The sequence below is a fragment of the Enterovirga sp. GCM10030262 genome (assembly GCF_042666435.1).
Classification (GTDB): Bacteria; Pseudomonadota; Alphaproteobacteria; order Sphingomonadales; family Sphingomonadaceae; genus Allosphingosinicella.
In genome coordinates, this window is the sequence record NZ_JBHTDC010000001.1 from 282,458 (window position 1) to 337,374 (window position 54,917).

A 54,917-nucleotide genomic window follows, 5' to 3' on the forward strand; every position below is an offset into this window, starting at 1 on the left:
GGTCGCCATGACTGGCCAGAGCGACCAGTGCCTGAAATGGTCGAACGCGGCGCGGTTGGCGTCGGAGATGAGAAAATCCTCGTCGCGGTCCGCCACCGGCCAGTCAAGCGGCAGCGCGATCTGGCCCATGGCCGGCTTATTGCCCGTCGGGGCGCGTGATCCGGAGCGTGTTGCCCGAACCCTGCACGGTCCAGCCCTGCGCCTGGAGCGCCGCCTGCAACGCCGCCGAATCGCCGACGAAGGTGACCCGCATCACCGAAGTCCCGCCCAAAGCGAGGCTGGTGGTGAGCGCCGAGGTAACGCCGTTGATCCGGCTGACCGAGAGCTCCGCCTGGCTGACGGCGGCGGCGCTGGGCGTATCGACCTGGATGCTGAATGCGCTCGCCGCGCCGACCGGGACCGGCCCGGTGGCGACCGGCCCGGTGATGGCGTCGGTCGCCGCTTCGATCTCCTCTGCGATCTCGGCCGCGATATCGGGTTCCTCGACGATCAGCGACGGATCGGGCCGCAGCAGGCCGGCGGCGAGGGCGCGGGTATAAGCGAGATCGAGCCGGCGCACGCCTTCGTCCATCAGGCGCGGGATGGCGGCGCTGTTCTCGACCCGGAGCGTGAACCGGTCAAGGACCAGATTGTCCGGGCCGAAGCGCGCCGTGAACGTGCCGATCGCCGGCCCGCCAGGATAGAGCCGCTTCAGGTGGACTTCGGGTATGACGACGTCGGCGGCGCCATACCCGTCGATCAGGATTCGCCACCAGGCGCGGCCCGGCCGGCGCGTCTGGGCGGCGTTGAGGATCAGGGGGTCCACTCCGGAGCCGGTCGGCCGGACATAGTCGATGGCGCTGCCGCCGGTGCGGAAGCGCGCCCACGCCTTTTGCCATTCGTTGCGGAATTCCAGGCTGTAGAGCGTCGATCCGGTCTGCATCACCGGGATGACCAGCATCGGCGCCGACCGGCGCACGACGCCCTGCCCGCCGCCGAGCATCTGGCCGGCGCGCGAACGGTCGAACAGCAAACCGAGGCGGGCGATGTAGCGCTTCGGGCCGATCTGCTCTTGCTCGATGATGATCCCCGACACGATCGTGTTCAGCACCGAATCGGAAAGGTCGGGTGCCTGCGAAGCGGGCCGTCCCGTCGAATTCGCCCAGAGCGCGGCCCAGCCCAGGCGCTGCGCCTGCCGCCAGCCTTCGAGCCGGGCTTCCTCCGAAGTCTTGCCCGACGCGTCGACCTCGATGCCGGTCACCTCGAGCGTGCTCGAACTGTCGATCGGGGGGACGCCCCGGTCGGCGCCTTCCAGCTGCGCGTAGAGCGCGCCGCCCGCGCCCAGGAGGGCGCCGGCCAGCAGGATGAGGGGGGCTCGACGTCTGAAAAGCTTCACAGGGCGCCTTTTGGCGAGTTGATCGTGGAAATCCAAGCCTGTTGTCGCTAGGCGCGCTGATATGAGCGAAACCGACGAACAAACCGAGTCATACACCTACGCTAAGGCCGGCGTCTCGATCGCAGCGGGGAACGCGCTTGTGAAGGCGATCGGGCCGCTGGCTAAATCGACCGCGCGGCCGGGCGCGGACGCGTCGCTCGGCGGCTTCGGCGGCTTCTTCGACCTGAAGGCCGCCGGCTATTCCGATCCGCTGCTGGTCGCGGCCAATGACGGCGTCGGCACCAAGCTGAAGCTCGCCATCGACGGCGGCCGCCATGACGGCGTCGGCATCGACCTCGTCGCGATGTGCGTCAACGACCTCATCGTCCAGGGCGCCGAGCCGCTCTTCTTCCTCGATTATTTCGCGACCGGGAAGCTGGAGAGCGGGATCGCCGAGGCCGTGATCGCCGGCATCGCCGAGGGCTGCAAGATGGCCGGCTGCGCCCTCATCGGCGGCGAGACGGCCGAGATGCCGGGCATGTATGCCGCGGGCGATTACGACCTTGCCGGCTTCTGCGTCGGCGCCGTCGAGCGCGGCGAGGCGCTGACCGGCGACAAGGTGAAGGCCGGCGACGTCATCCTCGGCCTCGCTTCCTCCGGCGTCCATTCCAACGGCTTCTCGCTGGTCCGCCGCCTCGCCGCGGACAAGGGCTGGAAGCTCGACCGCCCCGCCATCTTCGATCCGGAACGGCTGCTGATCGAGGCGCTGCTCGAACCCACAAGCATCTACGTGAAGTCGCTGCTGCCCATCGTCCGGAGCGGCCGTATCGCCGCCTTGGCTCACATCACCGGCGGCGGTCTTCTCGAGAACATCCCCCGCGTCCTCCCGGAAGGCCTCCACGCCTTCGTCGGCGCCGAGGCCTGGCCGCAGCCCCGGCTGATGGCCTTCCTCCAGGCCCAGGGGAATATCGAGCCCGGCGAAATGGCGCGCACCTTCAACTGCGGCATCGGCATGGCGCTGGTGGTGGCGGCGGATCAAGCCGAAGCTGTCGCCTCCGATCTCGAAAAAGCGGGCGAGACCGTCTTCACCATCGGCCGCATCGAGGGAGGCGAGAAGGGCTGCACCGTCTCCGGATCGGCCGAAACATGGGGCGCCCGCGCGCCCTGGACCGCGACGCACCATGGCTGAGAAGGCGCGGGTCGGCGTCCTCATTTCGGGGCGCGGGTCCAACATGACCGCCTTGCTCTACGCGTCGAGACAGCCGGACTGCCCCTATGAGATCGTGCTCGTCGCCGCCAACGATCCCGACGCCCTCGGCCTGAAGGTCGCCGCGGCGGAGGGCATCGCCACCTTCGGCCTCGGCCACAAGGGCATGAAGCGCGCCGACTACGACCGCATCCTCGACGAGCAACTTCGCGGGGCCGGCGTGCAATATATCGCGCTCGCCGGTCATATGCGGCTGCTTTCGGCCGAATTCGTCGGGAAATGGGAGGGCCGGATGGTCAACATCCACCCTTCCCTCCTCCCCCTCTACAAGGGCCTCGACACTCACGCCCGCGCGCTGGAAGCGGGGGACACGGTCGGCGGCTGCTCGGTCCATCTGGTCACGGTGGAGCTCGATTCCGGCCCGGTTCTGGGGCAGATGGAAGTCGCCGTGCTAGTAGACGACACCGCCGAGACGCTCGCCGCCCGGGTCCTCATCGCCGAGCACCAGCTCTACCCACGCGTCCTGGCCGAGCTGGTCACGCGCGATGCGACGCCCGAGGCTCTGCTGGGCAAGCTGCGCGAGATCGCCCTCGCCCTCCCCGCCGCCGAGGAGAAATTGTCGCACGGCACCCCCGCCTTCGCGGTCGCCGGCGGCAAGATGTTCGGCTATTTCAGCGACGATCATCACGGCAACGGCATCACCGCCTTGCTGGTCAAGACCAGCGGGCCTGAGGAGCAGGCAATGCTGATCGAGGCCGAGCCCGATTTCTATTTCCGCCCCGCCTATCTCGGCCCCTCCGGCTGGATCGGCCTCCGCCTCGACCAGGGCGGTGTCGACTGGGACCATGTCGGCGAGTGGCTGCTGAAAAGCTGGCGCATGGCGGCGCCGCGCAAGCTGGCGGACGTGATCTAACGCGCTGTTCCCCGGCGGAAGCCGGGGCCCAGCTACGGCGCCGGACTGGATCCCGGCTTTCGCCGGGAACAAGAGGACGAAATGGCCGAGAAGCAGACCGAAGCCCAGGCCGAAGCCGCCGCCATCCGCCGGCGCTGGATCACGCTCGGCGAGATATTGGCGGTGGTCGCGGTGATGATCTCCGGCCTCACTTTCTGGAACAGCTATAGCGAGCGCACGGCGTCCGAAGCCGAACGCGCGGCCGACAAGGAGGCCGCGGCCGAGGAAGAGCGCAAGGCGGCCGAACGTTCGCAGACCCTGCTGCTCAAGGTCAGCGCCGGCCGGGGCGGAAGCAGCCTGGTTCTTGCCCCTGCGGATTCGGGCCAGGTGATCCAGAGCCTGAGCGTCGCTTTTCCGAGCGAACTGGGCGCGGCCGCCATCGACGCGATCATCGAGCCGCGGATCGAAGCGGGCTGGATCGAGAAAGCGGTGAAGGATCTGGAACGTGAGGGATCGGAAGGAGACCTGCGGGTGCCCGTCGCCATCACCACCCGCTTCGTCAGCGGCGGCGAGACCCGTAGCGACACGTCGCTCTACGATGTCGGCTACAGGCTGGACCGCGGCGTTCTCGACACGGACGTCGAACTCAGCGGCCTCGCCCTCATCGAAAGGGCCCGGGCGTCAAACGCCCAGGCCCGCCTCGACGCGATCTGGAAATCGCGGCAGCAATAATTAGCCTCTCCCGCAAAGGGGGAGAGGAAAATTACCCCACAATCTCTTCGGGCTTGAAGAAATAATCGATCTCAATTGCCGCATTCTCCACGCTGTCGGAGCCGTGGACGCTGTTGGCCTCGATCGATTCGGCGTGGACCTTGCGGATCGTGCCTTCGTCGGCCTGGGCCGGATTGGTCGCGCCCATCACTTCGCGATTCTTCGCGACGGCATTCTCGCCCTCCAGCACCTGGACGACGACCGGGCCGGAGATCATGAAGCTCACGAGATCGTTGAAGAAGGGCCGCTCCTTGTGGACGGCGTAGAAGCCCTCGGCCTGCTCCCGCGTCATGCGGATGCGGCGGGAGGCGACGACGCGAAGCCCCGCATCCTCCAGCATCTTGGTGATCGCGCCGGTCAAGTTGCGGCGGGTGGCATCGGGTTTGATGATCGAGAAAGTGCGTTCGGTCGCCATGGCCGGCAAAGCTCCATTGATGCGGGATTGAATGGGCGCGCTCTCTAGGCGGCGCTGCGCGAAACCGCAAGGGAGGCTCAGCTGATGGCCGTCAGTTGAGTCGAATCTATCCGTATCGGCACATTGCACATTGTGTTTCGTATGAACACCGTGCACCAGTAGTAGCTGGAGGCTGATTTGCTCATGAGTAAGACAGATGAGGTTGTTTTGTTCTTAGGCAAAGCAGCTCTCGCCGTTTTGGTCGGGAGCCTCACCGCCGGCTTTTTCTTTTGGGGTGGTCAAGCTTGGGGAAAATTAGATATTTCGACTATACCGCTGCTGCTATTCTTGGTCATTTTAACAGCGCTGATGGTTTTCTTCATAGCTTTACCAGCTATGGTTTTGGTGGGGCTTCCCCTCACGTGGCCATCCCGACGGTGGATTAGAGAACACCGCCTCTCAGCAGGCATTGGCTTTGGATTGATTGGCGCAGCTACAGGCTTGGCGGTTCATCGCCTCCTAGACAGATCCCTGTTTGCTGATCGCTATGATACCACTGCAATGATTTGTGGGGGCGTTACTGCGATTGTTTTCACCTATCTGCTAGGCCGGAGCCGCCATTAGATTTTTACGGCCCCTGCACCCACTTCCCCTCCACCTGTTTCCAATAGCGGCATTCCGCTTCGGACTTGTCCTTGAGGGCGCGCCAGCTTTGGCGGGCGTCTTCGATGTGGGCGCTGTCGAAGAAATAGAAAGCGCGGGCGAAGGTCAGGGCTTCGTCGCGCCAGCGGCCGTCGGCGAGGGCGATGTTTTGGGCGCCGTTGAGGGCGTCCGGCTCGGGCGAGAGGAGGATGGGCTGCTCGCCCGGCGCGGGGCCGTCGTGTCGGCCGTGGGGCAGGAAGGAGTCGCGGGCGTAGCTCCAGAGCTGGCTGTCGACCTGGTCGAGGAGGCTGGGCTCGGCGACGATCAGCAGCCTTTCGTTATCCGCCAGCACCTTCTCGCAAATGCGCGGGAGGACGCGCTCGATCGGCGAGGCAGTGAGGCGGTAGAAGTCGACGAGCATGGCGCGGGATTAGGCTGATCGACCGATCGTGAACACCCATTCGTCACCCTGAACTTGTTTCAGGGTCCATGCCCCCACCCGCGCGGAAGCTCGGAGATGGATGCTGAACCCAGTTCAGCATGACGGAGTTCACTTGCGCGGTGGAAGCGGCTCAAACCCGAGTCCTACCGCCAGATCATCCCAATGCGGATTTCGCTCCTCGACAAGGTTGATCTTCCATTGACGATGCCACCGCTTGAGCTGCTTCTCGCGCAGGATCGCTCGCTCCATGTCGCCGCATTGTTCGAAATAGACGAGCCGGTGCACCTTGTAGCGGTGCGTGAAGCCGCGCCTGACGCCGCTACGGTGTTCCCAGATGCGACGCAAAAGGTCCGACGTGACACCGATGTAGAGGGTGCCACGCGGCTGACTGCCGAGGATATAGACAGACGGTTGCCGTTCCATCGACCGAACGTATCATCGCCGACCTCGGGTGGAACCGCCATTCTCCACTTCGCCACCCTGACCGTCTGTCAGGGTCCATGTCCCTACCCGCACCGTGGCTTCCAGCTGGATGCTGAAACGAGTTCAGCATGACGAATCAGGGATGCCGACAACTCTCGGCTCGTTACCCGAAACCACCATTCCGCCCCCCCCTTCCGTCACCCTGAACTTGTTTCAGGGTCCATCTATCCACTTCCACGGAGGCTCTGAGCTGGATGCTGAAACGAGTTCAGCATGACGGGTGGGGTGTCGGGACCAAAGCGTCCGGCGAAGCCACGCAGTCGATCCTCGCCCAAGGAGACGATCGCACTCGCAATCCTCCCCTTGGTCATCGGGCACTCAGGTTCAGCCCTCGAAATTATCCGCGATGAACCGATCCAGCAAAGCCACGCCATAACCCGTAGCGCCCTTGTCGAAGAGGTGCCCCGCTTTGTTCGCCCAGACCATGCCGGCAATGTCGAGATGGGCCCATTTCACCCCCTCCTCGACGAAACGCTGGAGGAAGGTCGCCGCCGTGATCGAACCGCCTTCGCGCGGGCCGCTATTCTTCATGTCGGCGATCGGCGAATCCATCAATTTGTCGTAGGCGTCGCCGAGGGGCATCCGCCAGACCTTGTCGCCGCTCTTCATTCCCGCGTCGGCCAGCTTGCCCGCGAGGCCGTCGTCGTTGGAGAACAGGCCGCCATATTCGAAGCCCAGCGAGATGATCATCGCGCCGGTCAGGGTGGCGAGGTCGATCATGATCTCGGGCTTGTACTGACGCTGCGCCCAGGTCATCGCGTCACACAGGACGAGCCGCCCCTCGGCGTCGGTGTTGATGACCTCGATCGTCTGGCCGGACATGGAGGTGACGACATCGCCGGGCCTCTGCGCCTTGCCGTCGGGCATGTTCTCGACCAGGCCGCAAATGCCGACCACGTTGGCCTTGGCCTTGCGGGTGGCGAGCGCCTTCATCGCGCCCGCGACGGCGCCGGCGCCGCCCATGTCCCATTTCATCGATTCCATGCCGAGGGCGGGCTTGATCGAGATGCCGCCGGTATCGAAGGTAACGCCCTTGCCGACGAATACGACCGGTTTCGCGTCGCCGCCGCCGTTCCAGCGCATGGCGAGCAGCCGCGCCGGGCGGACCGAACCCAGCGAGACGCCGAGCAGCGAATTCATGCCGAGCGCCGCCATCGCTTCCTCGTCGAGCACCTCGATCTCGACGCCAAGGCCCTCGAGCTGGGCGCGAGCGCGCTCGACGAAGGTTTCGGGATAGATGATGTTGGCGGGCTCGGTGACGAGCTCGCGGGTGAAGGACAGGCCGGCGAGGACCGCCGCCTTATGCTCCCAGGCCGCATCGGCGCCGTCCCCGCCCCCGACGACGACGATTTCCTCCAGCGTCGGCTTGGCCTTCTTGCCGAGCTTGGTGCGGTAGATGTCGTAGCGCCAGCCCCGCGCCGCCGCGCCGTAGGCCAGCCGCGCCGCCGCCTCGCCGTCGAAATCGAGCCCGCTCACATCGATGACCAGCTTCGTCTCGCCGGAGGTCAGCAATCGCCCGGTCAGGGCCCCGCCGACACGCTCGTACAGAGCCTCGTCGTCGCGCTTGCCGCCAAGACCGATCAGCAGCAGCCGCCGGGCCGTATCGCCTTCGGTGATGAAGGTCTCGGCGATGGTCGCCGCCTCGCGCTCGAACCGCTGGGCGTCCGCGGCGCGGGCCGCGAGCGTTCGTCCCGCCTCGTCCAGGCCGGTGAGCCGGTCGGCGAGCATGTCCTCGCCCCTGACAGGAATGGCGAGCGCATATTGTCCTTCGGGGCGCCGAGCGGCGAACGTGACTTTCATGGGGTGGAAAACCTCCTGGGGCTGGGCGCGGAAAAGAGCCTGATAGGCAAAGGACCCGCCGCTGGCAAAGGGCGCCTCCGAGTTTGCGCCCAGCTTCCGCCATTGCAGGGAACGGCTTGCGATGCGATAGGCTCCTTCGTCGCGCGTGCCAATGCGGCGGGGCCAATGTTGCGGAAATCGTGAAGACCTTGAACCTACTCTGCCGGACGGCCCTGCCCCTCTTGCTGTGCACGCCCGCCGCCGCGCTCGCGCAAGCGACCGGGCCGGCGCCGGCGAGCGCGGAGCGGCAGGTCGATTTCAGCGCCGACCAGCTCGCCTATGACAGCATCGGCGACATCGTCACCGCCAGCGGCAACGTGCGGATGACGACCGAAGGCAATAATCTGCGCGCCGACACCGTCACCTGGAACCGCCAGAGCGGCGAAGTCCGCGCCGAGGGCAATGTCCGCATCGTCAACCCGCAGGGCGACGCGGCTTATGGCGACAATATCCTGCTCACCGACACGCTCCGCGACGGCATGGTCGACAATCTTCTGCTCGTGCTGGAGGATGGCGGCCGCCTCGCCGCCGACCGCGGCGAGCGCGCGGCAGGCTATACGACGCTCTACCGCGCCGCTTACTCGCCCTGCGCGGTGATCGACGAGGATGGCTGCCCCAAGGATCCGACCTGGAAGATCACCGCCGTCAAGGTCGTCCACGATCCGGTCAGGAACCGCATCCGCTACGAAGGCGCCAGCCTCAACCTGTTCGGGGTGCCGATCATCGGCCTGCCCGGCCTGTCGCATCCTGACGGGACCGAAGGGGGCGGTTCCGGGCTGCTCGTGCCCGACATAAGGTTCAGCCGCAGCAACGGGCTGGAGCTGAGCGTCCCATATTATTTCAAGCTCGCGCCCAATCGTGACGCGACGATCACGCCGCACATTTACACCGACGTGCTGCCGATGATCGAGGGGCGCTATCGCCACCTCACCGAGCTCGGCGCGTTCCAGCTCGGCGCCTATCTCACCTACGGTTCGCGTCTCGGCCTCGATCCCCTGGTCGCGCAACCCGGCGATCCCGACAAGGCGGTGCGCGCCTATCTGGAGGGCAGCGGCAAGTTCCAGCTCGATCCGCAATGGAGCATCACCGCCTCGGGCCGCTACGTCACCGACCGCACCTTCCTCAGGCGCTACGACATCTCCCGCGACGACCGTCTGCGCAGCGTGGTCAACGCCGAGCGGATCGCCGAGGACAGCTACATCTCGATCGCGGGCTGGGCGTTTCAGGGCCTGCGCATGACCGACGAAGCCGGCCAGCAGCCGATTGTCCTGCCCGCGATCGACGCCCGCTGGCGGGTCGACGATCCCCTCTGGGACGGCCAGATCGAGCTTCAGGCGAACAGCCTCTCCATCGTCCGCACCGAGGGGCAGGATACGCAGCGCGCCTTCGCCAGCGCGCGCTGGGAGCGGCGGAGCATAACCGGGCTCGGCCAGGAGCTGATTCTCACCGCCTTCGCGCGGGGTGACCTCTATCACGCCAACGACACCGAGCTGACCTCCACGCCCTCCTATCGCGGCGACGAAGGCTGGGGCAGCCGCGCCATCGGCGCGCTGGCCGCCGAGCTGCGCTGGCCGTTGGTCGGCGAATTCCTGAACGGGACGCATCGCCTGACCCCGCGCATCCAGTTCGTCGCGTCGCCTCCGACCAGCAACCTGGAAATACCCAATGAGGATGCGCGCGCCGTCGATCTGGAGGATTCGAACCTCTTCGCCCTCAACCGCTTTCCCGGCTACGATCGCTGGGAGGACGGCACCCGCGTCACCTACGGCGTCGACTGGGCGTTCGACCTCCCCCGCGCCGCCGTCCGCACCACCATCGGCCAGAGCTACCGGCTCGATCGCAAGCCGAGCATCCTCCCGCCCGGCACCGGCCTGTCCGACCGCCTGTCGGACGTGGTCGGCCGCACCAGCGTCAAGCTCGGGCGCAAGCTGAACCTCGTTCACCGCTTCCGCCTCGACAAGGACAATTTCGCGATCCGCCGCAACGAGATCGACGCGGTCATCGGCGGGCGCCAGACCTATGCGACCCTTGGCTATCTGAGGCTCAACCGCGACATCGACCCGACCCTCGAGGATCTGCGCGACCGCGAGGAGATCAGGCTCGGTGGGCGCGTCAAGTTCGCCAATTACTGGTCGCTGTTCGGCTCGACGGTCATCGATCTCACCAACGAGGACGAGGACCCCATTTCGGACGCCGACGGCTATGAGCCGGTCCGGCACCGGCTCGGGCTCGCTTATGACGACGATTGCATCGAGATAGGCGTCACCTGGCGGCGCGATTACGAGACGACCGGCGATTTCCGGCGCGGCAACACCTTCCTGTTCCGGGTGGCGCTCAAGAATTTGGGCCGCTAGGAGAGGATGTTCATGCCGCTAAGCTGCGGTTCAGCATATGTTCGGCACATGAGTGGCCTGCTTTTACTGGAGGAATGATGAAGCTCGGCACTTTTGGGAGGGCGGCGCTGATGCTCGCCGGTTCGGTCGCAGCCGTGGCGGCAGTGGCCCAGACCGTGGGCGACGACGAGGGCGTTCCCGCCAACCCGCTCAACATTCCCGCCGATCCCGAAATCTTCGGCAGCACCGATCCGTCGGTGGTGAAGGCGACGGCCATCATCAACGGCGAGATCATCACCGCCACCGATATCGACCACCGGCTTGCGCTCATCGTCCTCGCCAATGGCGGCGCCGGCCGGATTCCGCCCGAGGAGATGCAGCGGCTGCGCGCCCAGGTGCTGCGCAACCTCGTCGACGAGACGCTCCAGATCCAGGCCGCCGCCGGCGCCGACATCAAGGTCGAGCCGGCCGAGATCGACAATTATTTCAAGCAATATTCCAGCAATTTCGGCCGCCAGCCCGAGGAGTTCGCCGCCTATCTCCGGTCGCAGGGTTCCTCCGAGAGGTCGATCAAGCGGCAGATCCATGGCGAGATCGCCTGGACCCGCCTTCAGCGGCGCCAGATCGAGCCCTTCGTCAGCGTCGGCGAGGAAGAGGTGCAGACGATCATCGACCGTCTCAACGCCTCCAAGGGCCAGCAGGAATATCGCATCGCCGAGATTTTCCTGTCGTCGACCCCGGAAACGGCGGCGGAGACTCGCGCCAATGCGGGGCGCATCGTCGAGCAGCTCAGGAACGGCGCGTCGTTCCTGGCTTATGCCCGCCAATTCTCCGAAGCCTCGACGGCCGCGGTCGGCGGCGATCTCGGCTGGGTCCGGGCGGAACAGCTTCCCGAGCGCCTCGCCGAGGTGGCGGTCGCGCTCCCGGTCGGCCAGATCAGCGAGCCGATCGCCATCCCCGGCGGCTATTCGATCCTCGCCGTCCAGGATGCCCGCCAGATCCTGACCAGCGACCCGCGCGACGCGGTGCTCAGCCTCAAGCAGCTCTCCATCACCTTCCCCGAGGGCATGACCCGCGACCAGGCCGCGCCCAGGGTGGAGCAGCTGGCGCAGCTCGGCCAGACGATGGGCGGGTGCGGCCGGGCCGAGCAGGCGGCCGCGACGATCGGCGCCGAGGTGGTTTCGAGCGACCAGGTCAAGGTCCGCGACCTTCCACCCGCGCTCCAGCAGATGATGCTGCAGCTCAATATCGGCCAGGCCACGACGCCGTTCGGGTCGTTCGAGGACGGCGTCCGCATCCTTGTCTTGTGCGGCCGCGACGATCCCGCGGCCTCGTCGGAACCGTCCTTCGATCAGGTTTACGAACAGCTCAACGAGGAGCGGGTGAACCGGCGCGCGCAACGTTATCTGCGCGATCTTCGCCGCGACGCGGTGGTCGATTATCGCTAGGGCGCGCCAGGAGAGATGACCTCCCCGATGCCCCTCGCGGTGGCGCTGGGCGATCCCGCCGGCATAGGGCCCGAAATCGTCGCGAAATCCTGGGAGCGGCGGGAAGCGCTCGCCGTCCCGCCTTTCTTCGCGGTGGGCGACTGCGACGCGATCGAAGCGGTCTGGAAAGGCCCGCTGCGGGTGATCGCCGAACCCGGCGAGGCCGGCTTATGTTTCGGAGAGGCCTTGCCGGTCATCCGGGTCGGCGGCGGGCACGGCGTCACGCCGGGCGCGCCGGACACGGAAGGCGCGCGCAATTCCTTGGATGCGCTGGAGCTTGCCGTGGGCCTGACCCGCTCGGGCGCGGCCTCCGGCCTGGTGACCGGCCCGGTCTCGAAATCCCGGCTCTACGCGATCGGTTTCGTCCATCCCGGCCAGACCGAATTCGTCGCCGAGCGTTGCGGCGTCTCGATCGACCATGTCGCGATGATGCTGGTCGGGCCGACGCTGAGGACGGTGCCGGTGACGGTTCATATTCCGTTGAGCGACGTGCCCGCCGCGCTGACGGCCGATCGCATCGTCGCCAGGGGCCGGGCGACGGTTCGCGGCCTCCAGCGCCAGTTCGGGATCGCGCGGCCGCGAATCGCGGTCGCCGGCCTCAATCCCCATGCGGGAGAGGACGGAGCGCTCGGCCGCGAGGAGATCGACGTGATCGTGCCGGCCATCGAACGCCTGCGCGAGGACGGCTTCGACATAATCGGCCCTGTCCCCGCCGACGCCTTGTTCCACGATCGAAGGCGTCGGACCTACGACGCCGCTTTGTGCATGTACCACGATCAGGCTTTGGTGCCGCTCAAGACGCTCCATTTCGACGAAGGGGTGAACATGACGCTGGGCCTGCCCATCGTCCGCACGTCTCCCGATCATGGCACCGCTTTCGCCATCGCCGGTCGGGACCAGGCGGATCCGGGCGCGATGGTCGCGGCGCTGAAGACCGCCGCCGACTGCACCCGGCGCATCGCCCAGGCGTGAAGCCCCTACCTCCGCTCCGCGACGTCATCGCGCGGCACGGCCTCAGCGCATCCAAGGCGCTCGGCCAGAATTTCCTGCTCGACAGCCAGTTGCTCAGCCGCATCGCGCGAGTGCCGGGGCCACTCGACGGCGAGCGCGTCTATGAAGTGGGTCCGGGGCCGGGCGGCCTGACCCGCGCGCTGCTGGAGGCCGGAGCGCTGGTGACGGCGGTCGAGCGGGACCGGCGCTGCCTCCCCGCTCTGGCGGAAATCGACGAGGCCTCCGGCGGGCGGCTGCGGGTGATCGAGGGTGACGCTCTGGCAATCGACGAGGCGGCGGAGGTCGGCGAGGGCGTCCACATCGTCGCCAATCTCCCCTACAATGTGGGAACCGCGCTCCTCGTCCGGTGGCTGGGGGGCGAGCGCTGGCCGCCATTCTGGCGCTCGCTCACCCTGATGTTCCAGCGCGAGGTGGCGGAGCGCATCGTCGCCAAGCCGGATACATCGGCTTATGGGCGGCTGGCGGTGCTCGCCCAGTGGCGAAGCGAAGCCCGGCTGGCGATGAAGGTCCACCGCTCGGCCTTCGTGCCGCCGCCCAAGGTCATGTCGGCGGTGGTCCACATCCTGCCGCAGCGCGCGCCGGAGGACGTTCGCGCCGCGACGCTAGAGCGGCTCACCGCGGCGGCCTTCGGGCAGCGCCGCAAGATGCTGCGCCAGAGCCTCAAGGCGCTGCCGGGAGCCCTGGAGGCGCTGGATATCGCCGGCATAGATTCGGCTCGCCGCGCGGAAACACTCGACGTGGCGGAATTCACCGCGCTCGCGCGGTGTCTGTCCTGAGCGACGCCGCAGGCGGCGCGTCGAAGGGGCCTCGCCCGCATCCTGGACGCGGGCGGCGCCGATTAATTCTCGGCTTCGGGGGTCTCGGGAATCTTGGTCTCGGGCGCCTGCGCGGTCACCACTTCCGCCGGCTGCCCCTTGGCGATCACCGCCGCCAGGGTCGTCGCCTGCGGGCAGGGCGCCTCGCACAAGGTCTTGATCCGGTCGAGGTTGCGCTTGGCGCGCTCCACGGCGCCGCGCTGAACCAAGGCCTCGCCCTGACCCGCCAGCGCGCCGACATCATTGGGCTCCAGCGCGAGAGCTTCGGAATAGAATTTGACCGCCTTGCCGGGGAGCTTCTGCCCCTGGGCGACGCGTGCCAGGCCGACATAAGCGGCGCGGTTGCGCGGATCGACGACCAGTGCCGTTTCGAGCGCGTCGAACGCGGCATCATATTGGCCCGACGCGGTCAGCGCCTGCCCCTGCTGAAGCAGCGCCATCGACCGGGCGTCGATCTGGTCGTCCGGCCGCTGTCCGTGGCCGGCGCTCGCCACCGTCGCCAGCGCGATCGCGACGGAAAGGGCAATGGGCGTAAGGCGCATCAATATCTCCATATTCCTGTCGGACGGCAGCCTAGCATGGCGCCCGCCACCGCGCGACGAAAAAGCCGTCCGTGCCGTCATGCGCCGGCGTCAGCAGGCGCCCTTGGCCCGATAATCGTCCGCCCGGGATAGGAAGGGCTTCCGATACGAAAGCTGAACGGCGGCGGCCGAAGGCCTCGGCCTGTCCCCGTCCCTCTTCGGCCAGCACCGAACAGACGGCATAGACCAAATGACCGCCGGGGCGGACGAGTTCCGCCGCGATATCGAGAAGATCTGCCTGGAGCGCGACGAGCCGGGCGAGACGATCGGGATTGAGCCGCCAGCGCGTCTCGGGATTGCGGCGCCAAGTGCCCGTGCCGGAGCATGGAGCATCGACCAGCACGACATCCGCTGTCCCGACAAGATCGGCCAAAGCGGCCCCCTCCCTGCCCGGATCGAGCAGGCGCGTCTCGACGATCGAGACCCCCGCCCGCGCCAGTCGCGGGGTCATGCGGGAGAGCCGCCCGCGGTCGGTGTCGCTGGCGACGATGCGTCCCTCATTCCCCATCTCCGCGGCCAGAGCGAGGGTCTTGCCGCCCGCGCCCGCGCAGACGTCGACGATTGTCATTCCCGCCTCCGCTCCGCAGGCCAGCGACAGCAATTGGCTCCCTTCGTCCTGCACCTCGACCAAGCCGGAGCGCCACGCCTCGGTCTCTTCGACTTGGAACCCCTCCGGGAGGCGAAGGCCGATCGGCGACAATCGCATGGCGACGGCGCCCGGGAGCGCCGGCAGCGCGACCTCGACGCCGCCCTTCAACCGGTTCACGCGGACGTCCAGCGACGCCCGTTCGAGCAGCGCCAATAGCTCGCTTTCGTCGATCAGCGGATCGAAACGCCCGTGCAGCCAGGAGGGTGCGAAACTGGCGGGGCAAGCCGCCTCCCCTTCGACCTCGGGCGCCGGGCCGTGCGCCGATCCGTCGAAAAAGGTGCGAAGCTCGGGAACCTCCCGCGCCAGCCCTAGCATCGCGGCACGTCCCGAAACCGGCGGCTCGCCCGACCGGCGGATCGCGCGGTAGACGAGCTCGCGCACGGCGCGGCGGTCGCCGGACCCGGCATAACGCCGCGCCTTGAAATAGCGCGCGATCAAGGTGTCGGCGGCGGCTCCGCTTTCGCGCGCGGCGACGGCGATCTCGTCGAGCAGCTCGATCGCCGCCTGGGTGCGCGCGGCGGGAGTCATGCCTCAGCGGGTCGGATAATTGGGCGCCTCGCGGGTGATGGCGACGTCGTGGACATGGCTTTCGCGAAGGCCCGCATTGGTGATGCGGACGAACTGGGCGCGCTTCTGCAGCTCTTCGATGGTCGCCGAACCGGTATAGCCCATCGCCGCCTTCACCCCGCCGACCAGCTGGTGGATCACGTCCCGCGCGCGGCCCTTATAGGGCACCTGGCCCTCGATCCCCTCGGGCACGAGCTTCAACTGGTCCTTGATGTCCTGCTGGAAATAACGGTCGGCCGAGCCGCGCGCCATCGCGCCGACCGAGCCCATGCCGCGATAGCTTTTGTAGGTGCGCCCCTGGTAGAGAAAGGTCTCGCCCGGCGCTTCCTCGGTGCCGGCGAGGAGCGATCCGACCATGACGGTCGCGGCGCCGGCGGCGAGCGCCTTGGCGACATCGCCACTGGTGCGAAGACCTCCGTCGGCGATGATCGGAATGCCGCTCTTCGCCGCTTCGTTGGCGGCGTCGAAGATGGCGGTGAGCTGGGGCACGCCGACTCCGGCGACGACCCGGGTGGTGCAGATCGAGCCGGGACCGATACCGACCTTCACGCCATCCGCGCCGGCGCCGATCAGCGCCTTGGTGGCTTCCGCCGTCGCGACATTGCCGGCGACGATCTGGACGGCGTTGGAGATTTTCTTGATCCGCTCGACCGACGCGGCGACGTCTTTGTTGTGGCCATGGGCGGTGTCGATGACGATCAGGTCGCATTCGGCGTCGATCAGCGCTTCCGAACGCTCGAAGCCCTTGTCCCCTACCGTGGTCGCGGCGGCGACGCGCAGCCGGCCGGAGGCATCCTTGGTGGCCGAGGGGTAGGTGACCGCCTTTTCGATATCCTTGACCGTGATGAGGCCGATGCAGCGCCTCTGCTCATCGACGACGAGGAGCTTCTCGATCCGCCGCTGGTGGAGCTGCCTCTTCGCCTCTTCCTGGGTGACGCCAGGGCCGACGGTGACGAGATTTTCGCTGGTCATCAGCTCGGAGACCGGCTGGCGGGGATTCTCGGCGAAGCGTACGTCGCGGTTGGTGAGGATGCCGACCAGCCGGCCGTCCTTTTCGGTGATCGGGATGCCGGAAATGCGGTGCTTGGCCATCAGGTCGAGCGCGTCCGCCAGCGTCTGGTCCCGGGTCATGGTGATCGGGTTCACCACCATGCCGCTCTCGAATCGTTTTACCGCGCGTACCGCCGCCGCCTGCTCGTCGATGTCGAGGTTGCGGTGGAGCACGCCGAGGCCGCCCAGCTGCGCCATCACGATCGCCATGTCGGCTTCGGTCACGGTATCCATCGCCGAGGAGAGAATGGGGATGTTGAGTCCGATCTCCTTGGTCACGCAGGTGCGGGTATCGGCCTGGCTCGGCACCACGCTCGACTCGGCCGGCTTCAGGAGCACGTCGTCGAAGGTGAGCCCCAGGCTGATGTCCATATTCTCTCTCGTCTGTCGGGATTCGGTGCCGCTACATAGGTAGGGAATGGCCGGAGCGCTAGCGCGCCGCCGATTCGGGCTCGGGATCATATTGGCTGGGATCGGCGAGCTTTCGGCCGAGCGCGATCAGCAATTCGGTATCCTCGGCCGCGCCTTCCAGCACCAGCGGTCGCTCCAGATCGTCCTCGGGCTTGTGGTATGGGCCCGAAAGGAAGGCGCCGAGAATCTTCATATTGGCGAAGGAGCCGCCGACCATCACCGTCGGCACGCCGGCGCGGGTCAGCGCCCAGCCATCCTGCCGCTGCACGAAGGCGTTCGCCTCCTCGTCGCTGTCGACGGCGCGGCCGAGCTCGCGCGCCGTCGCGTCGACCAAAGGATCGAGCGGGGTCGTGCCCCGGCCGACGATCGCGACCGGCTCGCCCGCCGGCGATATCGCGACCGTGTCGATGTTGATCGCCGCCACCAGCGACTCGATCGGCACCACCGGATGGGCCCCGAAATATTCCGCGCCGAGCAGCCCGATCTCCTCGGCGGTGGTGCCCATGAAGAGCAGGTCGCGCGCCGGCCTTGGGCCTGCCGCTATCTCCCGCGCGATCTCGATCAGCATCGCGATGCCGCTCGCATTGTCGACGGCGCCGTTGCAGATTCGATCCTCGGCATCGTCCGGACGGCAGATGCCCAGATGATCCCAATGACCGAGATACAACAGGCTCTCGCCGGTATCCCCGCTCCCCTTCAGCCGCCCGATGACATTGTGCGACTCGTAAGGCCGGACCTGCGTCGACACGTCCAGGGATCCGCTGAGACCGAGTCGAACCGGCTTGAAGCCCGCGGCCCCGGCGCTCGCCAGCTCGCCGCCGCCGGCGCCGACCAGCCTGTCGCCCGCCGCGAGGGGCATCGCGCCGGTGATCGGCGCCCGGGGGTCGCCGGCGAGCCGGGTCTGCCCCCGGCCGTAATAGGATTGAAGCGCCGACCAGGGCACATCGTCGCCCATGATGGCGATGACCGCCGCCGCACCCGCTTCCGTCAGCGCCTTGGCCCGTTCGGAATAGCCGGGCGCTCCCAGCTTTTCCGGCACGTCGGAGAGAATCAGTGCGATCGCGCCCCGCGGATCAATAGCCTCGATCTGCGCGGGCAGGCCGTAGCCGACGAACAGGACAGGCGCCTGCGAAAGACTCTCCTGCGGCCGCGTCCCGAGCAGGACCAGATCGCCCTGCGCGAAGGCGATCGGGCCGCCGTCGCCGCTCCAGATGGCGCGGTGCGCGAAAGGCTTGCGCTCGACCAGCGGGACCGCCTGAAACCAACCGCCGTTGGCCGCCGGTTCGAGGCCGATCGCGCCGAACTGATCGGCGATGTAGCGCAAGGTCTTGGTCTCGCCCTGGGTCCCGGGCTTGCGGCCTTCAAAAGCGTCGCTGGCGAGGATGTCGATGTGCCGTCGCATCTGCTCCACGCTTACGGCGGGAGCGCTCTCCTGGGCCGAAGCGGTGGCGGGGACAAGGGCGAAAAGCGGCGCGGCCGCGAACAACAATCTGGCTATCATGGCGTTGCCTAGGCCAGCGGCGGCCTTGCTGGCAAGACCGTCAGCGCCGCGCCCTGGCCAGCACCGCTCTGGCGGCGGCGACGTGCATCTCCTCGATCATCGCGCCCTCGAACCGCTCCGCCCCGCCGGTCGCGGCGGCGACCAGCCGCTCGGCCGCTGCGATCTCCGCCTCGCTCGGGCCGAATATGCGGTTGGCGGTGTCGATCTGCGACGGGTGGATCAGCGACTTGCCGTCGAAGCCGAATGCGCGCCCTTCCTCACATTGCTCGGTGAGGCCGGCATCGTCCTCCAGCCGGTTGTAGACACCGTCGAATACCGCCACGCCGGCGGCGCGGGCGGCGAGGACGACGGCCTGAAGCGCATGCGCCAGCGCCGCCCGCCCGCGCGACGGCGGCAAAGCGAGATCGGCGGCGAGATCGTTGGTGCCGACGATGAGCCCGGCGCAGGACGCCGCAATCGCCGGCGCGGCCAATACCCCCCGCGCCGTCTCGATCATCGCCAGGATAGGCCGCTCGGTCAGGCGCGCCGCGTCGGCGGGCTGACGCGGGTCGTCGACCTTGGGAACGATGACGAAATCGGCAGGGCCGCGCCGGATCGCCACGATGTCGTCGCCGTAGAAGGGGCTGGTCGCGACGTTGACGCGGATCGCGGCCACGCGCTCGCCGAATCCGGTCTCGACCGCCCGCGCCGCCGCTGCGCGCGCCGCCGCCTTGTCCTCGGGCTTCACCGCGTCCTCGAGATCGAGGATCACCATGTCCGCGGGAAGCTCCCGCGCCTTCTCGATCGCGCGCGGATTGGAGGCGGGCAGGAAAAGCAGGGAGCGGCAAAGGCGAAGGCGAGTCTGGGGCATCGTTCCGATTCTGCTTGGAAGCCGGGCCTCTTGTCTACATGATATCGCCGATAGAGCCAGGGAGGGGTCAGGCGATGGAAGCAATAGCATTATTCTTCATACTGGTCCTGGTCATCATCTACCTGATGGCCAGCATCAAGATCGTCCGACAGGGCTATCATTATACGATAGAACATTTCGGTCGCTTCACCACGGTCGCGCGGCCCGGCTTCAATTTCTACCCCGCCTTCTTCTACCGCGTCGGCCGCAAGATCAACATGATGGAGCAGGTGCTCGACATCCCCGGCCAGGAGATCATCACCAAGGACAATGCCATGGTGGCGGTGGATGGGGTGGTGTTTTTCCAGGTGCTGGACGCGGCCAAGGGGGCTTATGAGGTGTCCGACCTCTATCTCGCGATCATGCAGCTGACGACGACCAATTTGCGCACCGTGATGGGCTCGATGGACCTCGACGAGACCCTCAGCAAGCGCGACGAGATCAACGCGCGGCTCTTGACCGTGGTCGACCAGGCGACCGAGGCGTGGGGGGTCAAGATCACCCGCGTCGAGGTCAAGGACATCCGCCCGCCCGCCGACATCGTCAACGCGATGGGCCGCCAGATGAAGGCGGAACGCGAGAAGCGCGCCCTGATCCTCGAATCGGAGGGCCTCCGCGCCTCCGAGATCCTCAAGGCCGAAGGCCAGAAGCAGGGCCAGATCCTCCAGGCCGAGGGCCGCCGCGAGGCCGCCTTCCGCGACGCCGAGGCCCGCGAGCGCGAAGCCGAAGCCGAAGCCAAGGCGACCGAAGTCGTCTCCAACGCCATCGCCGGCGGCAATGCCCAGGCGATCAACTATTTCATCGCCCAGAAATATGTCGAGGCGGTCAGCCAGTTCGCGACCTCGCCCAACGCCAAGACGATCCTGTTCCCGGTCGAGGCGACGCAATTGATCGGCACATTGGGCGGCATCGGCGCCCTCGCCCGCGACGCGCTCGGCAGCGGCAGCGGCAGCGGCGGCGACACCCCTCCCCCGCCCGCGCCCGCGCGCCGGCGCGGGCCCTTCGAGGGCGCCGGGCAATGAACTGGGACGGGATCGAGCCGCACTGGGTCTGGCTGATCGGCGCGGCCGTGCTCGGCATCGCCGAATTGCTGATGCCGGGCGTGTTCCTGATCTGGCTGGCCGCGGCGGCGGCGATCACCGGCTTCGCGGCCCTCATCTTCGCCGTCCCCCTCGCCTTCCAGTTCGCGCTCTTCGCTTTGCTGGCGCTGGGGGCGGTCACATTCGGCCGGCGCTGGTACGCCAGCCACCCCGTCGAGAGCAGCGACCCCCTGCTCAACGACCGCGCCGCGCGCCTCGTCGGCGAGACGGTGCGGGTGGTGGCCGCGATCGAGGGCGGCCAAGGCCGGGTGAAGGTCGGCGACGGCGTCTGGGAAGCGCGCGGCCCCGACGCCGAGGTCGGCGCGCGGGTGCGGGTGGTCGGCGCGGCGGGGACGTGCCTCAAGGTGGAGCCGGTGGCGACGTTGCCGGCGGGCGGGGGCGGTGAGGCCGGAAGCGCCTAGATATCGGCGATTGCGCCCTCGGGGCGGAGCAGGAAAGCCCCCTTCCCCTTCTCAAACATCCGGGGACAATGGCCGCTATGCGCCAAAGTTGCCGTTCAACGGGCTCGTTGCGATGCCTAAAAGCTGCCGTCGGTTAAAAAACACGCAAGTTTCGACGGAACGGCTCTAGACTTATCCTCCCTGGCACCGCCGTCTCTGGCCGAACCGGACGTGCCGCGGTAGATCGGGACGGTTGCTGCTGCTCGAACAGCCCAGCGACTTAAGGCGACCATCCGCCAAGTTCGGCTGCGACGCCGGTAAAGTAGCTCGGGAACTGGAGCAGGACGGGCCTGATAACGGCCTCCTGCTCACAGGCGGCGCGGACGCCGCCGCGATCGGTCGCAAGGGGCCAGAGCAACCCGAGGAAACCGGCGACGTGCCGGTCCGCGAAACCCGCCTCATGGAAGGCGAGTGCCGCCCGCTCCGTCAGCCCCGTCTTGATCTGGCGCTGGAGCAGCGAGGCGGCGTTATGCAAGGCCTCGTCAACCTCCTCGGCGAGGTCGGCGATCGACGCGACGATCATCGCCACGTCGTAGCCGAAGCCCCCTTCGCAAAGCGCCACGGCATCTTCGACCGTGGGTCTGCGCCGTCGTCCCCCGACTCGCGCGCCCACCTCCACGAAGGTTGCGAGGATGCGCGCATAGCTGTTTCCGGCAACCCACTCATGGAGGGTGCGGGGGATCACGTCCTGATTAGTGATGGCGGTGATCTTACGCGAGGAAGCGAAGCGCAAAGCGATCACGGCAATTTCATCGAGAAGCCGATTTTCTGCAACGGCTGCCTGAAGGGGCGCGAGATTCTCGGCAAGCCATGTCCGCAGTTCGGCGACAGCTGCAGGCGGCAGGGGCGAGCGCCGAATCACAGCCCTCTGATCGCCATCGGTATTGGCGGCGATGGATGCGCCGATTGCCCGGAAAGTTTCAATGAGGCGGGGCTTCGTATCATCCCCGGCGAGGTGGTAGGCGAGTGTATTGGCTGCCAGCTCGGCGATGCGCTCGGCGGCGTCTTCGCCCTCGGCGAAGGTCATGTTTGCGACGAGAAAGGCCGCGATATTCTGGACAGCCCTGGCTCGCCCTTCGATGAACCTGCGGAAATCCGCCCGGCTTATGTTCGGCTCGACCGCAAGGGCGGTATCTACCACTTCCTCAATCTTCGCGGCATCGGCAAATGCAAGGTCCAGCCACTCCGGCTGGATCTCCTGCACAATGGCGGTGCCGCGCTGGATGTAGGGCTCAAACAGCGCCAGAATGGAGCTGCCTGACGGCTCCGAGTTAGCAGCATCGAGCAATTTTACGGTTTGCTGCCAGTTGTACTGGCCGCGTCCGAATTGCTGGCGTTGGTCATAGATGGTCGGAGTCGAGAAGATGACGCTGCCTTCGGTGTGCATACCGGCCCGTCCGGCGCGCCCCATCAGGTTGTGGAAGTCTCGAACGAGGATGCCTTCGCCTCCCTGCTGGGTTGTAGTGACGATCAGGTATTTTAGGGGGAAGTTGACGCCTTGGGCGAGGGTCGAGGTGCAAACCACAAACTTGGCCCGGTCGAACTTCATGGCATGTTCAACCGCCAGGCGAATGCCATGTGGCGTATCTGCATTGTGCGCGAAGATGCCGAGGCGCGCCGCCTGCGTCGCCGGAGCGTCAGCACCTAGCTGAAACTCCGAAAGGAGCCGGATCGCCTCTACCTCCTGAGCGTCGGAGAATGCGACGGGCCATTCGGCCGCGAAGTTGCGCCCGGCCAGTTCGACCGCACGCTTACAGATGGCAGTCACGCTATCCTTGCGCCCACAGAAGACGGCGACACTGCCGTTTCTTACGACGTGAAGGCCGAGGAAGAGGCCCACGTCACTGCCCGACTTCTCGGGAAAGCGCCTCTCTGTCCGCTCACGCGGGCGAGGCTGAAGAATGGTGTCCGCTATGATGCGCGGCACGAAGAACTCGCGATCAGTGGGGTCTTGGGGGTCCACATATTCAAGGCGTCCGCGCTGGTCCTGCCAGCTCGAGAACGCGATGCTTTTGGTCGTCGGTAAGAGGCCGATCCCATCAAGAACCGCTTCGCGGTCGCCGATCAGCCATTCCGCCACATCACCTGCATTGCCGATGACGGCGGAAATCAGGATGATCTGAGTCTCGGGGCGCAGCGCCATGCGGAGCGAGGTGAGCAACAGCTCATAGGTCGGGCCACGCGCCATCCCGTCGAACTGATGGCCTTCATCGTAGATCATCAGGCCGATCCGCTCCGCGAGATCGGGCGCGCGCCGGAGCATGTAGAGCAGCTTCTCCGGCGTGACGATCAACACTGAATCAGCGGCGAAGAGCGCATCGAGCCCGAGGTCGAACTGATAGGAGTCCGAGGCCTCGTCGAGTCGGATATTCTCGTCTTGGAAGGCGGTGACGAGATCGCCCCGAATGTCGTGGCACAGCGAGCGATACGGGGCGACGATCACCGCAAGATGCGCGCGCTGGGAGAGGAAGGCTGAGCGGATGATTAGCTCGGTCGCGCGCGTTTTACCGGCACTGGTCGGCATTTGGATAACGGCCGACCTCCCCCCGAGCACCCCGGCATCGGCAATGCGCTGCTGGGCGGGCCAAAGCTCGATCGGGAATCGCGGCTTCGCGAGTGCCGGTCGCCACAACTCCGCATCGAGGCCCGATGCAAGCGGGAGGATCGTGCGAGCCGCATTCCGCAGCTTGAGGGCGCAGACTGCGCCGATCACATCGGCATAGAGCAATTCGCGCGGCGAGCCGTTTGCGTGGAAGTAGTCCCGCAATTCGCCGATGGCAGCGGCCACTAGCTCGGCCTCGCCATTAAGGCGGAAGAATTCCGACAAGGCATTGAGAAGCGCGCTCGTCCTCTCCTGATGGTCATGTGCCGCGTCGATCGCTGAGAACTTGTTCTGGAGGATCGCGTAGAGGAGAAAACCGAGCCCGCCAGCGATTTGGAGGTCTGGCGGGTCCATGTGACGGACGATGACGGCAGCGCTGCCGACGCTGCCGCCGATGTAATAGGTCGCGGCGCATAGTAGCGACAATTCGGGCGTCAGCTCCGCATCCAACTCTGCGTTGATATAGGCGTCGAAGAAGATCGACGAGAAGCGCAGCGATGTTTGCGGGTCCGCCTCGTCCTCTTCCCAACCGGGCGGCGTGGGGAAGGCTTGGGGGGCGCCCACCAGTTCACCGCCGATCTGATCGGCGACGGTGGATGCCACGTCGCCAAGAATTGCAATGGCCAGCCCGAAGAGGATGCCGGGATCACGGGGAAGCTGATTGAAGTCGATCTCAGCAACACGGAACTCGCGCATTTTCGCGCGGGCGCGTGTGGTCGAGAGGACGTTGCGAGCGCTGGCTTCAGGCTTCATCCGCCGCCCTTTCATAAAGGGCGTGGATCAGCGTCATCATGGACGGCCCCTTGATGACGATAAGCCTGATGTTCGCCGCGTTGTGATGCGCCGATGCGTCGGTGACGGTCAGGTCGGTTTGCCCGAACACATCGTCGTCGAGGATCGCGGCTGCGCCGTTGATGCGCCGGAAGGGCCTGTCGGCCATATCCTGGAAGCGCTTCACGCGATCCGCGTCGTCGATCGCACCGCGCCGGACAAACTTCTGTTTGATGGCATTGAGGCTCATCGCCTCCCGAAGTTTGTCCTTGTCGCTATCCTTGATGGCGTCCTGCAACCGGTTGTTCGCCGAGGCCGACATCCCGGATTTCGTCTCGAAGATAAAGAGTTCATCGTTGGGGCTGACGTGCCCGTCAGCGACTAACTTGAAGCCGATGACATCGCACCCCTTGGTCGAGTCATTGCGATTCCAGCGCTCCTGATAGCGCAACTCGCGCGGGCACCAGTAGCCGAGGACATATTCGATGTAGTCGGCGACCAGTATCTCCCCGAAATCGCCCGAGCGCAGGCTCGGGCCGGGGATCTGTGTCCGATCGGGAAGCAGGGTCTGACGCAGGTATTCTGCATTGGTCAGCCCCGTGCCATCGACCATGATCGGAAGGTCTTCGTCTGAGATATAATGCTGGCGGAAGTGGGCGGCCCAAGCCGACAAGACGGCTTCGTTCTCCTGCGGATTGAGTTCCCAAATCTCGATCTCGCGCCCGCAAGCGGTATTCTGACGCTCGCCGGTATCAACCAACCAATCCAAGTGTCCGGGCTTCGGCACCAATAATTCCCTCCCCAACCTGCCGATATTCATTCTTTCGGACGTATAGTTATCGTGCCGCCCATAACCAGCTTTTGGTGCAGCCAACCATATTCGATTCAACCGGCATCGGCCAAGTCGCTCAACCTGACGGGTGTTGCTTCGCTAGCCACGGCACCATTATGCCGCGATCCCGGACCCAGCCCGGGACAGGCAATCGGGTTCGCCTGGGCGGCCGGACGCCCCGTCGGCCGGGCTGGGGTCGACTCCGGCCTGGCTTGCGAGCGCTCGCGCTCGCTGCGCCGGAAGTCACGGCAAAGCCGTGGCGTCGATCGGCTCGGGCTTCGTCCGGCCGTCGGCCGGCCGGGTCGTGTCCGACCGCTGCTTCGGGGCCGCTGCGCGTCCGCGGCGCTGCGGCAGGCACGACCTTGGCTCACCCCTCCGGTAAAAAACGCTTTCCTACAATGTTCCATGCATGTTCTAATTCCCTCATGGGCGGGAAGACTGATTCGGGGCGGCGGCGGATCGACAATGCGGCGAAGGCGCGCTTTGTGGCGGCGTTGCGGGCGGGGATGGCGCGGGACGCGGCGGCGGCGGGGCAAGGATTCTCCTCCCCGGCCTTTTACTGCGTGAGGAAGCGCGATCCGTTGTTTCGCTCCGCCTGGATATGGGCGGTGGAGCTTTCCGCCGTCGAGCAAAGGGAGGCGCGGCGGTCGGCCGGGCTGCTCGCGGCGGCCGGGGCGGACGACATCCAGCCGAACAATTTGCGGATCTTGCAGCGCCGGCGGGGGCGCGGGATCGCGTTCACCGACGCGCGCAAGCAGGCGTTCCTCGACCATTTCGCCGGCACCGCCGACGTCCAGGCGGCGTGCGATGCCGCCGGCGTCCATTATTCGACCGTCTACAAGCATCGCCGCACCGACGCCCGGTTCGCCGCCGGCTGGGACGAGGCGCTGGCGCAGGCCTATGCGCAACTGGAGGCCGAGGCGGTGCGCCAGCGGCTGGAGGGGCAGCGGCGGGCGGCCTTCGAGCCGCGGGCGACGGGTGAGATGACCACGGAATTCGAGCGCGTGATGAAGCTGCTCGGGCGGTGGGACCGGCGCCACGGCCCCCCCGGGGCGCGCGAGGTGCGGGCCGGGTGCCAGCGGCGCTGGACCTTCGACGAGGCGATCGTGGCTCTCGACAAGCGCCTCCGCGCGCTCGGCGCCCGGCGCGGGCTGGACAGCGAGCCCATTCTGATTCCGCCGCCGCCGCCGCCGGAGGAAGACGAGTGATGCGCGCCTCGATCCTCCCCGGAACGGGGAGGATTGAATGACCCGCGCCGAAGCGCTGGCCGTGCTCGAGGATCTGCTGCGGCTGCCGCCGGGGCGGCGGCGGGCGGCGATCGCGGGGCTGCCGGAGGGGGCGGTGCGGGCGATCGTCGAGGAATGGTGGTGGCAGGCGCATGGCGGGCAGGCCGAGCCGCCGGCCGGGGCGGACGGCCTCGCCTGGCGGATCTGGGCGATCGTCGCCGGGCGCGGCTTCGGCAAGACGCGGGCCGGGGCGGAATGGGTGTGGGCGCGCGCCCGCGAGGATCGAAACGCGCGGATCGCCCTGGTCGCCGCGACCCTGGACGAGGTCGCGCGGGTGATGGTCGAGGGGGAAAGCGGGCTGCTCAGCCTGGCGCGCTGCGACGAGAGCCCGCGCTGGATCGCGGGCCGGGGGGTTTTGCTCTTCCCGTCGGGGGCGGAGGCGCATGCCTTTTCGGCCGAGCGGCCCGAGAAATTGCGCGGGCCGCAGCATCATCATGCCTGGTGCGACGAGCTGGCGAAGTGGCCGGGCGCGGGGTCGCCCGGCCACCCGGGCGCGGGGTCGCGACAGAGCAAGGCGGACGCGGCCTGGAACAATCTGATGCTCGGGCTGCGGCTGGGCGAGCGGCCGCGCACCCTGGTCACGACGACGCCGCGGCCGGCGCCGCTGCTGAAGCGCATCCTCGCTCTGCCGCGCTGCCACGAGACCAGGGGCCGAACCGCCGACAATCCCCACCTCGCCGCCGATTTCCTGGAGGCGATGGACGCGATGTACGGCGGCACGCGGCTGGGGCGGCAGGAGCTGGAAGGGCTGTTGCTGGAGGAATTTGAGGGCGCCTTGTGGACGCGGAAGATGCTGGAGAGCGCGCGGGGCCCTGCTCCCTCTCCCCGTCGGGGAGAGGGTTGGGGTGAGGGGGTTCCGAGTCACCGCGAACCCGCCGGCGCCGTTCCCCCTCTCTCCATCTCTCTCCCCGCCGGGGAGAGAGGGTCTTTCGCCCGCGTCGTCGTCGGGCTCGATCCGCCCGCCTCGACCGGCGGCGATTCGTGCGGCATCGTCGTGTGCGGCAGGGATGCGGAGGGAATCGCGCACGTGCTCGCCGACCTCAGCGCGAGCGGCCTCTCGCCCGAAGCCTGGGCGCGGCGGGTCGCGGAGGCGGCCGCGCTTTACGGCGCCGGCAAGGTGGTCGCCGAGAAGAACCAGGGCGGCGACATGATCGCCAGCGTACTGCGCGCCGTCGACGCCGACCTTCCCGTCCGCCTCGTCCACGCCACGAAGAGCAAGGCGGCGAGGGCCGAGCCGATCGCGCTCAGGTTCGAGACCGGCCGCGCCCGGCTGGCCGGGCATTTCCCCGAGCTGGAGGACCAGCTCTGCGCGCTCACCTGGGCGGGCTATCAGGGCGCGGGCTCGCCGGACCGGGCGGACGCGATGGTGTGGGCGATGACGGAATTGTTCGAGAAGGAGCGCGCGGCGCCGCGGGTCTGGGTGCTGTGATCGCCGGCTCGGACCCCGAAGGTCATTCTACACGGTAAGGTCAGGCTCCACCCATCCCAGCCGCGCTTCCTTCGAGAATAGCCGCTCCGGCGTGTAGAACCTCAGCGGCCAGTCACGCTGGCCCTGCGGCGCCCGCAGCAGGGCATTCACCTTTTCCGCCAGCGGCAGCTTGGCGTCGGTGCGCGCGAGAAACGCCCGCGCGCCCCGGATGGAGATCTGCGTGATCGTCTCGTGATAGCCCTGCGTCTCGTCGTTCACGCCGCCGACGCTCTCGTTATAGCGGCGGATGAGGGCGGGGAGGTCGCGCTCGGGCAGGATTTCGGGGCGCTCCAGCAGCAGCCAGAGGCAGGTCGCGAGATGGGCCTCGTGGGTCCATTCCGCCCTGGGCAAAGTGCGCGCCAGCATGGCCTCGCCCAATCGGCGGACGGCCTCGTCGTCGGCGAATAGTCTCGGTTCATGGTCGTTCATGGCTCGCTCCCATAGAAAAGGGGCGCCCCGGCCGTGGCCGACGCGCCCCTTTTCGGGTTGTGGTGTGTAGCGTCAGGCGGCGGTGGGGGCGGCTTCCTTCACGCCTTGGTCGACATGGGCTTCGAACTTGGCGAAATTGTCGATGAAGAGCTTCACCAGCTTCGCCGCGGTCGCATCATATTCGGCCTTGTCCGGCCAGGTCTCGCGCGGCTCCAGGATCGCGCTGTCGACGCCCGGCACGCTCACCGGCACCTGGAAGCCGAAATTGTCGTCGGTGCGGAATTCGGCATTGTTGAGGCTGCCGTCGAGCGCGGCGTTGAGCAGAGCGCGGGTGGCCTTGATCGGCATGCGGCTGCCGACGCCATATTTGCCGCCGGTCCAGCCGGTGTTGACCAGCCAGCAATCGACGGCGCCCTTCGCGATCCGCTCCTTGAGCAAATTGCCGTAGACGCTCGGGTGGCGCGGCATGAAGGGGGCGCCGAAGCAGGTCGAGAAGGTCGCCTCGGGCTCGGTGACGCCGATCTCGGTGCCGGCGACCTTGGCGGTGTAGCCCGACAGGAAGTGATACATGGCCTGGTCGGGCGTCAGCTTGGCGATCGGCGGCAGCACGCCGAACGCGTCGGCGGTCAGCATGACGATGTTCTTCGGCACCGGCCCCATATTCTCGTCGGACGCATTGGGGATGAAGTCGATCGGGTAAGCGCCGCGGCTATTCTCGGCGAGGCGGTTGTCGTCGAAGTCGAGCTCGCGGGTGACCGGGTCGATCACCACATTCTCGAGCACCGTGCCGAAGCGGCGGGTGGTGGCGTAAATTTCCGGCTCCGCCTCCTCGGACAGCCGGATCATCTTGGCGTAGCAACCGCCCTCGAAATTGAACACGGCGGTGTCCGACCAGCCATGCTCGTCGTCGCCGATGAGGGTGCGGCTGGCGTCGGCCGACAGCGTGGTCTTGCCGGTGCCCGAGAGGCCGAAGAAGACGGCGGTGTCGCCGTTGGGGCCGATATTGGCCGAGCAGTGCATCGGCATCACGCCCTTCACGGGAAGCAGATAATTGAGCACGCCGAACACCGACTTCTTCATCTCGCCGGCATAACGGGTGCCGCCGATAAGGATCAGCTTCTCGGTGAGGTTGACCGCGATGACGGTCTCCGAGCGGCAGCCGTGGCGGGCCGCATCGGCGCGGAAGCTCGGCAGGTCGATGATCGTGAATTCGGGGACGAAGCCGTCGAGCTCACCGTCCTCGGGGCGCACCAGCAGGGTGCGGATGAACTGGTTGTGCCAGGCGAGCTCGTTGACGACGCGGACGCGGACGCGATGCTCGGGCTGCGAGCCGCCGAACAGGTCGGCGACGAAGAGCGTGTCCTTCTTCGCCACCTCGGCCAGGAAATCCGCCTTGAGCGCGGCGAAATGCTCCGGCGTCATCGAGGCATTATTGTCCCACCAGATCGTGCCCTCGGTCTCGCCGTCGCGGACGATGAACTTGTCCTTGGCGGAGCGGCCGGTATGCTTGCCGGTCTCGACGACCAGCGGACCATGCTTGGCGAGAACGCCTTCGCCGCGGCAGACCGCCTGCTCGACCAGGGCCGGCGTCCCCAGATTCCAGTGCAGCTCGGCTTGGGTTTCGATGCCCTGTTCGGCAAGTCCGTGGGCGGGCACGCGATTGGCCACGATATTCTCCTGTTGTTTGTCGACCGATGCGGCAAGGGGTGCCGCCCTCTGTGTTCCGCCCGCATATATAAGAGCTTGGGGCGCGTCAAAAACAACGCGCTTCCGCTGGTTGCGAGCAACGGCCGCATTGGCTAGACCCTTGCCTCTCCCCGGCGGAAGGCGGATCAATGTCGGTAACGATCGCGCTCGTCGATGATGACCGCAACATCCTCACCTCGGTCTCGATCGCGCTCCAGGCCGAGGGCTTCGTCACCCGCGTCTATTCCGACGGCGAGGCGGCGCTGAAGGCCTTGGCCGACAATCCGCCCGATCTCGCCATCCTCGACGTCAAGATGCCCCGGATGGACGGGATGGAGCTGCTCCGGCGGCTGCGCGAGAAGAGCGCGCTTCCCGTCATCTTCCTCACCTCCAAGGACGACGAGCTGGACGAGGCGCTCGGCCTCGCCATGGGCGCCGACGATTATATCGCCAAGCCCTTCTCGCAGCGCCTGCTCATCGCCCGCATCCGCGCCGTCCTGCGCCGCGCCGAGATGCGGGCCCTGCCGCGCACCGAGGAGGAGGCGGCCGAGCCCGCCCAGATCGTCCGCGGCCGACTGTCGATGGACCCGGCGCGGCACCGCGTCACCTGGGAGGGGCGCGACGTGACCCTGACCGTCACCGAATTCATGATCCTGGAGGCGCTGGCGCAGCGGCCGGGCGTGGTCAAATCGCGCAACCAGCTGATGGACGTCGCCTATCAGGACGACATCTATGTCGACGACCGCACCATCGACAGCCATATCAAGCGCCTGCGCCGCAAGTTCCGCGCGATAGACGGCGAATTCGGCGCGATCGAGACGCTCTACGGGGTGGGCTACCGCTTTGCCGAGGAGTGACGAGAAGGATCTGGCGCTGCGCTGGTCTGGCCGGCTCTCGCTCACCCAGCGCATCCTCGCGGTCAACATCTTCGCGCTGGCGATCCTGGCGGGCAGTTTCTTCTACCTCGACAGCTACCGCGAACGCGCCATCGAAGGCCGGCTGCGGCAGATCGAGACCGAAGCGAGGCTGATCGCCACGGCGCTCGCATCGACGCCGGCGGACGCGCGCAAGTCCTTGCTCAACCGGCTCGGCGCCCAATCGGGAAACCGGCTTCGCCTGTACGAGGCTTCGGGCGGCAAGGCGATGGACAGCTGGGCGGGCGCGCCGGCCACCTATACGTTGCGCAACCCCCTGGCCGAGCCGTGGGAGAAAAAGGCGGCGCGAGCTCTCGACAATGTCGTGGACGCGATCGTCGGAGCCGCGCGGCCGCCGGCGTTCGTGCCCGACCGGAACGAGAGCCTCGCCAACTGGCCGGAAGCCCGGACGGCGCTGATGCAGGGTCGATCGACGGTGGCGCTGCGCCAGGCGCCCGAAGGCTCGCCTTTCCTCTCGGCGGCCGCGCCCGTCGCGGGCGGACAGGTGCTGCTCGTCACCAGCAATGCCCGCGACATCCGCACGCAGGTGAGGAGCGAACGACTGACGCTCGGCTTCATCATCGCCGGCACGACCCTCCTGTCGGTGCTGCTGTCGCTGTTCCTCGCGCGGACCATCGCGCGGCCGCTCAGGCGGCTGGCGCGGGCGGCGCAGCAGGTGAGGCTCGGCCGGGCGCGCGAAGTCGACGTGCCTTTGCTCCCGGCGCGGCGCGACGAGATCGGTCTGCTCGCCCGCGCGCTCCACGACATGACCGAGGCGCTACGCGACCGGATCGACGCCACCGAGGCCTTCGCCGCCGATGTCACCCACGAGCTCAAGAACCCACTCGCCTCGCTGCGCTCCGCCGTCGATGGCCTCGACCGGATCGACGATCCGGAGCTGCGCCGCCGGCTGCTCGACGTCGTCCGCCACGACGTCGTGCGGCTCGACCGGCTGGTGGTCGACATCGCCGAAGTGTCCCGGCTCGACGCCGAGCTCTCTCGCGCCCGGTTCGAGCCGGTCGATGTCGGCCGCCTCATTGAATCGCTGCTCGGGATGTGGGACGCCCGCGCCGGCGAACGCGGTGTGCGCCTCGCCTTCGCGCGGCCCCGCGCCGGCACCGCGATCGTCATGGGCGAGGAATCGCGCCTCGCCCGGGTCTTCGACAATCTGGTCGACAACGCCATCTCCTTCTCGCCGGACGGCGGGCTGGTCGAGATCGCGGCGGCGCGGATCGGGGAGGATGTCGTCGTCGCCGTCGAGGATGAGGGGCCGGGCATTGCGCCAGAGGCCCGTGAGGCGATCTTTAACCGCTTCCAGAGCATCAGGCCGGAAGGCGAGGCCTTCGGCCGTCATTCGGGGCTCGGCCTTGCCATCGCCAAGGCGATCGTCGAGGGCCATGACGGCCGGATCGAGGCCGAGGACCGCTATGACGGGCGAACCGGCGCCCGCTTCGTCATCCGCTTATCGGGGGTACAAATATGACCATATCGTCCCTCTCATCAGAAACGCTCCACGTCTCCTGCGTCGCCAGAGACGGGCGGGGCATATTGATCGCGGGCCGATCGGGATCGGGCAAATCGGACCTGGCGCTGCGCCTCATCGACCGGGGCGCGACTTTGGTCAGCGACGATTATACCGTGGTCAAAAGGGTGAAGGGCGTTCTGCTCGCCACCGCTCCGCGCAATATCGAGGGGAAGATGGAGGTGCGCGGCATCGGCCTCGTCGAATTCGAGGCGGTGAGCGACATCCCCGTATGCCTCGCCGTCGATCTCGACCGCGACGTCGAGCGGCTTCCCGAAATGCAGGACCCGATGGTGATCGCGGGCGTGAAGGTGCCGGTCATCGGCCTGAGGAGCCTCGAGGCGTCGGCGCCGCTCAAGGTGGAGCTGGCGCTCGCCATGTTCGGGCTTTCCGCCGAATGACCACCGGCCGGACGCCCAAAAGGATATTGCTGGTGACGGGCCTCTCGGGCGCCGGCAAATCGACGGTGCTGCGCACGCTCGAGGATAGCGGCTGGGAAGTGGTCGACAATCTGCCTCTGTCGCTGCTCGAGCATCTCCTTTCGACCCCGCTCTCCAAGGGGTCGTCGCGGCGGCGGCCGCTGGCGGTCGGGATCGACAGCCGCACCCGCGATTTCGACGCCCGGCGGATCGTCGGCCAGATCAAGCGCCTCGCCGCCGATTACGATTATCCGGTCGAGACATTGTTCCTGGAATGCGCCGGTTCGGAGCTGATGCGCCGCTATTCGGAGACGCGGCGCCGCCACCCGCTGGCGCCGGACCGGCCCGCCACCGACGGCATCGCCGCCGAGCGCGACCTGATGGAGCCGCTGAAGCGCTGGTCCGACCATGTCATCGACACGACGGACACCGACGCCAACGCCCTCCAACAGCAGATCAGAGAGCGGTTCGGGGGAGTCAGCGCGCCCTATCTCCACGTCATGTCGTTCGGCTTCGCCCGCGGCCTGCCGCGCAACGCCGACACCGTCTTCGACCTGCGCTTCCTCAAGAACCCGCATTGGGAGGACAGGCTCCGTCCGCTGACCGGGCTCGACGAGGCGGTCGGCGCCTATATCGCGACGGACGAGGGCTATGAGGAGGCGCTGCGCCGGATCGAGGACCTGCTCATCCTCCTCCTCCCCCGCTACCGCAGCGAGGGAAAGTCCTATGTTTCGATCGCTTTTGGCTGTACCGGCGGCCGTCACCGTTCGGTACATGTCGCGGAGCGCGTCGCCGCACGGTTGCGCGAAGCGGGATTTTCGCCCACGGTCGAACATCGCGACCTGGGGTCGCGGCCAAGGGATCCAGTTGAGGGCGCACCGGTCGTGGGGGACCGAGAGGCGCGGACGGAAGATTAGCCAAGGTGTTTCAATGATCGGTTTGGTGCTGGTTACGCATGGGCGGCTCGCGGCCGAATTCATCGTGGCCATGGAGCATGTGGTGGGCCCGCAGCAGCGGATCGAGGCGATCTGCATCGGCCCCGAGGACGACATGGAGGCGCGCCGCAACGATATCGCCGAAGCGATCGCCAAGGTGGACGACGGCGGCGGCGTCATCATCCTCACCGACCTGTTCGGCGGCACCCCCTCCAACCTCGCCATCTCGCTGATGAAATCGGAGTCGGTCGAGGTGATCGCGGGCGTCAACCTGCCGATGCTGATCCGGCTCGAAGGCGCGCGCAAGACGATGGACGTCAAGGCCGCGGTCGCCGCCGCGCGCGAGGCCGGGCGCAAATATATCTCGGTCGCGTCCGAGATATTGGGCGAGACGGTCTAGGCCGTGGCGAGCCGCACCGTCGATGTCCTCAACAAGCGCGGGCTTCACGCCCGGGCCAGCGCCAAGTTCGTGACCCTCGCCGCCGGCCTCGACGCCGCCATCGAGGTGGAGAAGGACGGCTCGCGGGTCTGCGGCACGTCGATCATGGGCCTGATGATGCTGGGCGCGGCTTGCGGCGACACGATCACGATCAGCGCGGTCGGCGACGGCGCCGAAGCGGCCGTGGCGGCGCTGGCGGAGCTGGTCGAAGCCAAGTTCGGCGAGGAATAATGCCGCGCGAGATAAGCGCTTTCTCCAACCCGCTGGTCAAACGGGTCCGGTCGCTGCGCGACAAGAAGCACCGGCGCGAGGAAGGGCTGTTCATGGCGGAGGGCCTGCGCATCCTGGCCGAGGCGCGCGAGGCGGGGCATCTGCCCGACACGCTCTTCTTCGCCGCCAAGAGCGCCCCCCATCCCCTGCTCGACCGGCTGATCGCCGAGACGGAGGCCGACGGCGGCGAGGCGATCGCGACCACGCCCGACATCCTCCACAAGCTTTCGGGCAAGGACAATCCGCAGACCGTGCTCGGCGTCTATCGCGCCTTCGACACGCATCTGGGCCGGATCGACCGCGCCGAGGCGGACCTGTGGATCGTTGCCCAGGCGCTGCGCGATCCGGGCAATCTCGGCACCATCTTGCGCACCGGCGACGCGGTCGGCGCGGGCGGGCTGATCCTGGTCGACGATTGCGTCGATCCCTTTTCGGTCGAGGCGGTGCGGGCGACGATGGGGGCGCTGTTCACCCAGCGCATCGCCACCGCATCGTGGGAGGAATTCGTCGCCTGGCTGCGCGCCGGCGAGGGCGAGCTGATCGGCACCAGCCTGGCCGCCACGACGGACTATCAGGCGCCGCGCTACGCCAGGCCCGCCTTCATCCTGGTCGGCAACGAGGCCCAGGGGCTCCCACCCGCCTATGAGGCGGAATGCGACAGGCTGGTGCGGATGCCGATGCTGGGCAAGGCGGACAGCCTCAACGCGGCGGTGGCGACGGCGGTGATGGCCTATGAGGTGATCAACCAGTGGAGGCACGCATGAGGATGTCCATCGCGTTCGCGGCGCTCGCCGCTTCGGCTTGCGTTACCCCTTCCCCGCGGCCGACTGTGGCGGACAGCTATCGCGCGCTCGGGCAGGAGCCGGGGTGGAATGTGACCATCGACGGCGGCCGGATCGACTATGTCGGCAATTATGGCGAGACGCGGATCAATGTCGCCCGGCCCGACCCGCGCACCACCTTCAACGGCCACCGCTACGAGACCCCGCGCCTGATCGTCGACATCACCCACGCACGCTGCAACGACGCGATGAGCGGCCATGGCTATGCCGACACGGTGATGGTGATCGCCGACGGCGAAACCTATCATGGCTGCGGCGGCGAGCGGCGGGCGGACTGGGACGTGTGAGCGTAGAGTCGCCATCCTGAACTTGTTTCAGGGTCCAGCTTTCCATCCACGGCGAGGCTCGTAACTGGATCCTGAAACGAGTTCAGGATGACGAGGTGGCGGGTCTATTCCGCGGCCTCTGCTTCGGCGGTGTCGAGCTTGGTCAGCGCGCGCGGCGGGGTGTCGACGATGGGCAAGGTCTCGATGCTCTTGCCGCCGGTATCGACCTTCAATGCCTCGAACCGCTTGGCCTGGGTCAGCACCTGGCTTTCGAGGCTGCCGACGAAATCATTATAGGCGCCGGTCGCGAGATTGAGGTTGCGGCCCAATTTGGCGACATGGGCGCCCATCGTCGACAGGCGGCGGTAGAGTTCCTTGCCGACCTCGGCGACCTCCTTGGCCTGGGCGGCCAGCGTTTCCTGCCGCCACATGCCGGCCATCACCTTGGCGAGCGCCAGCATGTTGATGGTCGACGCGATGATGACGCCGTTGCGATAGGCCGTCTCGATCAGGTCCGGCGCGCGCTCGGCGGCGGCGGAGAGGAAATGCTCGCCGGGGATGAACATGATGACGAAATCGGGCGACAGGTCGAACTGACGCCAATAGCCCTTGCGGCCGAGATCGCTGGCATAGGTCTTCATCGCGGCGGCATGCTGCCCCAGCAATTGCGCGCGGACGGTGTCGTCCTCCTCGTCGAACGCCTGCTCGAAATGAACGAGCGGGCATTTGACGTCGATGACGATGCAGCGGCCGCCGGGCAGGTTGATGACGCAATCGGGCCGAAGCTGGCGTTCGCCGTCGCTGACCGAGCTTTGCAGGCCGAAATCGATATTCTCGGCGAGGCCGGCCGATTCGAGGATGGTCCGGAGCTGCTCCTCGCCCCAGCGCCCCCGGGCCTTGGGGCTGGAGCGCATCACGTTGGCGAGGCGCTGGGTCTCGCGCCGCACATCGGCATTGCCCTGGGTGAGCTGGGCGACGGCCGTCTTCAGCTCGCCATAGCTTCCGACCCGCTCCTTCTCGACCTGCGCCAGATTATCCTCGTACCGCTTCAGCGTCGTCTCGACGGGCTGGAGCAAGGCCTTCAATTTCTCCTCGCTCTTCTCGCCGGCCTGGTTGAAGCGGGCGTCGGCGCGTTCGAGGAAATGCTTTTGCGCCTCGCCGAGCAATTTCGCGCCGACCTCGCTGAACTGGGCGGAAAGGGCGTCCTTGGCCTCCATCAATTCCTTCATCCGCGCGTCGAAATTGCGGCTGTCGGCCTTCATTTCCGCATTCTCGCGGAGCGCCTCGTCGCGCTCGCCGCGAAGCGCGTCGACCTGGGACTGGAGCAGCGGCACCTGCTTCGCCCGCTCCTCGGCCGCGGCGAGATCGGCGATCGCCTGGCGGAAATCGTTGAGCCGCGCGTCGCGCTCGGCGCGAAAGGCGGCCGCCTGGCGGTTGCCGACATACCAGCCCGCGCCAAGGCCCAGGAGGAGCGCCACCACGGCGAAGAGCATCGGATCCATCAGTAAAACCCCGGCTTGGAACGAATAGCGAACCTAGAGCAGGTGGCCCCGGGGCTCAAGAGCGATCGGGAACGACGGGGCGAAAAGCCCGTTCGCTTCCCGAAACGGAGGATAATTCCATGTCCATCGCCAAGATGATCGCCGCCCACCCGCAGGTCGCCGGCAAGCTCAACGAACCGCTGGCGCTGGCGGTGCGGCACGCCATGTTCTGCTCGGCGATCTGCACGTCCTGCGCCGACGCCTGCTCGGCCGAGAAGATGGACATGCGCCAGTGCATCCGCACCTGCATGGACTGCGCCGACATATGCGACGCCACCTTCAAGGTCGCGACGCGGAGGACGGGCAATAACGAATTGCTGATGGAGGAGATGCTGACGCTGTGCATCACCGCCTGCGACATCTGCGCCGAGGAATGCGCGCGCCACGACAACGACCATTGCCGCCGCTGCGCCGAAATGTGCCGCGAATGCGCGCGCGACTGCCGCGCCGCGCTCGAGACGTTCTGATGGAGTTGCAGAGCAGCGAGACCGTCGATCTGGCCGTCCAGCTCGGCGCATCGATGCTGCTGGTTATCATCTGCTCGGCTATCCACGGCATCGGTCTGGTTGGCGCCACTCGCCTTCTCAACCTGCGGGAAGACCGGCTGAAGGAGCATGATTTGGATTTTTCCGCGTTGCTGTTGATGTGTGGAATGGCGGTGTGCCTGTTCCTTCTGCACATGGTGGAAATAACGGTCTTCGCGTTTTTCTATCTTCTGGTCGGCGCCATAGGATCGCTGGAAGAGGCGATCCACTATTCCGCCGCGGCCTACGCCACGCTCGGCGGCACCGCCGAATATTTTCCCGACGACTGGGCGCTGATGGGCTCGATCGAGGCGGTCATCGGTTTCCTGCTGCTGGGCTGGTCGACTGCCTTCATCGTGCGCAACGTCAACCGGCTGCGCGAAAGCTGAGCCGTCGCAACCCCTCGCCGTCCGATGCATTGTAACTGCATGACCCAGCGAACCTCCCGCTTGCTATCGGCTTCGATCACCCTTGCCGTCATGGCGTCACTCACCGGTTGCGGGGGTGATTCCCCCGAAGACGCCGGTCAGGCCGAGCCGGAAATGCTGGTGCCCGAGGCGGAGGCGCCCATCCCGCCGGCGCCCGAGCCTAGCGAACCGGATGAAGCCTTCGCCGGCAAAGCGGAGGATGGCGCCGCTTTCCCCCCGCCGGGCGCCTTCCGCTTCGTCGGCTTCTGGGCGGCGGAGGCCGACATGTGCGAGACCCAGGCCTGGCGGTTCACCCGGGAAGTGATGGAGACGCCGGCGGGGTCGGTCTGCAAGTTCGTCAACACGACTCCGGTCGATGGCGGCTATGACATCTCCGCCCGCTGCACCGCCGAGGGCCCGCCGGTCGACGACATGCTGAAGATACGCTTCGCCGAATCGGCGCAGGCCATGCTGTTCGAATCGGAGAGCGTGGCCGACGCGGGCCTTTTCCATTGCGGGCCGCTGAACCGAGCGCTCTAGCCTCTCATCATCCCGGCGAAGGCCGGGATCCCAGCACAAGAAGCAGCCGGTGCCTTTTCCGGCCTGAGATCCCAGCCTTCGCTGGGATGACAACGGGCTTAAGCGGCGCGCTTGGCCAATTCTTTCCGGGACTTGGCGAGCTTCTTCAAGACCATGTCTCGCTTCAGCCGGGAGAGATGATCGATGAAGAGAATGCCCTCCAGATGGTCCATCTCGTGCTGCAGGCAGATGCCGAGCAGGCCGTCCAGTTCCTCTTCATGGGTGTCGCCCTTCTCGTCCAGCCAGCGGGCGCGGACGCGGTCGGGGCGCTCGACCTCGGCATATTGGTCGGGGACCGAGAGGCAGCCCTCGCTATAGACCTGGAAAGTGTCCGAGGCTTCGAGGATTTCGGGGTTTATGAACACCCTGGGATCGCGGACGGGATCTCCGCCCTCTTCTTCCGGCTCCTGAAGATCGATGACGAGCACCCGCTTGGGCACGCCGACCTGGATCGCGGCGAGGCCGATGCCGGGGGCGGCGTACATCGTGTCGAACATGTCGGCGATGAGCTTGCGCAGATCGTCGTCCACCGCCTCGACGGGCTTGGAAATCCGCCGAAGCAGCGGGTCGGGAGTCTCGATGATCGGGAGCAGGGCCATGGCGATTCAGCTAGGAAGCGCGGCGGCTTGCGTCAAGCTCAGGCGACGGGCCGCCGTGCCCTGAGCGCCTGGGCCAAGGTGCCTTCATCCAGATAGTCGAGCTCGCCGCCCACCGGCAGGCCGTGGGCGAGCTGGGTGAGGCGGACCGGATAGGGCTCCAGACGCTCGGCGAGATAATGGGCGGTGGTCTGGCCTTCCAGGGTCGCGTTCATCGCCAGCACGACCTCGTCGATGCCGCCGGCGGCGACCCGGCGGATCAATGTGTCGATGCCGAGATCTTCCGGCCTTATTCCTTCCAAGGCTGAAAGTCGGCCGCCAAGCACATGAAAACGACCGGGAAAGAGACGCGAGCGATCGAGCGCCCAGAGGTCGGAGACTTCCTCGACGACGCAGAGCAGGCGGGCGTCGCGGCGGGTGTCGGCGCAGATGGCGCAAGGGTCGGTGGTGTCGACGTTGCCGCAAATCGAGCAGACGGCCAGATTTTCGTTCACCGCTTCCAACGCGCGGAGCAAGGGCGCCATCGCCGTCTCGCGCTTCTTCATCAGATGCAGCACGGCGCGCCGGGCCGAGCGCGGGCCAAGGCCCGGGAGGCGCGCCAGCGCCTGGGTGAGGGTTTCGATCTCGGGCGACGCCATGGCGAGGGGATAGGGGGAGGTAGCGAGGATGGCAATTCCTCGGCTAGAGCGGCCTGATGCGCATCGCCTTCATGGGAACGCCCGATTTCGCCGTGCCGACGCTCGATGCTTTGGCGGCGGCGGGGCATGACGTCGCCGCCGTCTATTCGCAGCCGCCGCGCCCGGCGGGGCGGGGCAAGGCCTTGCTGGCGTCGCCGGTGCACAAGCAGGCCAAGCGCCTCGGCATTGAGGTGCGGACCCCGGCGAGCCTGCGCGATGCCGAGACGCAGGCGGCGTTCGCGGCGCTCGACCTCGATGTCGCGGTGGTGGCGGCCTATGGGCTGATCCTGCCGGCGCCCATCCTGGAGGCGCCGCGGCATGGCTGCCTCAACGTCCACGCCTCGATCCTGCCGCGCTGGCGGGGCGCGGCGCCGGTGCAAAGGGCGATCCTCGCCGGCGACGAGACGACCGGCGTCACCATCATGGAGATGGAGCGGGGGCTCGACACGGGCTCGACGTACGCGCTGCGCGAGACCGCGATCGACGGCAAGAGTGCGGGCGAGCTGACCGAGGAGCTGGCCGCGATCGGCGCGGCTTTGATGGCCCAGGTGCTGGACGCACTGCCCGGCCTGACGCCGACGCCCCAGCCCGACGCCGGTGTCACCTACGCCGCGAAGATCGAGAAGAGCGAGGCGCGGCTCGATTTCACGCGCAGCGCGGTCGATGTCGAGCGGCGGATACGGGCGTTCAACCCTATGCCCGGCGCGTTCTTCGAATATGGCGGCGAGCGGATCAAGATTTTGGCGGCGAGCGTGCTCCCCGGCGAAGGCCCGGGTCCAGCGGCGCGGGGCTCTGGACCCCGGCTTTCGCCGGGGAACGTGATCGACGAGACTCTCACCATCGCTTGCGGTGAGGGGGCCATCGCGCCGAGCCTCGTCCAGCGCGCCGGACGTGGCGTCATGACGCCATCGGAGCTGCTGAGGGGCTTCGCCATTCCGGCCGGCGCCCGGCTCGGATGACGCGGTACCGCCTCACGGTCGAATATGACGGCCGGCCGTTCATGGGCTGGCAGCGGCAGGCGCACGGTCCTTCGGTGCAGCAGGCGATCGAGGAAGCGGTCAAGGCGATCACCGGCGAGGAGGCGACCTTGCACGCGGCCGGGCGGACGGATGCGGGAGTCCATGCGCTGGCGATGACGGCGCATGTCGACATCGCCAAGCCGATCGGGGCGTTTCGGCTGGCGGACGGACTCAATGCCAAGCTTCGGCCTCGGCCGGTGGCGATATTGAAGGCGCAGGAAGCGGCGGAGGATTTTCACGCGCGTTTCTCGTGTGTTGGACGGCGTTATTGTTATCGTATCGTCAACCGGCGGGCTCCGCTGGCGCTGGAGGCGGGACGAGCGTGGCGGGTGCCGGTGACGCTGGACGCCGAGGCGATGCACGAGGCGGCGCAGTGCCTGGTGGGGCGGCATGACTTCACGACCTTCCGCTCGGCCCATTGCCAGTCGGAGAGTCCGGTCAAGACGCTCGACCGGCTCGACGTCCGGCGCGATGGCGACGCGATCCTGTTCGAGGTCGCCGCCCGCTCGTTCCTCCACCATCAGGTGCGATCGATGGTGGGGTGCCTGCAACTGGTCGGGCGGGGCAAGTGGAAAGCGGCGGATTTGAAGGCGGCGCTGGAGGCGCGGGACCGGCACGCATTGGGCTATAACGCGCCGCCGGACGGGCTCTATTTCGCGGCGGCCATATATCCGGACGACGCGCCGAGCCCGAACAGCCGCTGAAGCGATTTGTCGAGCATCAGCAGCTGCCACAGCAGGCGGCCATGGTCGGACTTGCCGGCGCGATGGTCGGCGGCGAGGCGGGCGATGGCGGCCTGGTCGAACCAGGCGAGCTCCGCCAGCGCCGGGCTGCGCGCGACGGCCGCGGCCTCGCCGGCGAGCGGGCCGCGAAACCAGGCGCTGATCGGAGTCACGAAACCCATTTTGGGACGGTGGAGGATCTCGTCGGGGAGGTAGCGGTCCAAGGCGCGCTTCATCAGCCATTTGCCGGAGCCGCCGCGAAGCCGCATGTTTGCCGGCAGGCGCGCGGCGAATTCGACCAGGCGGTGGTCCAGGAGAGGTTCGCGCGCTTCGAGGCTGACGGCCATGCTGGTCCGGTCCACCTTGGTCAGAATGTCGCCGGGGAGCCAGATCTTGATATCGGCATATTGGGCGCGGGAGAGGCCGTCGCGGGCGGGCGCGGCCTCCATCGCCTTCACATAGCGATCCTCGGCGCGGTGGCCCTGCAGGACCGCGCGAAAATTGTCCGTGTAGAGGCGGGCGCGGAGCGCGGGGGGGGTGACGCCGACGGCTTCGGCATAGGCTTCACCGCTCGACTTGCCGAGCGCCTGGAGGGTGGTGCGGGCGCGCAGGAAGCGGGGCGCCCAGTCGAGCTTGGGATAGAGGTCGCCGAGCCGGCCGAGCGCGCCGCGCACCGGGCCGGGGAGGAGGCCCCTCGCCTGCTCCTCATTGGCGAACAGGCGGTAGCGGCGATAGCCGGCGAAGGCCTCGTCGGCGCCGTCGCCGGAGAGGGCGACAGTCACCCGTTCGCGCGCCAGCTCGCTGACCCGGTAGGTGGCCAGAGCGGAAGCGTCGGCGAAAGGCTCGTCGAACGCGTCAGCGAGGGTGTCGATCAGCGAGAAATCGTCGGCTGCGACGACGCGGGCGCGGTGGCGGGTGGCGAAGCGCTCGGCGACCAGCCGGGCGTAGCGAGTCTCGTCATGGTTTGCCTGGTCGAAGCCGATCGAGCAGGTCTCGACCGCGCCGCGGCTGGCCTCCGCCATCAAAGCGACCACCGCCGAGCTGTCGACGCCGCCGGAGAGGAAGGCGCCCAGGGGCACGTCGGCGACCATGCGCGAGCGGACGGCGTCGCGCATCAGCGCGGTCAGCTCTTCGGCGAGGACGTCCGGCTTGCCCTTGATCGGATTGCTGAAATCGACATCCCACCAGGCCGTGGGCGCGGGCACGCCCCTCCCCCGCCGGACGAGCATGTAATGGCCCGCGGGAAGCTTTCGGACGCCGGCGACGAAGCAGGCATCGTCGGGGACGTAGCCGAAGGCGAGATAATCCTCGACCGCCTGCGGGCTGACCGCGCGGCGGAAGCGGGGATGGGCGAGGAGGCCCTTCAGCTCGGAAGCGAAGATGAGGGCGCCGTCGGCAAGCTCGGCATAATGTAGCGGCTTCACGCCGAGCCGGTCGCGGGCGAGGAAGAGCGTTTCGGCGGCTGCGTCGTAGAGCGCGAAGGCGAACATGCCGTGCAGCCGCGACAGGCAGTCCGGCCCCCATTCGCGCCAAGCGGCGAGGATCACCTCGGTGTCGCTCTCCGTGCGGAAGGCGTGGCCTTTGGCGAGCAATTCGGTGCGGACCTCGCGAAAATTGTAGATTTCGCCATTATAGGTAATCGCGACCTTGCCGTCCGGCGTCAGCATCGGCTGGGCGCCGCCGCCCAGGTCGATGATCGAGAGGCGGCGATGGCCGAAACCGACGCCCGGCGCCGTCCAGACCCCGCTCCCGTCCGGGCCGCGATGGGCGAGGATTTCGGCCATGACCCGGATCCGCGCCGGATCGACCGGCTTGGGCACGTCGGGATGGAAGAGGCCGGCAATGCCGCACATCGCCTAATATCCGCTTTGGCTGTCGGCGAGCGGCGCGATCGGCCCCAGATCGGCGAGGAAGGCGTCGATGGCGGGGCGCGGGTCGGCGCCCTCGGCCGGCGCCTCGGCCGAGACGAGCAAAGCCACCGCCCGCTGCTCGCCGCCCAGCAGCCGCGTCTTCATCGTTTCGATCTTCACCCTATAGTCGCTCCCCGTCAGGATATCGCCGACCCGATAGAAGGTCGCGACCTCGCGTACAGTCCCATGTGAGGCGATCCGGTCGGCGCGTCCGCCCGGCGGAGGCGCGGCCGAGGCCGTCCAGGCCCATGCGCTCGCCGGCCCGACCGCGCCCTGGCCGAAGCCGACAATCTCGCGCCCCTCCTCCTGCCGCGCGAAGATTGCGACAGCGAGGTCGACCTCGTGGCCCTTCGTGCTTCGATAGCGGCTGATATGGACCCGATCCGCGCCCGCGAAATGGGGCTTCCAGGCACGGCCCTCGGCGGCGATGCGCCGCCAGCCGGGGACAGACGGGAGGTCGATGGCGGCCGGAACCTCCCGGACCCCGGCGGAGGCGATGGCGGCTGACCAGGCGAGCGGCCCTGCGGCGAGGGCCAAGGCGGCGGACACGGCGAGCAGGACGGGCGTAGAGCCGCCTTGCGCCGCGCACGGCTGAAGATTGTCGGGGTCGAACCAGGGATCACCGGGCCGGCGATCGAAGAAGCGCCATCCGGCGGCCATCAGAAAAGCGACGATCAAGGCGAAGAAGAACCAGCCATAGACGATGTGATCGAGCCCGGCGGCGAAATCGGAGCTGGTGAGGTGCGCGATGTAGACCGTGCCCCAGGCGCGGACGCCGTTGGCGAGGATCGGAATGGCGACGGCCGCGATCATGAACAAGGCGCGCCGCCGCCAGGACACGAAGCAGACGTTGGCGACGAGGGCGCCCAAAGCGACCATGGCGATCAGGAACTCGACGCCGGCGCACGCTTCGGCCACTTCGAAATAGCCGGTGGGAGTGGTGATGAAGACGCCCTCGATATGCGCCGGAACGCCGACAAGGCCGAGCAGGGCCATGCACATTTCGGCGGTGATCGTCTGCATCAGCGGCACGATCTCCTCGCCGACCGGGATCAGGAACAAAGCGAAGAAGATCGGGAAAGCGAGGCCGCGCGACACGGCCCGGCCGAGGCAGGCGATCACGGCGCCCTGGAGCATCAGGACGAGGCCGGCATGGCGCGCGAGGGCGACGAAGCCCGCCTCGCCCAGCAGCCAGGCCAAGGCTCCCGCGCCGACCAGCCACAGGCCGGGAGGCCAGGCGGCCGGCCGCAGCCTGCGGAGCTCCGGCAGCCGCTGCCAGACCAGCCAGCCGATCAGCGGCAGGATCAGCGCGCAATGATTGTAGGTCGAGCTGGCCAGCCAGATGTCGGCCATGCCGACGGCGTCGCGGTGGAAGAGGAGCAGGATCGCGGCCGCGACTGCTCCGAGCGCGCCCAAATGAAGACGCCAGCCCCGGGCGATCGACTTGTCGCGGGCGGCGGCGCGGACGGGGAGAAGGACGGTCATGCCGCCGCCCGCCTGGGCCCGGTCAAAAGCCCGGCAAGGGGCGCCAGCCGCGCGTCCCAGCGATAGGCGCTTTCGACGCGGGCGCGGGCCGCCGTGCCGAGCGCCGCCGCACGGTCCGGATCGGCCAGCAAGGCGAGGATCGCGTCCGCCTGGGCCTCGGCCGTATCGGCGACGACGAGGTCGCGGCCCGGCTCGGCCTCGATGCCCTCGAAGGCGGCGGGCGAGGCGACCACCGGGCGCGCCATCGCCATCGCCTCCAGCACCTTGTTCTGGACGCCACGCGCGATGCGCAGCGGCGCCACCACCAAAGATGCGGCGGCGAGCCAGCTGCGGATATCGTCCACCGCCCCGGTCACGATGACATCGTCCCCCTGCCCCAGACGCCGCACCGCCGCCGTGGGAGAGCGCCCGACGATTGCGAAGCGCGCATCGGGGCGGACCTTCCGGACCAGTGGCCAGACGTCATGCGCGAAGACGGCGACCGCCTCCGCATTGGGAGGATAATCCATCTGGCCGGTGAAAGCGATGAGCGGACCGGATGTCGGGTCCAGCTTCGGGAAATCGGCGGCCGGATCGTAGAATGCGAGATCGACACCGTTCTCGACGGCGCGAATGTCGGCGTCGGGGAGATTTGCTTTCGCGCGGAAGAGCGCGGCCTCGGCCTCGCTGACGAACAGGCTGAAATCGGCGCGGGCGGCGGTGGCGCGTTCGAAGGCGAAGAGGGTCTTGGCCTCGCGGCGGTAGGCCCAGGAAAGCGGCGCCGCCGCCTCGTCCGCATAAGCGGCGAATTTGGCGCTATCCATGTCGACGAAGTCCATCACGAAGAGCTGCCGCGCGCCCTCGGGCACGAATTGCGCCATCTGGCTGGAGAAAGCGACGATCGCGCCGACGTGGCCGCCTTCGAGCAGGCTCGTCACGAAATGGCGAAGCGCGGCGCTGTCGAACGACGGAAGCGAAATCGGCTTGCCGGAGAGCAAGGCGGTCGCGGCCGCCTTCAGCCGAGGGGTGCGCCGGACCTCGACATGCGCCTCGCCGAGGCGTCCGCCCAGCGCCTGCCGCAGCGCCGGCAGATAAGCAGCGTCGGCGGCATCGTCGGCGAAGCAGGCGAGATGGACGCGCCCCAACTCGCCCAGATGTTTCAGCATGTTCCACGAACGGATCTTGTCGCCCCGATCCGGCGGATAAGGAATCCGGTGGGCGAGGAACAGGATGTCGCGCATCAGCCGAGCCCGCGGGCGATCGGCGGGCCGAGGCGGTTGGCGAGCCAGAGCGGCAGCTTGCGCCAGGCCGCCACCTGCAACCCGTATCTGGGGCTGAGCGGGTTGATCTCGCGCGAGGCGACGCCGTCGGCGATGCGGACGGCATGGACGATCGGCTCGGGCTCGAACCCCCAATTCTTCTTGAAGGCAAAAGCACCGGTGCCGAGCTTGGACCGCCCGAAATCGAAGCGCGTGCAGCCGCGTCGCGCCGCGTGGCGCATCAGCTCGTAATACATCAATTCATTCGCCCGCCAGCGTCGCGCTTCGGCCGTGCCGCCGCCCCAATAGGGATAGACGCAGCCTTTGAAATAGAAGCTCAGCACGCTCGCCAGCGGACGGCCCTCCCGGCTGACGGTCAGGATGTCGGCATCGCCGCCGAACGACTCGATCATGGCGTCGAACAGGCTGCGGGGGAAAACCGGCGTGCCGAGGTTGCGCACGCTCTCTGCATAGACGCGGTAATGATCGTCTCCGTCCTGGCCGACGCGGACGTCGAGGTCGAAGCCGAGGGCACGGCGGACCTCGGCCCGCTGCTTGCGGGGAATAGAGACAAGGATCGCCTCATCCTCCCCCGCCAGATTCCTCGCGAAATTCGCATAGACGCCTTCACGGCGACTCCAGCCGCCGGGGAGCAGGCCGCCCCGAAGCTCCACGGTCGGGCAGCGGAGGTCGCGGGCGAGGCGCCAGGCGGCGTCGGCGAGGGCCTCCGCAGCCGGAATGCTTTTGGCGAGAATGCCGCCTCCGACTCCGAATCCGGCGGATATCAAGGCCGACCCGAACAGCCGCGACCTCATCTCGGTGAGCGGAAGGACGGCGGCGATCGTTCCCGATTCCTCGGCGACGAGATAATGGTTGCGCTGACGGCTGCCACGCTCGACCGCGCGGCTCCAGGCCGGCAGATGAAAGAGCTGTCCCTCCGGATGCTCTTTCACGAAGGTTTCAATGCGGGACCGCTCGGTGGGATCGTTCAGGTCGATGGCGCGGACGGCGAGTCCGGCGACCGGGGCAAAGGCGTTCACGACAGAAGCTCCCGCTCTCGCGCGACGACGGCATCGGTGCGACCCCATTCGTGCGACCCAAGCAGTTTCCGTAGCTTGCCCTGCATAGCGGATAATCTGCTGTAATGGCGGAGGCGCGATTTGAGCGGGGCGCGGGAGACGCGCGGCTGGCCTGGGTCGATCTCCCAGGGGTGGAAGTAGAAGATGGCGGGGCGCCCCTCGTCGCGATTGACCCGGGAGATCGCCCAGCTCGAGAAATGATAGGGAAGAAGGCGAAAGAACCCTCCCCCGCCCGCCGCCATGCGACGCCCGCTTATCTCGACCGTGGTGACGGGGAGCTCGATCAGTGAAGCGCCCTCCACCGGCCGGAAGGCGAAGCGCGGTGCCTCGGGCCAGCCATAATGGTCGTGGCGGATCGGGGCGACGCTGGAGGAATAAGCATAGCCCTCCTCGGCCAGCACGCGATGCGCCCAGGGGGTGCGCCGGTCGATCGAGAAGCTCGGCGCGCGGTAGCCGATCGGCGACTGGCCGCAGGCATCCTCGATGGCGATGCGGGCGCGCTCGAGATCGGCGCGAAAGGTGGCGGCCTCCAGGGTAAAGACTCGGCGATGGTCCCAGCCGTGGCTCGCCACCTCATGGCCCGCATCGGCGATGCGGCGGATCAAGGCGGGATAGCGCTCCGCCACCCAGCCCAAAGTGAAGAAGGTCGCCTTGACCCCCGCCTGGTCGAACAAGGCGAGCACGGCGTCGCTGTTGCGCTCGACGCGGTGGGGCAGGCTGTCCCACGTGTCGCGCGCGATCACGCCTTCGAAGGCGCCGACCTGGAACCAGTCCTCGACATCGACCGAGAGCGCATTGAGCATCGCGGCCTCAGGCCGCGTGGTGGCGGTAGCTCGGCGGCGATTCGTCATTCTCCACCCAGTCGACGAGCAGGGTGAGCACCCGGCGGATCGCGCGCTCCTGCTCCTCCAGCCGTGCTTCGAGCGAGGCGACGCGGCGTTCGAGGGCGAGATCGCCGACCCGTTCCTGGAAGGGCCGCGGCGCCGCCTGGACAGGCTCGGCGGGCGCCGTCGGCTCGGGCGGCGCGCGCAGCACCGGCTCCTCGGTGCGGACCGGGCTGTCCGATGCCATGTCGGCGGCGACGGCCTCGACCGCCTCGGCGCCGATCAGATCGAGCCGCTCCATCGCCGCGAACAGCAGCAGGCGGCTCGCCAACTGGTTGACGCGGCGGGGAATGCCGCCGGTGTGGCGATAGATGGCGCCGAACGCGTCAGCGTCGAATTGCGGCCTGCCCTGCCACCCGACGACCTGCAGGCGATGGAGGATGTAGAATTCGATCTCCTCCGCGCCCATCGGATCGAGGTGATGGGTGGCGATGACGCGCTGGCGGAGCTGCTCCAGGCGGGGCGAATTGGCGAGCTCGTCGCGGAACTCGGGCTGGCCGAGCAGAAAGATCTGGAGCAAGGCCCGCCCGCCCGATTGATAATTGGAGAGCATGCGCAGCTCTTCGAGCGCCGAATGGGGCAGGTTCTGCGCTTCGTCGACGATCAGCAAAGTTCGCTTGCCGCGGTTTGCTTCCTCGGTCAGCCGCTCCTCGACCAGGTCGAGCAAACGCGCCTTGGCGACATTGTCGGTGGCGATGCCCATCTTCTGGGCGGCGAGGCGGAGCATGTCGTCGCCTTCGACCTGCGTCGAGACGATGCTGACCGCGTTGAGGCGCGCGCGGTCGATCGTCGCCATCAGATGGGCGACGAGGGTCGACTTGCCGGCGCCGACATCGCCCGTGATGACGATGAAGCCCTCGCCCTGGGCGAGGCCGTAGCCCAAATAGGCCATCGCCTTCTTATGGGTGCGGCTGCCGAAATAGAAACGCGCGTCGGGCGTCAGCTGGAAGGGCCGGTCGGTCAGTCCGTAAAATTCGGTGTACATCGAGTGTCTCCGTGGGCGCCGTCCCGCTAGAATGTGTATCGAAGGCCGACGAGGCCCGACGCGTTGGTGCTGTCGAAATCGCCGGAATCGGTGGTGTAGAGGCCGATCGCGGCATAGCCCTGCAACCGCTCGTGGAAGAGGCTGCGATAATAGCTGCCGCTGATCCCGGTGCTGAAGCTGCCGTCCGAGCCGACGATGCCGCTGTCGAACCAGGTCGCATAGGCATCGACGCCGACGCTGGACGTCTGGCTCAGCGCGCGGCTGGCGCTGGCGCTGAGCGAGAAGCTTTCGTCGGTGACGCCGTCGAAGGAAAAGCCCGTTTCGAAGCGCGGCGCGATATATTTGCGGTTCGAATAGCCGGCGCCGACGCCGAACGACCAGGGGCCGCGACCGCCCGAAAAGAGGATGCTGGCGCCGCGATTGCGGAAATTGGCGTTGTTGATCGACTGGAAGGCGTCGTCGAAGCAGGTGCCGGTCCCCGGGTCCTGGCCGAAGATGCAGCCGCCAATCCCGCCGATGCCGGAGGTCAGCGGGTTGCGATTGACCTCAAAGTCGACCGGTAAGCCACTGAGATCGGTGACAAGCAGCCGGCCGAAGCTGGACACGCTGTCATAGACGCTGGCCGAGATGCCATAGGCGTCGTTGATCTCGTGCCGGAAGGAGCCGGTGACGGTGGTGCCGCCATAGCGCCGGCCGACCCGCGCCTGCAATTCGGTGCGGCGGCTGGGGCGCCAGATGACGCCCGCATCCCAGATGAGGCCGCTCTGGTCGTAAGCCAGCAATCTCGGCTTGGAAGGGTCCGGGATCAGGTTGCCGCCCGGCGTCACTATTGGAACGCCGTTCGCATCGCGCAGGATATCATCCTGTTTCGATTGGATATCTTCATAGCCTACACCGGCCGTGAGCGCGAAGGTGGACGAGACCGGGAGGACGACGTCGCCGCGGACATATTTGCCCTCATAGGTCTGGTCGAGCCGGTCGACATCCTCGCGGATATAGCCGGCGCCGACCGTCCATCCGACCGGCAAGCGGCCCGGCGCCATGCCGACGCTGGCATTGGCGCTGTGGCTGACCGAACTGCCGTAGCGATCGAGGATCGGCTGGCCGGGAATGCGCGGCACGCCGGCCAGGCTGTGATCGTCGACCAGGACATAGCCGAGCCGATAGCTCGCGCCGACGTCGAGGGCGCCCACCCGGGTCGAGAGGGTCGGCCCCGCATAGGCGCTGTAGACTTCCGCGACGTTGGGATTGTCGACGCTGGTGAAGCCGAAGATCGGCCCGCGGCCGTCGCCGCGCGACCGGGCGGCGAGCGCGCCGGCATCGAGGCTGAGGAGATCGGGAACGAGTTGCAGCCGGGCCTGGCCGACGCCGCTGTGGATGTCGTCGTCGACGAGATCATCCTCATAGGCGATGCGCCGCTCGTAGCGGTAGCTCATCCGCGCCTCGAGGCGGCGGGTGCTGGCGCTGGCGTTGATGCCGGCCGCGACCGCGGTATAGGTCAGTACGTCGCCGCCGCCGTTGAGATCGGCGCTCAGCACCTGCTGGACCTCGAGATAGGGAACCGCGTCGGTGCGCGCGGAAGCGGGCGCCGGAGCGAGAGCGAAGGCGGCGGCGAGGCCGAGCAGGCCGCGGCCGAGCCGCTTGACGAAGGCGATCTCCATCATTGGCCAATCCCGTAATAGCTGCCGAAGCGCCGGCCGGTCGCCGCATAGCCGGTGCCGTTGAGCATGAGGCTGAGCTGGTCGCAGCCGGAGAGGAGCCCCACCGCTTCCCTCAAATCGGCTTCGGTGGTCTCGTCGGCGCGCACGACCATCATCACCTGGCCGACCTGCGCCGCCAGCACCGAGGCCGGTGACGCCATGAGGGCGGGCGGCGAATCGAACAGGATGATGCGGCGCGGATGGCGGACGGTGAGGTCGGCGAGCACCTGGCGGGTGCGCTCCGAAGCGAGAAGCTCGGTGACGTTGTTCGCCTGGCGACCGGCCGGGAGGACAGACAGGCCCTCTATGTCGGTGCGGATGACGAAGGCGTCGGCGTCGGCGGAAGGGTCGGCGATCGCGTCAACCAGCCCCGGCCCCGCCTCCAGTCCGAGGATGGAGAGGATTTCCGGCTTGTTGAAATCGCCGTCGACGAGAAGAACCTCGACGTCTTTTTCGGTGGCGAGCGACAAAGCGAGGTTTAGCGCGCAGAAGGTCTTGCCCTCGTCGGGATGGCTCGAGCAGACGAGGATGGTCTGGCGCTTGTCGGCGGCAATCCGCTCGTCGGCGACGCCGAGCAAAAGCTGGCGCTTGATGATCCGGAATTCCTCGGCGAGACCGGTGGCGGGCGCGTCGGGCACGATATAGCCGCCTTGGCGCAGCGCCTCGCGATCGACCTGGCCGCGGCGGCCGGCCGGAACCGCGCGGCGGGGTGCTTCGGGCGCGGGCGCCGGGGACACCCTCGGCGCTGGAGCGATCGGGGCAGCTACAGGTTCAGGCGCCGCCGTCTCGGCCAATGGTGCCGGAGGAGCCGGCTCGACCGGCCGGGCCTCCGCCGGCGCGACCTTGAGGCCGGAGCTGAAATCGTAGATTTCCGCCGCCCGCTCGAGGAGCGATCCTGCCTTCAGGGCCTTGCTGTTGCTCATGTCCATCCCTCAGGCCACCGTGCTGCGCTGCCAGAATTCGACGAGCATCAGCAGCGCGTAGCCGCCGGCCAGCGCGCCGCCCGCGCCGGCGAACCATTTGAGGCGCTGCCTGCGCTCGGCCAGGCGCTCGGCGGTGAAGAATTCGCTGATCGAGCCGAGCACCGGGAGACCCGTGACCTGCTCCAGCCGCGCCTGGGTCGGGAAGGTCGTCTGCAGCTGCCCCTTGGTGAAGGCGATGCCGGCGCCGATCGCCAGCGCGACGATCAGGATCACGGAGAGCAAAAGCGGCCGGTTGGGGGCGACCGGCACGACCGGGCGCGACGGCGGCTCGATGACGCGGAAGGTGACCGCGTCGGTCTTGCTCTGGACGCCGCTCCTGAGCCGGACCTGCTCGCGATCGAGCAGAAGCTCGTCATATTGGCGCTTCAGCACCTCGTAATCGCGATTGAGGCGGGTCTGCTCGGCGATCGGGCCGGGCGCGGAGGTCTGCGCCGCGGAGAGCTCCGCCATCGCCGCCTGAAGCTGGTTCTTGCGCGCCGTCGAGGCGGCGACCTGGGCTTCCCGCTCGGCGGCCATGGCGCGAAGCGAGGCATAAGCCGGATTGGGCGTGCTGAAGCCGGCGGCCCCGCCCGAGCGGCGCTCTTCCGCCACTTCGGGACGCAGCCGATCGATCTCGGCGCGCATCGAGACCATGTCCGGATGCTGGTCGGTCCAGCCGCGCGCCTGCGACTGGCTGAGCTGCGCCTCCAGCGCCGCCATGCGCTGCGCGGCATAGCCGCCGCCACCGCCATAGCCGGGGGTCGCGATGCTGGTCGGCATGCCCGACATCTGGGCGCGAAGCGCGGCCAGCGAGCTTTGCGCCGTCGTCAGCTCGCGATCGATATTGGCGAGCTCGATGCGGGCGGCGGACATGCGCTGCTCGATCGTGCCGTCGCCCGGGAGCGACCCCATGAACTGGGCGTTGAATTCGGCGCGCTGCTGTTCGACCTGCTGGAGCTGGGACTCGCGGCGCTTCAGCTCCTCGTCGAGGAAAGCGAGGCTCTGCCCGGTCTCGACCCGGTCCATCGAGAGATTCTCCTCGACGGCGAGGTCGAGCAGGCTCTGGACGATGGCATGCGCGGTCCTGGCATTCTGGGCATTGGAGAAGCCGCCGACATTCGAGGTCGCGCTGATCTCGATCACGCTGTCGAGCTGGGCGGTGATCTTGATGTTGGCGCGGAGCGCCGCGACCTGGGCCGCCAGATCGCGCTCGCTCGCCACCAATTTGTTGAGATCGGTGCGGCGGACCACCTTCTGGAGATTCTCGGCCGAGGTCAGCATCTTGTTGACCCGCAGCAGGTCGTTCTGCCGTTCGAGCGGCGACATGCCGATCTTGTCGGGCAGGATCGACTGCATCTGGGCCAGCACCTTGGCCTTCGATTCATAGCTGTTCGGAATGAGCGCGATGGTCAGCCAGCCGACCAGGCACAGCCCCCAGGCAACGGAAAGCGCCAGCCAGCGGCGGCGCCAGACCGAGTGGAGAGCCATGCGAAACTGTTCGTAAAGTCCGTCCATCGACTTTCTGGTCCTTCAGCCGCTGTGCCGGTTCGCGCTCAAAACATGCTCTCGGGGATGATGATGACGTCGCCCGGCTCGAGCCGGACGTTGGCGCTGGTGTCGCCGCGCTTCACCAGCCGGGCGATCTTGAGGTCATATTCCTTCTGGCGCCCCGTCTCGCGATCCTGGCGGACCAGACGGGCCTTGTCGCCGGCGGCGAATTCGGAGAGCCCGCCCACCTCGATCATGGCGTCGAGCAGGGTCATGTTGGCGCGATAGGGGATGGAGGCGGGCTTCTCGGTCGCGCCGACGATCCGGATCTGCTGCGAGAAGGTTCCCTGGAACTTGTCGACCATCACCGACACCAAAGGATCCTGGATATATTCGGTCAGCTGCGCCTTTATGTCGTCGGCGAGCTCGGCCGGCGTCTTGCCGACGGCGGTCATGTCGGTGATCAGCGGCGTGGTGATGCGGCCGTCGGGGCGGACCTGCACCTTGGCGCCAAGCTCGGGATTACGCCAGACGAAGACGGTGAGTTCATCGAGCGCCCCGATGATATACTTTTCGCCAACCTGCTCGTCTTGGCCGACGAAGGTCGCCGGCGGCAGCGTGTTGCCTGTCGATCCGCCGCCGCTTGCGCACCCGGCCAGCGCGAAAGCGCCGGCGCCGATGGCGAGAGCTAGCCTGGACTGTGCAAATGGGCGCATGGGTCGTTCCTCTTGGCAATCGTTCCTCTCCACGTCGGCCCGGTCGCGGGCGGACGTGGCGCGGATTTGGCTCCGCTATGCCCTGAAGAGGTAAAATTACCGTTAGGAACAAGGGGGTCTGGCGGCGCGTCCCGCTTTGGGACCGGCGCCCGGAGAGGTGTTAACCGCTTGCGCCGACGGCCATTTCCAGCGCGGGCTGCTGGCCCAGAAAAGCCTGGGGACTGGCCGACAGGCCGTAGGCGCCCGCCATGAAGACCGCGACAATATCGCCGACATCGGCGGCTGGCGTCATGACGTCATCGGCGAGCCGGTCGAGCGGAGTGCAGAGGCAGCCGACGATGCTCACCTCCTCGGTGGCAGGCTCGTCCATGCGGCTGGCGATGGCGACCGGATAATTGCGGCGAACGAGCTGGCCGAAATTGCCCGAAGCGGCGAGCTGGTGGTGCATGCCGCCGTCGGTGACGAGGAAGGTCTTGCCGTGGCTTTGCTTGCGGTCGACGATCCGCGTCAGATAGACCCCAGCCTCGCCGACCAGCCAGCGCCCCAGCTCGATCGCGAAGACGGTGTCGGCGAGGCGCGGGTGCCGACGCTCCAGTGCATTCCGCAGCGCCCCGCCCACCGCCTCGACATCGAGGGGCGTCTCGCCTCCGAAATAGGGGATGCCGAAGCCGCCGCCGAGATTGACCAAAGATGGCGTGGCGCCGATCGAGTCGGCGAGATCGCCGGCGAGGTCCAAGGTCGCCTGCTGGGCCTCGATCAGCGCCTCGGGGTTGAGCGCCTGCGACCCGGCGAAGATATGGAAGCCGCGCCATTCCGCGCCGGCGGCGAGGATCGCGCGGACGAGCGCCGGCACGCGCTCGGCATCG

The 54,917-nt window shown here is 67.5% G+C and carries 54 protein-coding genes (2 of these 54 running past the window's edge); 25 read left to right on the forward strand and 29 right to left on the reverse strand.

All coding sequences use genetic code 11. From position 1 onward, the window contains the following. Both ACFQRC_RS01310 and ACFQRC_RS01315 read right to left on the reverse strand, forming a co-directional pair. Positions 1 to 129, reverse strand: partial view of a chromosomal replication initiator DnaA gene (locus ACFQRC_RS01310; protein ID WP_379956940.1) — the 5' end (the start) only. The gene continues 492 nt to the left of window position 1, outside the view; 129 of the gene's 621 nt are visible here — the first part of the coding sequence; its start codon is at positions 127 to 129; the stop codon falls past the left edge of the window. Positions 130 to 136: 7 nt separating this feature from the next. Further along, positions 137 to 1,375, reverse strand: coding sequence for a hypothetical protein (locus ACFQRC_RS01315; RefSeq protein WP_379956943.1), 1,239 nt, complete (start codon positions 1,373 to 1,375; stop codon positions 137 to 139). Positions 1,376 to 1,436: 61 nt separating this feature from the next. Between ACFQRC_RS01315 and purM the strand changes: the two genes are divergently transcribed. From purM to ACFQRC_RS01330, 3 genes are all read left to right on the forward strand, one after another. After that, entirely contained in the window at positions 1,437 to 2,543 is a 1,107-nt protein-coding gene (purM, locus tag ACFQRC_RS01320; RefSeq protein ID WP_379956945.1) for a phosphoribosylformylglycinamidine cyclo-ligase, read from the forward strand. Then, positions 2,536 to 3,474, forward strand: coding sequence for a phosphoribosylglycinamide formyltransferase (gene purN, locus ACFQRC_RS01325; protein WP_379956947.1), 939 nt, complete (start codon positions 2,536 to 2,538; stop codon positions 3,472 to 3,474). The genes purM and purN overlap by 8 nt, the downstream gene beginning before the upstream one ends. A gap of 81 nt (positions 3,475 to 3,555) precedes the next feature. After that, the gene (locus tag ACFQRC_RS01330; protein WP_379956949.1) at positions 3,556 to 4,185 is read left to right on the forward strand and encodes a hypothetical protein; all 630 of its coding nucleotides are present in this window, start codon (positions 3,556 to 3,558) and stop codon (positions 4,183 to 4,185) included. Between the two features lie 31 nt (positions 4,186 to 4,216). On the opposite strand, the gene ndk is transcribed toward ACFQRC_RS01330, so the two are convergent. Beyond that, positions 4,217 to 4,639, reverse strand: coding sequence for a nucleoside-diphosphate kinase (gene ndk / locus ACFQRC_RS01335; protein WP_379956952.1), 423 nt, complete (start codon positions 4,637 to 4,639; stop codon positions 4,217 to 4,219). Between the two features lie 183 nt (positions 4,640 to 4,822). Between ndk and ACFQRC_RS01340 the strand changes: the two genes are divergently transcribed. After that, a complete protein-coding gene (locus ACFQRC_RS01340; protein ID WP_379956954.1) occupies positions 4,823 to 5,242 on the forward strand; it encodes a hypothetical protein in 420 nt (139 codons plus the stop codon). 4 nt (positions 5,243 to 5,246) lie between these two features. Here ACFQRC_RS01340 and ACFQRC_RS01345 read toward each other — a convergent pair whose 3' ends face one another. The 3 genes from ACFQRC_RS01345 to ACFQRC_RS01355 form a co-directional block, all read right to left on the reverse strand. Then, positions 5,247 to 5,681 carry a DNA polymerase III subunit chi gene (locus ACFQRC_RS01345; RefSeq protein ID WP_379956957.1) on the reverse strand — a complete coding sequence of 145 codons (435 nt, stop codon included), beginning with the start codon at positions 5,679 to 5,681 and terminating at the stop codon, positions 5,247 to 5,249. A 129-nt stretch (positions 5,682 to 5,810) separates the two neighbouring features. Further along, positions 5,811 to 6,125: a GIY-YIG nuclease family protein gene (locus ACFQRC_RS01350; protein ID WP_379956959.1), complete on the reverse strand. Its 315-nt coding sequence runs from the start codon at positions 6,123 to 6,125 to the stop codon at positions 5,811 to 5,813. 384 nt (positions 6,126 to 6,509) lie between these two features. Then, positions 6,510 to 7,985, reverse strand: coding sequence for a leucyl aminopeptidase (locus ACFQRC_RS01355; RefSeq protein ID WP_379956961.1), 1,476 nt, complete (start codon positions 7,983 to 7,985; stop codon positions 6,510 to 6,512). A 179-nt stretch (positions 7,986 to 8,164) separates the two neighbouring features. Between ACFQRC_RS01355 and ACFQRC_RS01360 the strand changes: the two genes are divergently transcribed. The 4 genes from ACFQRC_RS01360 to rsmA all read left to right on the forward strand — a co-directional run bounded on the left by ACFQRC_RS01360 (position 8,165) and on the right by rsmA (position 13,631). Beyond that, a complete protein-coding gene (locus ACFQRC_RS01360; RefSeq protein WP_379956963.1) occupies positions 8,165 to 10,378 on the forward strand; it encodes an LPS-assembly protein LptD in 2,214 nt (737 codons plus the stop codon). Between the two features lie 77 nt (positions 10,379 to 10,455). Further along, the gene (locus tag ACFQRC_RS01365; protein WP_379956965.1) at positions 10,456 to 11,805 is read left to right on the forward strand and encodes a peptidylprolyl isomerase; all 1,350 of its coding nucleotides are present in this window, start codon (positions 10,456 to 10,458) and stop codon (positions 11,803 to 11,805) included. A gap of 15 nt (positions 11,806 to 11,820) precedes the next feature. Beyond that, on the forward strand, positions 11,821 to 12,816 hold the full coding sequence (gene pdxA / locus ACFQRC_RS01370) for a 4-hydroxythreonine-4-phosphate dehydrogenase PdxA (RefSeq protein ID WP_379956968.1): 996 nt from the start codon (positions 11,821 to 11,823) through the stop codon (positions 12,814 to 12,816). Continuing rightward, positions 12,789 to 13,631, forward strand: coding sequence for a 16S rRNA (adenine(1518)-N(6)/adenine(1519)-N(6))-dimethyltransferase RsmA (gene rsmA, locus ACFQRC_RS01375; RefSeq protein WP_379960375.1), 843 nt, complete (start codon positions 12,789 to 12,791; stop codon positions 13,629 to 13,631). Before pdxA ends, rsmA begins: the two co-directional genes overlap by 28 nt. Positions 13,632 to 13,693: 62 nt before the next feature. Here the strand turns inward: rsmA and ACFQRC_RS01380 are convergent, their stop codons facing one another. From ACFQRC_RS01380 to ACFQRC_RS01400, 5 genes are read right to left on the reverse strand one after another with little or no spacing between them, the layout of a single operon-like run. After that, positions 13,694 to 14,212 carry a tetratricopeptide repeat protein gene (locus tag ACFQRC_RS01380; protein WP_379956971.1) on the reverse strand — a complete coding sequence of 173 codons (519 nt, stop codon included), beginning with the start codon at positions 14,210 to 14,212 and terminating at the stop codon, positions 13,694 to 13,696. A gap of 31 nt (positions 14,213 to 14,243) precedes the next feature. Next, positions 14,244 to 15,428 carry an RsmB/NOP family class I SAM-dependent RNA methyltransferase gene (locus ACFQRC_RS01385; protein WP_379956973.1) on the reverse strand — a complete coding sequence of 395 codons (1,185 nt, stop codon included), beginning with the start codon at positions 15,426 to 15,428 and terminating at the stop codon, positions 14,244 to 14,246. 3 nt (positions 15,429 to 15,431) lie between these two features. Continuing rightward, positions 15,432 to 16,889 carry an IMP dehydrogenase gene (guaB, locus tag ACFQRC_RS01390; RefSeq protein WP_379956975.1) on the reverse strand — a complete coding sequence of 486 codons (1,458 nt, stop codon included), beginning with the start codon at positions 16,887 to 16,889 and terminating at the stop codon, positions 15,432 to 15,434. A gap of 58 nt (positions 16,890 to 16,947) precedes the next feature. After that, positions 16,948 to 18,429, reverse strand: coding sequence for a M28 family peptidase (locus tag ACFQRC_RS01395; protein ID WP_379956977.1), 1,482 nt, complete (start codon positions 18,427 to 18,429; stop codon positions 16,948 to 16,950). A gap of 40 nt (positions 18,430 to 18,469) precedes the next feature. Continuing rightward, complete coding sequence (locus ACFQRC_RS01400; protein WP_379956979.1) at positions 18,470 to 19,279, reverse strand: HpcH/HpaI aldolase/citrate lyase family protein; 810 nt, start codon at positions 19,277 to 19,279, stop codon at positions 18,470 to 18,472. 74 nt (positions 19,280 to 19,353) lie between these two features. Between ACFQRC_RS01400 and ACFQRC_RS01405 the strand changes: the two genes are divergently transcribed. Beyond that, on the forward strand, positions 19,354 to 20,340 hold the full coding sequence (locus ACFQRC_RS01405) for an SPFH domain-containing protein (protein WP_379956982.1): 987 nt from the start codon (positions 19,354 to 19,356) through the stop codon (positions 20,338 to 20,340). Further along, positions 20,337 to 20,819, forward strand: a complete 483-nt coding sequence (locus ACFQRC_RS01410; protein ID WP_379956985.1) for an NfeD family protein — start codon at positions 20,337 to 20,339, stop codon at positions 20,817 to 20,819. Before ACFQRC_RS01405 ends, ACFQRC_RS01410 begins: the two co-directional genes overlap by 4 nt. A gap of 259 nt (positions 20,820 to 21,078) precedes the next feature. On the opposite strand, the gene ACFQRC_RS01415 is transcribed toward ACFQRC_RS01410, so the two are convergent. Continuing rightward, a complete protein-coding gene (locus ACFQRC_RS01415) occupies positions 21,079 to 24,213 on the reverse strand; it encodes a DEAD/DEAH box helicase (RefSeq protein WP_379956987.1) in 3,135 nt (1,044 codons plus the stop codon). After that, positions 24,203 to 25,018: a Hachiman antiphage defense system protein HamA gene (locus tag ACFQRC_RS01420; RefSeq protein ID WP_379956989.1), complete on the reverse strand. Its 816-nt coding sequence runs from the start codon at positions 25,016 to 25,018 to the stop codon at positions 24,203 to 24,205. The genes ACFQRC_RS01415 and ACFQRC_RS01420 overlap by 11 nt, the downstream gene beginning before the upstream one ends. Before the next feature lie 530 nt (positions 25,019 to 25,548). On the opposite strand from ACFQRC_RS01420, the gene ACFQRC_RS01425 reads away from it, so the two are divergent. Continuing rightward, positions 25,549 to 26,271, forward strand: a complete 723-nt coding sequence (locus ACFQRC_RS01425; RefSeq protein ID WP_379956991.1) for a hypothetical protein — start codon at positions 25,549 to 25,551, stop codon at positions 26,269 to 26,271. 37 nt (positions 26,272 to 26,308) lie between these two features. Further along, complete coding sequence (locus tag ACFQRC_RS01430; RefSeq protein ID WP_379956994.1) at positions 26,309 to 27,778, forward strand: terminase large subunit domain-containing protein; 1,470 nt, start codon at positions 26,309 to 26,311, stop codon at positions 27,776 to 27,778. 27 nt (positions 27,779 to 27,805) lie between these two features. On the opposite strand, the gene ACFQRC_RS01435 is transcribed toward ACFQRC_RS01430, so the two are convergent. Beyond that, positions 27,806 to 28,246, reverse strand: coding sequence for a hypothetical protein (locus tag ACFQRC_RS01435; protein WP_379956996.1), 441 nt, complete (start codon positions 28,244 to 28,246; stop codon positions 27,806 to 27,808). A 72-nt stretch (positions 28,247 to 28,318) separates the two neighbouring features. After that, positions 28,319 to 29,902, reverse strand: coding sequence for a phosphoenolpyruvate carboxykinase (locus ACFQRC_RS01440; protein WP_379960377.1), 1,584 nt, complete (start codon positions 29,900 to 29,902; stop codon positions 28,319 to 28,321). Positions 29,903 to 30,081: 179 nt separating this feature from the next. Between ACFQRC_RS01440 and ACFQRC_RS01445 the strand changes: the two genes are divergently transcribed. From ACFQRC_RS01445 to ACFQRC_RS01480, 8 genes are read left to right on the forward strand one after another with little or no spacing between them, the layout of a single operon-like run. Next, a complete protein-coding gene (locus ACFQRC_RS01445) occupies positions 30,082 to 30,789 on the forward strand; it encodes a response regulator (protein WP_379956999.1) in 708 nt (235 codons plus the stop codon). Then, positions 30,776 to 32,329, forward strand: coding sequence for an ATP-binding protein (locus ACFQRC_RS01450; RefSeq protein WP_379957001.1), 1,554 nt, complete (start codon positions 30,776 to 30,778; stop codon positions 32,327 to 32,329). Before ACFQRC_RS01445 ends, ACFQRC_RS01450 begins: the two co-directional genes overlap by 14 nt. Beyond that, positions 32,326 to 32,769: an HPr kinase/phosphorylase gene (locus ACFQRC_RS01455; protein WP_379957004.1), complete on the forward strand. Its 444-nt coding sequence runs from the start codon at positions 32,326 to 32,328 to the stop codon at positions 32,767 to 32,769. Before ACFQRC_RS01450 ends, ACFQRC_RS01455 begins: the two co-directional genes overlap by 4 nt. Further along, positions 32,766 to 33,704, forward strand: coding sequence for an RNase adapter RapZ (rapZ, locus tag ACFQRC_RS01460; protein WP_379957006.1), 939 nt, complete (start codon positions 32,766 to 32,768; stop codon positions 33,702 to 33,704). The genes ACFQRC_RS01455 and rapZ overlap by 4 nt, the downstream gene beginning before the upstream one ends. A 13-nt stretch (positions 33,705 to 33,717) precedes the next feature. Then, a complete protein-coding gene (locus ACFQRC_RS01465) occupies positions 33,718 to 34,122 on the forward strand; it encodes a PTS sugar transporter subunit IIA (protein ID WP_379957009.1) in 405 nt (134 codons plus the stop codon). 3 nt (positions 34,123 to 34,125) lie between these two features. After that, complete coding sequence (locus ACFQRC_RS01470; protein WP_379957012.1) at positions 34,126 to 34,392, forward strand: HPr family phosphocarrier protein; 267 nt, start codon at positions 34,126 to 34,128, stop codon at positions 34,390 to 34,392. Beyond that, positions 34,392 to 35,195 (forward strand): TrmH family RNA methyltransferase, encoded by an 804-nt coding sequence (locus ACFQRC_RS01475; RefSeq protein WP_379957015.1) that lies wholly within the window; start codon positions 34,392 to 34,394, stop codon positions 35,193 to 35,195. The genes ACFQRC_RS01470 and ACFQRC_RS01475 overlap by 1 nt, the downstream gene beginning before the upstream one ends. Beyond that, positions 35,192 to 35,560, forward strand: a complete 369-nt coding sequence (locus ACFQRC_RS01480; protein WP_379957017.1) for a hypothetical protein — start codon at positions 35,192 to 35,194, stop codon at positions 35,558 to 35,560. The genes ACFQRC_RS01475 and ACFQRC_RS01480 overlap by 4 nt, the downstream gene beginning before the upstream one ends. 104 nt (positions 35,561 to 35,664) lie before the next feature. On the opposite strand, the gene rmuC is transcribed toward ACFQRC_RS01480, so the two are convergent. Continuing rightward, positions 35,665 to 37,041, reverse strand: a complete 1,377-nt coding sequence (gene rmuC / locus ACFQRC_RS01485; RefSeq protein ID WP_379957019.1) for a DNA recombination protein RmuC — start codon at positions 37,039 to 37,041, stop codon at positions 35,665 to 35,667. Positions 37,042 to 37,160: 119 nt separating this feature from the next. On the opposite strand from rmuC, the gene ACFQRC_RS01490 reads away from it, so the two are divergent. From ACFQRC_RS01490 to ACFQRC_RS01500, 3 genes are read left to right on the forward strand one after another with little or no spacing between them, the layout of a single operon-like run. Then, on the forward strand, positions 37,161 to 37,547 hold the full coding sequence (locus ACFQRC_RS01490; protein WP_379957021.1) for a four-helix bundle copper-binding protein: 387 nt from the start codon (positions 37,161 to 37,163) through the stop codon (positions 37,545 to 37,547). Beyond that, on the forward strand, positions 37,547 to 37,993 hold the full coding sequence (locus ACFQRC_RS01495; RefSeq protein WP_379957024.1) for a hypothetical protein: 447 nt from the start codon (positions 37,547 to 37,549) through the stop codon (positions 37,991 to 37,993). Before ACFQRC_RS01490 ends, ACFQRC_RS01495 begins: the two co-directional genes overlap by 1 nt. A gap of 39 nt (positions 37,994 to 38,032) precedes the next feature. Beyond that, positions 38,033 to 38,551, forward strand: coding sequence for a hypothetical protein (locus ACFQRC_RS01500; protein WP_379957026.1), 519 nt, complete (start codon positions 38,033 to 38,035; stop codon positions 38,549 to 38,551). Positions 38,552 to 38,649: 98 nt separating this feature from the next. On the opposite strand, the gene def is transcribed toward ACFQRC_RS01500, so the two are convergent. Both def and recR read right to left on the reverse strand, forming a co-directional pair. Continuing rightward, positions 38,650 to 39,189 (reverse strand): peptide deformylase, encoded by a 540-nt coding sequence (gene def, locus ACFQRC_RS01505; protein WP_379957028.1) that lies wholly within the window; start codon positions 39,187 to 39,189, stop codon positions 38,650 to 38,652. 38 nt (positions 39,190 to 39,227) lie between these two features. Then, a complete protein-coding gene (gene recR / locus ACFQRC_RS01510; RefSeq protein WP_379957030.1) occupies positions 39,228 to 39,824 on the reverse strand; it encodes a recombination mediator RecR in 597 nt (198 codons plus the stop codon). A gap of 56 nt (positions 39,825 to 39,880) precedes the next feature. Between recR and fmt the strand changes: the two genes are divergently transcribed. Both fmt and truA read left to right on the forward strand, forming a co-directional pair. Continuing rightward, a complete protein-coding gene (gene fmt, locus ACFQRC_RS01515; protein WP_379957032.1) occupies positions 39,881 to 40,822 on the forward strand; it encodes a methionyl-tRNA formyltransferase in 942 nt (313 codons plus the stop codon). Continuing rightward, on the forward strand, positions 40,819 to 41,586 hold the full coding sequence (truA, locus tag ACFQRC_RS01520; RefSeq protein WP_379957034.1) for a tRNA pseudouridine(38-40) synthase TruA: 768 nt from the start codon (positions 40,819 to 40,821) through the stop codon (positions 41,584 to 41,586). The genes fmt and truA overlap by 4 nt, the downstream gene beginning before the upstream one ends. On the opposite strand, the gene ACFQRC_RS01525 is transcribed toward truA, so the two are convergent. The 11 genes from ACFQRC_RS01525 to ACFQRC_RS01575 form a co-directional block, all read right to left on the reverse strand. Then, positions 41,532 to 43,457, reverse strand: coding sequence for an XrtA/PEP-CTERM system amidotransferase (locus ACFQRC_RS01525; protein ID WP_379957037.1), 1,926 nt, complete (start codon positions 43,455 to 43,457; stop codon positions 41,532 to 41,534). The genes truA and ACFQRC_RS01525 overlap by 55 nt on opposite strands. A gap of 3 nt (positions 43,458 to 43,460) precedes the next feature. Then, on the reverse strand, positions 43,461 to 44,999 hold the full coding sequence (xrtA, locus tag ACFQRC_RS01530; protein WP_379957039.1) for an exosortase A: 1,539 nt from the start codon (positions 44,997 to 44,999) through the stop codon (positions 43,461 to 43,463). Further along, positions 44,996 to 46,219, reverse strand: a complete 1,224-nt coding sequence (locus tag ACFQRC_RS01535; RefSeq protein WP_379957042.1) for a TIGR03087 family PEP-CTERM/XrtA system glycosyltransferase — start codon at positions 46,217 to 46,219, stop codon at positions 44,996 to 44,998. The genes xrtA and ACFQRC_RS01535 overlap by 4 nt, the downstream gene beginning before the upstream one ends. Beyond that, positions 46,219 to 47,277: a FemAB family XrtA/PEP-CTERM system-associated protein gene (locus ACFQRC_RS01540; protein ID WP_379957045.1), complete on the reverse strand. Its 1,059-nt coding sequence runs from the start codon at positions 47,275 to 47,277 to the stop codon at positions 46,219 to 46,221. Before ACFQRC_RS01540 ends, ACFQRC_RS01535 begins: the two co-directional genes overlap by 1 nt. Next, on the reverse strand, positions 47,274 to 48,167 hold the full coding sequence (locus ACFQRC_RS01545; protein WP_379957047.1) for an XrtA system polysaccharide deacetylase: 894 nt from the start codon (positions 48,165 to 48,167) through the stop codon (positions 47,274 to 47,276). The genes ACFQRC_RS01540 and ACFQRC_RS01545 overlap by 4 nt, the downstream gene beginning before the upstream one ends. Beyond that, a complete protein-coding gene (locus ACFQRC_RS01550; RefSeq protein WP_379957049.1) occupies positions 48,127 to 49,185 on the reverse strand; it encodes an XrtA/PEP-CTERM system-associated ATPase in 1,059 nt (352 codons plus the stop codon). The genes ACFQRC_RS01545 and ACFQRC_RS01550 overlap by 41 nt, the downstream gene beginning before the upstream one ends. A gap of 26 nt (positions 49,186 to 49,211) precedes the next feature. Further along, a complete protein-coding gene (locus ACFQRC_RS01555; protein WP_379957050.1) occupies positions 49,212 to 50,849 on the reverse strand; it encodes a hypothetical protein in 1,638 nt (545 codons plus the stop codon). Then, positions 50,846 to 51,808, reverse strand: a complete 963-nt coding sequence (locus ACFQRC_RS01560; RefSeq protein WP_379957053.1) for a hypothetical protein — start codon at positions 51,806 to 51,808, stop codon at positions 50,846 to 50,848. Before ACFQRC_RS01560 ends, ACFQRC_RS01555 begins: the two co-directional genes overlap by 4 nt. Before the next feature lie 9 nt (positions 51,809 to 51,817). Further along, positions 51,818 to 53,362: an XrtA system polysaccharide chain length determinant gene (locus ACFQRC_RS01565; RefSeq protein ID WP_379957055.1), complete on the reverse strand. Its 1,545-nt coding sequence runs from the start codon at positions 53,360 to 53,362 to the stop codon at positions 51,818 to 51,820. Between the two features lie 38 nt (positions 53,363 to 53,400). Then, on the reverse strand, positions 53,401 to 54,051 hold the full coding sequence (locus ACFQRC_RS01570; protein ID WP_379957057.1) for an XrtA/PEP-CTERM system exopolysaccharide export protein: 651 nt from the start codon (positions 54,049 to 54,051) through the stop codon (positions 53,401 to 53,403). Between the two features lie 160 nt (positions 54,052 to 54,211). Next, positions 54,212 to 54,917, reverse strand: the 3' portion of a protein-coding gene (locus tag ACFQRC_RS01575; RefSeq protein ID WP_379957060.1) for a pyridoxal-dependent decarboxylase, exosortase A system-associated. The gene runs 533 nt beyond the window's last position; only the last 706 of its 1,239 coding nucleotides appear in the window; its start codon lies off the right edge, out of view; the stop codon is at positions 54,212 to 54,214.

What these genes read in the sequence shown, in the direction of transcription:
- ACFQRC_RS01465 (WP_379957009.1), top strand. Translation starts at nt 33,718, where the DNA reads ATGATCGGTTTGGTGCTGGTTACGCATGGGCGGCTCGCGGCCGAATTC.
- ACFQRC_RS01550 (WP_379957049.1), bottom strand. Translation starts at nt 49,185, where the DNA reads ATGTACACCGAATTTTACGGACTGACCGACCGGCCCTTCCAGCTGACG.
- ACFQRC_RS01555 (WP_379957050.1), bottom strand. Translation starts at nt 50,849, where the DNA reads ATGATGGAGATCGCCTTCGTCAAGCGGCTCGGCCGCGGCCTGCTCGGC.
- recR (WP_379957030.1), bottom strand. Translation starts at nt 39,824, where the DNA reads ATGGCGTCGCCCGAGATCGAAACCCTCACCCAGGCGCTGGCGCGCCTC.
- ACFQRC_RS01545 (WP_379957047.1), bottom strand. Translation starts at nt 48,167, where the DNA reads ATGACGAATCGCCGCCGAGCTACCGCCACCACGCGGCCTGAGGCCGCG.
- rmuC (WP_379957019.1), bottom strand. Translation starts at nt 37,041, where the DNA reads ATGGATCCGATGCTCTTCGCCGTGGTGGCGCTCCTCCTGGGCCTTGGC.
- ACFQRC_RS01415 (WP_379956987.1), bottom strand. Translation starts at nt 24,213, where the DNA reads ATGAAGCCTGAAGCCAGCGCTCGCAACGTCCTCTCGACCACACGCGCC.
- def (WP_379957028.1), bottom strand. Translation starts at nt 39,189, where the DNA reads ATGGCCCTGCTCCCGATCATCGAGACTCCCGACCCGCTGCTTCGGCGG.
- ACFQRC_RS01490 (WP_379957021.1), top strand. Translation starts at nt 37,161, where the DNA reads ATGTCCATCGCCAAGATGATCGCCGCCCACCCGCAGGTCGCCGGCAAG.
- ACFQRC_RS01355 (WP_379956961.1), bottom strand. Translation starts at nt 7,985, where the DNA reads ATGAAAGTCACGTTCGCCGCTCGGCGCCCCGAAGGACAATATGCGCTC.
- guaB (WP_379956975.1), bottom strand. Translation starts at nt 16,889, where the DNA reads ATGGACATCAGCCTGGGGCTCACCTTCGACGACGTGCTCCTGAAGCCG.
- ACFQRC_RS01430 (WP_379956994.1), top strand. Translation starts at nt 26,309, where the DNA reads ATGACCCGCGCCGAAGCGCTGGCCGTGCTCGAGGATCTGCTGCGGCTG.
- ACFQRC_RS01565 (WP_379957055.1), bottom strand. Translation starts at nt 53,362, where the DNA reads ATGGACGGACTTTACGAACAGTTTCGCATGGCTCTCCACTCGGTCTGG.
- ACFQRC_RS01400 (WP_379956979.1), bottom strand. Translation starts at nt 19,279, where the DNA reads ATGCCCCAGACTCGCCTTCGCCTTTGCCGCTCCCTGCTTTTCCTGCCC.
- truA (WP_379957034.1), top strand. Translation starts at nt 40,819, where the DNA reads ATGACGCGGTACCGCCTCACGGTCGAATATGACGGCCGGCCGTTCATG.
- purN (WP_379956947.1), top strand. Translation starts at nt 2,536, where the DNA reads ATGGCTGAGAAGGCGCGGGTCGGCGTCCTCATTTCGGGGCGCGGGTCC.
- ACFQRC_RS01480 (WP_379957017.1), top strand. Translation starts at nt 35,192, where the DNA reads ATGAGGATGTCCATCGCGTTCGCGGCGCTCGCCGCTTCGGCTTGCGTT.
- ACFQRC_RS01535 (WP_379957042.1), bottom strand. Translation starts at nt 46,219, where the DNA reads ATGCGCGACATCCTGTTCCTCGCCCACCGGATTCCTTATCCGCCGGAT.
- xrtA (WP_379957039.1), bottom strand. Translation starts at nt 44,999, where the DNA reads ATGACCGTCCTTCTCCCCGTCCGCGCCGCCGCCCGCGACAAGTCGATC.
- ACFQRC_RS01365 (WP_379956965.1), top strand. Translation starts at nt 10,456, where the DNA reads ATGAAGCTCGGCACTTTTGGGAGGGCGGCGCTGATGCTCGCCGGTTCG.
- rapZ (WP_379957006.1), top strand. Translation starts at nt 32,766, where the DNA reads ATGACCACCGGCCGGACGCCCAAAAGGATATTGCTGGTGACGGGCCTC.
- ACFQRC_RS01330 (WP_379956949.1), top strand. Translation starts at nt 3,556, where the DNA reads ATGGCCGAGAAGCAGACCGAAGCCCAGGCCGAAGCCGCCGCCATCCGC.
- ACFQRC_RS01475 (WP_379957015.1), top strand. Translation starts at nt 34,392, where the DNA reads ATGCCGCGCGAGATAAGCGCTTTCTCCAACCCGCTGGTCAAACGGGTC.
- ACFQRC_RS01405 (WP_379956982.1), top strand. Translation starts at nt 19,354, where the DNA reads ATGGAAGCAATAGCATTATTCTTCATACTGGTCCTGGTCATCATCTAC.
- ACFQRC_RS01455 (WP_379957004.1), top strand. Translation starts at nt 32,326, where the DNA reads ATGACCATATCGTCCCTCTCATCAGAAACGCTCCACGTCTCCTGCGTC.
- pdxA (WP_379956968.1), top strand. Translation starts at nt 11,821, where the DNA reads ATGACCTCCCCGATGCCCCTCGCGGTGGCGCTGGGCGATCCCGCCGGC.
- ACFQRC_RS01410 (WP_379956985.1), top strand. Translation starts at nt 20,337, where the DNA reads ATGAACTGGGACGGGATCGAGCCGCACTGGGTCTGGCTGATCGGCGCG.
- ACFQRC_RS01435 (WP_379956996.1), bottom strand. Translation starts at nt 28,246, where the DNA reads ATGAACGACCATGAACCGAGACTATTCGCCGACGACGAGGCCGTCCGC.
- ACFQRC_RS01525 (WP_379957037.1), bottom strand. Translation starts at nt 43,457, where the DNA reads ATGTGCGGCATTGCCGGCCTCTTCCATCCCGACGTGCCCAAGCCGGTC.
- ACFQRC_RS01495 (WP_379957024.1), top strand. Translation starts at nt 37,547, where the DNA reads ATGGAGTTGCAGAGCAGCGAGACCGTCGATCTGGCCGTCCAGCTCGGC.
- ACFQRC_RS01570 (WP_379957057.1), bottom strand. Translation starts at nt 54,051, where the DNA reads ATGCGCCCATTTGCACAGTCCAGGCTAGCTCTCGCCATCGGCGCCGGC.
- purM (WP_379956945.1), top strand. Translation starts at nt 1,437, where the DNA reads ATGAGCGAAACCGACGAACAAACCGAGTCATACACCTACGCTAAGGCC.
- ACFQRC_RS01385 (WP_379956973.1), bottom strand. Translation starts at nt 15,428, where the DNA reads ATGACTCCCGCCGCGCGCACCCAGGCGGCGATCGAGCTGCTCGACGAG.
- ACFQRC_RS01445 (WP_379956999.1), top strand. Translation starts at nt 30,082, where the DNA reads ATGTCGGTAACGATCGCGCTCGTCGATGATGACCGCAACATCCTCACC.
- ACFQRC_RS01380 (WP_379956971.1), bottom strand. Translation starts at nt 14,212, where the DNA reads ATGCGCCTTACGCCCATTGCCCTTTCCGTCGCGATCGCGCTGGCGACG.
- ACFQRC_RS01395 (WP_379956977.1), bottom strand. Translation starts at nt 18,429, where the DNA reads ATGATAGCCAGATTGTTGTTCGCGGCCGCGCCGCTTTTCGCCCTTGTC.
- ACFQRC_RS01560 (WP_379957053.1), bottom strand. Translation starts at nt 51,808, where the DNA reads ATGAGCAACAGCAAGGCCCTGAAGGCAGGATCGCTCCTCGAGCGGGCG.
- fmt (WP_379957032.1), top strand. Translation starts at nt 39,881, where the DNA reads ATGCGCATCGCCTTCATGGGAACGCCCGATTTCGCCGTGCCGACGCTC.
- ndk (WP_379956952.1), bottom strand. Translation starts at nt 4,639, where the DNA reads ATGGCGACCGAACGCACTTTCTCGATCATCAAACCCGATGCCACCCGC.
- ACFQRC_RS01500 (WP_379957026.1), top strand. Translation starts at nt 38,033, where the DNA reads ATGACCCAGCGAACCTCCCGCTTGCTATCGGCTTCGATCACCCTTGCC.
- ACFQRC_RS01350 (WP_379956959.1), bottom strand. Translation starts at nt 6,125, where the DNA reads ATGGAACGGCAACCGTCTGTCTATATCCTCGGCAGTCAGCCGCGTGGC.
- ACFQRC_RS01340 (WP_379956954.1), top strand. Translation starts at nt 4,823, where the DNA reads ATGAGTAAGACAGATGAGGTTGTTTTGTTCTTAGGCAAAGCAGCTCTC.
- ACFQRC_RS01345 (WP_379956957.1), bottom strand. Translation starts at nt 5,681, where the DNA reads ATGCTCGTCGACTTCTACCGCCTCACTGCCTCGCCGATCGAGCGCGTC.